This window comes from Humibacillus sp. DSM 29435 (genome assembly GCF_001758225.1).
In the GTDB taxonomy this organism is placed as follows: domain Bacteria; phylum Actinomycetota; class Actinomycetes; order Actinomycetales; family Dermatophilaceae; genus DSM-29435.
Map to the genome: position 1 here is coordinate 57,349 of NZ_MAST01000007.1, position 57,671 is coordinate 115,019.

Below are 57,671 nucleotides of genomic sequence, written 5' to 3' on the forward strand. Positions count from 1 at the left end.
CCCCTCCTCGGTGCCGAGGGCTGTGACGACCAGGTCGGGGTGTCGCCGGGTCAGCGTGTCGGCCAGGGCGAGCAGCGGCGAGACGTGACCGGCGCTGCCCCCTCCCGCGAGCAGGACGGAGGTGGGCGAGGACATCGCGATCACCGGCCCCCGCGCCGGGACGAGAGCGTGGCGCGCGTGGGCAGCACCGCGAACGACCGTTTGATCATGCTCGGTCGGGCCGCCAGCAGGGCCCGGCAGCCGGGTTCGCCCCGCGCGAAGGACAGCAGGATGCCCAGAGCCACCATCGTGGTCACCAGCGACGAGCCGCCCGCGGAGACGAGTGGAAGGGGCACCCCCACGACAGGGAAGAGCCCGATGACCGAACCGATGTTGATGATGGCCTGCCCGAGCAGCCACGCCATGATGCCCGCTGCCGCGATGCGCACGAACTTGTCCTGGGTGCGCTTGACCAGCCGGTAGGCCGCCCACGCCAGGATGGCGAAGAGGGCCAGGATCATCAAGGTTCCGGGAAGCCCGAGCTCCTCGCCGATGATGGCGAAGATGAAGTCGTTGTGCGCCTCGGAGAGCCACTCCCACTTCTCCTTCGACGCGCCGAGGCCGACGCCCCACCAGCCGCCGTCGGCCAGGGCGTACATGCCGTGCACCGACTGGCCGCAGAGGCCGTTCGGGTCGGTCTGGCACTCCGGCGAGAGAAAGCTGGTGATGCGGGTCATGCGGTTGTCACTGGTCAGCACCATGACGGCCACGCCTGCGAGGCCGAGCATGGCTCCAGCCCCGAAGAGCCACATCGGCGCCCCGGCCACCGCGAGCACGGCAGCGACGATGACCAGCAGCACGATCGCGGTGCCGAGGTCGTGGCCCGCAAGCACGAGGGCCAGCACGACCGCCGCGACCGGGATGACGTAGGGCAGCAGCACGTGCACCGGTCGGGCCACGAGGGCGCCCTTGTTGGCGAAGACCATCGCGCCGACGAGCACCAGCGCCAGCTTCGCGAACTCAGAGGGCTGGAACTGCAGCGGCCCGAGGGCCAACCAGTTGCGGTTGCCGTTCACCGTTCTGCCGAGAGGGGTGACGAGCACGAGGGTCTGCAGGGCCACGGCGAGCAGCAGGGTCGGCACGGCGAGCCGCTTCCACCAGGCCACCTGCAGGTGCACCGCCACGGCCGCGCCGACCGCACCGATACCGGCGAACATCAGCTGGCGCAGGAAGACCGAGTACGAGGCCTGGTCAGACAGGAGCGCCTCGACGCTGGAGGCCGAGAAGACCATGATCAGCCCGAACACCACGAGGGTCGTGGTGGCCCCGAGGATCAGGTAGTAGGTGGTGAGCGGCGACTCGAGGCGGCCGATGACCGGCAGCGCGCGCGCGGCGCCTGGGGGGTCTTCGGCGGTGCGGGCAGCAGTGACCTTGCGCGGGGTGGTGGTCGTGCTCACAGCTCACCCACGTCGTTCTCGGCGTGCCATCGAACCGCCTCCTCGAAGGCATCGCCCCGGGCTCCGTAGTTGGTGAACATGTCCATGGAGGCCGCGGCCGGCGCCAGCAGCACCACATCGCCCGGCTGGGCGAGCCGGGCAGCCTGGGCGACGACGTGACGCATGACCCCAGTGTCGGTCGCGGCCACGTCGACGACGGGGACCTCGGGCGCGTGTCGGGCCAGTGCTTGCGCGATCTGGTCGCGGTCGGCCCCCACGAGCACGACGCCCCGCAGTCGCGAGGCCATCTCCTCGACGAGGCTGTCGACGTCGGCGCCCTTCAGCAGGCCCCCGGCGATCCAGACGACGCTGTCGAACGAGCGGATCGCCGCGGCTGCCGCGTGTGGGTTCGTCGCCTTCGAGTCGTTGACGAAGCGAACGCCTCGCACGGTCGCGATCTCGGCAATGCGGTGTCGGTCGGGCCGGAAGGCGCGTAGGCCGTCACGCACCGCGAGCGGCCCGACCCCGTAAGCCCGCGCCAGGGCAGCCGCGGCCAGGGCGTTGGCGATGTAGTGGGGTGCCACCGACGGTGCGTCACCGCGCAGGTCGGCGATGGTGCACAGCTCGGCCGCCGAGCGCTGGCGCTGCTCGACGAACGCCCGGTCGGCCAGCACGTCCTCGACGACGCCCACCATCGACGGCCCGGGGATGCCGGTCGTGAACCCGACGGCCCGGCATCCTTCGACGACGTCGGCCTCCATCACCAGCGCTTCGGTCTGGAGGTCACCCACGTTGTAGATGCAGGCCAGGTGGGTGTGGTCGTAGATCTTGCCCTTGGCCTTGAGGTACTCGGCGTACGACCCGTGCCAGTCGAGGTGGTCGGGTGCCACGTTGAGCACGGCCGACGCCACCGCGGAGATCGACCGCTGCCAGTACAGCTGGAAGCTCGACAGCTCGACCGCGAGCACGTCGTAGGGCTCGGGGTGCAGCACCGCCTCGAGCAAGGGGGTGCCGACGTTCCCCGCGGCGGTCGCGCGCAGACCGGCCGCCTGCAGGATCGAGGACAGCATGGTGACGGTGGTGGTCTTGCCGTTGGTGCCGGTCACCGTGAGCCACGGGGCAGCGCCGTCGCGGGCGCGCATCCGCCAGGCGAGCTCGACCTCACCCCACACGGGGACGTCCGAGGTCGCCGCCGAGAGCATCAGGGGGTCGTGGGGAGGAACCCCTGGTGAGGTGACGACCAGGTCGGTGCCGGGAGGCACGTCGGCCAGGTGCTCGGGGCCGAGCCGCACGTCGACGTCGAGGATGGTCAGGATCGTCGCGCGCTGGGAGATCGCCTCGGTCACATCGCGCGAGACCACCGTGACGTGGGCGCCCCGCTCGGCGAGCGCGTCGGCGGCCGCGAACCCCGACACCCCGAGACCGACGACGAGCACCCGCAGACCGGCCCAGTCTGCGTCGCGGTGGGTGAGCCCCTCACGGGGCTCGTAGGACGGGTCGAAGCTCACTGCGAGCCCACCACCCACTCGGCGTAGAAGAGACCCAGCCCCAGGGCCACGAAGAGGCCGGCGATGATCCAGAACCGCACGACCACCGTCACCTCGTTCCAGCCGACCATCTCGAAATGGTGGTGCAGCGGAGCCATTCGCAGCACCCGTTTGCCCGTCGACTTGAAGGAGGCCACCTGGGCGACCACCGACAGGGTCTCGAGAACGAACATGCCGCCGAGGATGATGAGCAGGATCTCGGTGCGAGTGGTGATCGCCAGCCCGGCCAGCGCCCCCCCGAGGGCCAGCGAGCCGGTGTCGCCCATGAAGATCTTCGCCGGTGTCGCGTTCCACCAGAGGAAGCCGAAGCAGGCCCCCATCCCGGCCGCCGCGACCAGGGCCAGGTCGTGGGAGTCGCGCACCTCGTAGCACTTGATACCCGGGTTGGTCTGACAGTTCTGGTTGTAGGTCCAGATGCTGATGAGCACGTAGGCACCGAAGACCATCGTCGAGACCCCCGTGGCGAGCCCGTCGAGCCCGTCGGTGAGGTTCACCCCGTTGGTCGTGCCGGCGATCATGAGGTTGGCCCACACCACGAACAGCACGACCCCGAGGATCGTGCCTGCGAAAGCGAGGCTGATGTTGGTGTCGCGCACGAAGGAGATGAAGGGTGAGGCCGGGGTGCGGTACTGCGCGTTGGGGAACTGCAGCGCCAGCACCGCGAAGATGACACCGACCAACGCCTGGCCGAGCAGCTTCTCGCGCGAGCGCAGCCCCAGGCTGCGTTGCTTGCTGATCTTGATGAAGTCATCGAGAAAACCCACCACCCCCATGCCCACCATGAGGAAGAGCACCAGCAGACCACTGGCGGTCGGCGGGGTGAGCGTGAGCAGGTGGGCCACGGCGTAGGCCACGACAGTGGCCGCGATGATGACCGCGCCCCCCATCGTGGGGGTACCGCGCTTGGTGTGGTGCGAGGTGGGTCCGTCGTCACGGATGAACTGCCCGTATCCGCGCCGCTCGAGAAACTTGATGAAGAGCGGGGTGCCGAGCAACGAGATGATGAGCGAGAACGTCGCGGCGAGGAGCACACCCTTCACTGCGCGACCACCTCTCCTGTCGGCGACGTCGGCGGCGCCGTCTGGGCCAGCCGGTCCCCGAGCCACCGTAGCCCGCTGTCCCGGCTCGACTTGACCAACACGACGTCGCCGCGCCGAACGGTCGCCTCGATGTGGTCGTAGGCCGCCTCGATGTCGGGCACCCAGTGGGGGGCGCCCATCACCCGGGCGCCCGCACCGACGGCCACGATCTCGTCGATACCGAGACCAGCAGCCAGCTGTACGACCGCGCGGTGCTCGTCGTCGCTCTCGTCGCCGAGCTCGAGCATGCTGCCGAGCACCGCCCACCGCCGGCCGTCGGTGGCGATCGCGGCCAGGGCTTCGAGGGCGGCCCGCATCGACTCGGGGTTGGCGTTGTAGGCGTCGTTGACGATCACGACACCGTCGGGCCGTTCGGTGACCTCCATGCGCCACCGGCTCCCCGCGATCGCGGCCGAGAGCCGTTCGGCCACGTCACTGAGCGCCACTCCCAGCTCGAGGGCAGCGGCGGCCACGGCGAGCGAGTTGGCGACGTGGTGCAAACCGCTCTGACGCAGGGTGACCTGGCGTCGTCCTGACGCGGTGACGAGGGTGTAGGTAGCCCTCCCTCGGGCGTCGAGCTCCACGTCTTCGGCGCGCACGTCGGCGCTCGGGGCGCGACCGACGAACACCACCCGCGAGGCCAGGCCGGTCGCCATGGCCGACACGAGGGGGTCGTCGGCGTTGAGGATGCTGAGCCCGCCCGGCCCGACCGCGCGGGGCAGCTCGGCCTTGGCGATCGCGATGTTCTCGCGAGAGCCGAACTCGCCGAGGTGGGCGCTGCCGACGTTGAGCACGATGGCGACCTCGGGTGGTGCGATGGAGGTGAGGTAGGCGATGTGCCCGACTCCCCTGGCGCCCATCTCGGCGACGAGGAAGGCGGTCGTGGGGGTGACGCGGCACACGGTCAGCGGCACCCCGATCTCACCGTTGAGCGAGTTGACCGGGGCCACCGTCTCACCGCTCGGCGCGAGCACCGAGGCAAGCAGGTCCTTGGTGCTCGTCTTGCCCGACGAACCGGTGACGGCGACCACGCGCAGGTGCGGGGCCCGGTCGAGCACCGCCCGCGCCAGGAGCCCGAAGGCGAGCTGGACGTCGTCGACGACGACGCACGGCAGGTCGTCGAGCGGGCGGGAGGTCAGCGCGGCAACCGCCCCGGCGGCAGCGGCGGCAGCCGCGAACGTGTGGCCATCGGCCTGCTCGCCGACGCGGGCGACGTAGAGCCCGCCGGGGCCGCACTCACGTGAGTCGGTGGTGACGGGACCGTCGACGACGACACTCTCAGGGTCGAGCTCGCCGTGGACCCGGCCCCCCGTGACGTCGCGGATCTCACTGAGCAGCATCGGGATCATGGGCGCGTCCCCGAGGTCGCGGCCGACAGGGCGGCGAGCACGGCATCCCGGTCGTCGAAGGGGTGCATGACGCCGTCGATCTCCTGCCCCTTCTCGTGGCCCTTGCCGAGCACGATGACCGTGTCGACGGCGTCGGCCCCACCACGGGTTCTCGTCTCGTCGACCCCGATCGATACTGCTCGCGCGATCGCTGCTGCGCGCGCACCGCCGTCGATGAGCTCGGTGGCCATGGCCGACCCGGCCTCGATGAGCTCGCGTGCGCCGGCCAGCACCGCGGCGCGGATCGCGGCCGGCTGCTCTGACCTCGGGTTGTCATCGGTGACCACGACCACGTCGGCGTGCCGAGCGGCTGCGGCACCCATCCGTGGGCGTTTGCCCCGGTCGCGGTCACCTCCGGCGCCGAGCACCACGATGAGCCGCCCACTGGTGGAGGGCCGCAGTGCGGCGAGCGCCGCGTCGACGGCGTCGGGAGTGTGCGCGAAGTCGACGATGCAGCGCGGCGACCCCGGGCGGTCTGCGGAGCGCGCGGCGCCGGCGGCCACGAGCTGCATTCGCCCCGGCACGTCGGGAGGCACCGCCATCGCGGCCTCCACCGCCGCCGGCTCGAGGCCGATCGCGACCAGCGCCAGAGCCGCCAGCGCGGTGTTGGCCACGTTGAACGTGCCGGCGAGGTGCGAGACGAGCCGCAGCTGCGACCCGTCGCGCGCTTGCAGCGTGAACGTACCGTCGTCGCTCGAGCGAGCGACGACCCAGTCGGCCGACGTGTCACTCGTGCTGACGGTGGTGACCGGCACGCTGGCCTCGGCGGCCAGTCGGAGGCCCCACTCGTCGTCGACCCCCACCACGGCCCGCCGTGACCGGGCGGGGGTGAACAGCGAGGCCTTGGCCTGGTAGTAGTCCTGCATGTCGGCGTGGAAGTCGAGGTGGTCCTGGGAGAGGTTGGTGAACAGCGCCACGTCGTAGACGACCCCGTCGACCCGGTGCAGCGCGAGCGCGTGGCTCGACACCTCCATGACGCAGGTGTCGAGCCCGCGCTCTCGCATCAGGGCCAGGAGGGCATGCAGGTCAGTGGTCTCGGGTGTGGTGCGCACGGAGTCGATGACCTCGTCACCGAGCCGGGTCTCGACGGTGCCGATGAGGCCCGTGCGCCGGCCGTGGGCGCGCAGTGCCGACTCGATCAGGTAGGCCGTCGTGGTCTTGCCGTTCGTGCCCGTCACCCCGATCATTTTCAGATCGGTGGAGGGGTCGCCGTACACCTGGGCGGCGACCGCCCCGAGCACCTCTCGGGGCCGATCGACCACCACGACGGGCATGCCGGCCGGCACCCGGCCGGCGCCGGCGGCATCCGTGAGCACGGCCACCGCACCACGCTCGAACGCCTGGGCGGCGAAGTCGGCGCCGTGGGCGTTGAAGCCGGGCAGGGCGGCGTACAGGTCACCCCGCACCACGGTGCGGCTGTCGAGGCTCACCCCGGTCACGACCGGGTCGGCGTCGGGCTGACGGTCGAGCGGCACCCCGAGGCGAGCGACCAGCTCGCGCAGGGCCACCCCCGAGGTGGCGGGACGGATCAGGGCAGAGGACACGTCATCGAAACTTACAGGCCGTCACGCTTCGCGCGCGCATCGCTCAGCACCGTGGGGTCGCGATCGGACAGGGGCTTGGTCGACCAGACGTGGTAGCTGAGCGGCGACGGCGTGCTGAGCGGCACGTTGTCGCGCTCGAGGAGGTAGGTCATGATCTGGTTGAACACGGGCCCGGCCAGGGCGCCGCCGAACATGCCCGACGTGGGCTTCTGGATGATCACCGCGACGACGTACTTGGCGTTCTCGGCCGGTGCGTAGCCGATGAAGGAAGCCGTGAAGCCGTTGTAGCCCTTCGTCTTGTCGTCGTAGCGGTCGGCAGTTCCGGTCTTGCCGGCCACCCGGTAGCCCTTGATGCGTGCGTCGCGAGCGGTGCCGTCAGGGCCGGTGACCTCTTCCATCATGCGCGACAGCTTCGTGGCGGTGTCCTGCGAGACCACGCGCTCGGGCGTGGTCGCGGGGGTCGGGACGAGCGTGCCGCTGTCGTTGACCGTGCCCTCGACGAGCGACGGGGGCACCCGCACCCCCTTGTTCGCGATGGTCGCGAAGATGCTGGCGGCCTGCACCGCGGTGACGGCGTAGCCCTGGCCGAAGAGCATGGTGTAGCGCTGCTGGGGGTTGATCTTGTCGGCCTTCACCAGCACGCCCGCCGACTCGCCGGGGAAGCCGATCGGCGTTTTCTGCCCCACCCCGAACTTGCGGTAGAAGCTCGCCATCACGGCGGTCTTGACCCGCTCACCGATGAGGATCGTGCCCATGTTCGACGACTTGGCGATGACGCCGGTGGCCGTCATGTTCTCGACGCCGTGGGCCTCGTTGTCCTTGAACCGGATGCCGGCCCGGGGCAGCCGCGAGGGCACGATGACGCCGGTGTCGGGGGTGATCACCTTCTCCTCCAAGGCCGCTGCCAACGTCATCAGCTTGCCGGTCGAACCCGGCTCGAAGGCGTCGTTGAAGGCCACGTTGCCCAGGTTGGCCTTGTTGGCGCCACCCGGGTCGGTCGGGTCGAAGCTCGGGTAGCTGGCGGCAGCGCGCACCTTTCCGGTGGCCGCCTCGATGACAACCGCGGTGCCCGACTCGGCCCCGACCGCCGTGACCTGCTTCGCGAGGGCGTTCTGGGCGTACCACTGCAGGTCGGCGTCGATGGTCAGCTTGACGCTGCGACCGTTGACCACGGGCGTGTCGACCCGCTGCGAGCCCGGAATGACGTAGCCGTCACGGGCCTGTTCGGCCACGAGCTTGCCGGGGGTGCCGGCGAGCACCCCGTTCAGCATCTGCTCGACGCCGCCACCCGGCTGCTGGTCACTGGGCAGCACGAAACCGACGAGCTGGCCCAGGGCCATACCGGACGGGTAGAGCCGCTGGGCGGTGCGCTCGGAGTCGATGCCCGGCACCCCGAGGGCCCGGATCTGCGCCCATACGGTGGGGTTCACGAGCTTCTTGACGATGACGTAGCGCTTGCCGGGACGGGTGAAGAGTCCGTTGAGGTCGGCGACGCTCATGTCGAGCAGCGGCGCGAGCGCGGCCGCTGCACCGGCCGCGCCGACCTTGGTGACGGTGCCGTCGACCCTGGCCTTGTACTCCCGGACCGCGGTCGGGTCGACCGTCACCGTGAAGCGCTCGACCGACTCGGCGAGCACCTGGCCGTTTGTGTCGAGGATCTGGCCGCGTAGCGCCGGCGTCGGCGAGGTGAACTGCCGCTTGTTCAGCGCCGCAGCCTGGGTTGCCGACGCGTCGAACGCCTGGATGCGCAGCAGCTGGCCGGCGAAGACGGTGAAGATCACGAGAACGGTCGCGAGCATCACCGTGATGCGCCGTCTCGGGTTCGCACGGGAGATGCGCAGCCGCCGACCTCGCCGACCGCGGCCTCCGCCCCCTCCTGCGCCACCCCCTCCTGCGCCCCCGGAGCCCCGCCTGCCGGCGGGCGCCTGCGAGCGTTTCGGAGCCGGACCGCGGCCGCGGCCCGTGGGTGAGGCGGCGCGGCCCGTGGGTGAGGCGGCGCGGCCCGTGGGCGAGGCGCCGCGGGCCTTGGGCGAGGTCGACCCGGCCGGGGGACGGGGTGTGGAACGAGCGGCCGGCCGAGCCGGGCGCGCAGTGGCGCCGGCAGGCGGCCGAGCCGGGCGGGCGGTGGCGCCGGAGGCCTGGCCCTTGGCGTTGCCGGGGGCCTGGCCGTCGCGGGCCCGAGCTGCCGGTGTCGTGGCCGCTGCGCGACTGGTCTGTCGCGGTTGCCTGCCTCGCGTCGAAGTCACGCGGTCACCTCGTTCACCCGATGGCGGGAGTCTGTGAGCTCGCGCCGCGGGCGGCGCTCGGTTTCGTGGTCAGTCTCGGGGTTGCGGGCGCTTTGGTCGTGGCAGCCGGGGTCTTCGGCGTGGCGGACCCCTTCTTCGAGGCGGCCTTCTTGTCAGCCTTCGGGGCAGCCTTCTTGTCAGCCTTCTTGTCAGCCTTCGGGGCGACCTTCGGCCCCAGTGGCGCCACCACACCGAGCACCGACGCAGCCGCGGCCCCGACCAGCTTCTGGTCGGAGCCGGTCAGCGGTGGCGGTGGCGTCGCCCGCGTCACGATCGGCAGTGCCTGGTAGGAGGTGGCGGGGTAGGCCGTTCCGGAGACCGTGCCGGTCGCGAGGTTGAGGTAAGCCCGCTCGTTCGACCGGACCATGCCCAGCTTCACTGCAGCGGCGGCCAGAGCGCCGCCGGCCGACGCGGCCGCGATCTCCGCGTTGAGGTTGGCGGCGGAGTTGGTCAGGGCCGTCGACTCACGCTGGAGGGTGCCGACCACGAGCGAGCCCTGCGCCAGGGCGGTGTTGAGCAGGAGCAGCGCGATCAGCCCGACGGTGAGCAGCACGAGGCACAGCGTGGCGAAGGCACCGTTCCCGGTCGCGGTGAACCGGGTGGGCATCACCCGCAACGGTGTCGCCGTGGGGCCGCGTCGCGGGGCGCGCAGCGGGCGTGCCGTGGCCGTCATCTGGCTCATCGGGTGGTTCCCTTCGTTCCGGTACGGGCGGATGCCGTGGGGCGGGTCGAGCGACTCGGCGAACCGGGTGCTCTCGTGCGGCTGGAGTGGGCGGCCCGGTCGGGCTGGTGGTCGCGGGTCCGTTCGGCGACCCGGAGGTGCGCCGAGGCGGCTCGCGGGTTCTGCACGATCTCGGTCTCCGTGGGCTGCTCGCCTCCACGCGTGACGAGCGTGAGGTAGGCCGCGTGCTCGGGAAGCTCGACCGGCAGACCCTCGGGAGTGCTCGAGGTGGCTCCGGCGGCCAACGCCCGCTTGGTCACCCGGTCCTCGAGCGAGTGGTACGACAGCACGGCGATGCGGCCACCGACCGCCAGCACGTCCACCGACTCCTCGATGGCGCGGCGCCAGACGGCCAGCTCGTCGTTGACCTCGATACGCAGCGCCTGGAACGTTCGTTTGGCCGGGTGCCCGCTCTGACGCTGGGACGCGGCGGGGATGACCCGACGCAACAGCTCGACGAGGGGGCCGGAGGTCGTGAACGGCCGCTGTTCACGCTCGCGAACCACGGCGCGGGCGATCTTGCGCGCGAAGCGCTCCTCGCCGTAGTCCTTCAGAACCCGGGCGAGATCGGCGACCTCGTACGTGTTGAGCACGTCGGCGGCGGTGGGGCCGTCGGACTGGTCCATGCGCATGTCGAGCGGTGCGTCGACCCGGTAGGCGAAACCCCGGTCGGCCTCGTCGAGCTGCAGCGAGCTCACCCCGAGGTCGAAGAGGATGCCGTCGACCCGGGCCACCCCGACCCCCTCGACGACGTCTGCGATGTCGTCGTAGACGGCGTGCACCGGCCGGAACCGGTCACCGAAGCGGGCCAGCCGCTCGGCCGACAGGGCGAGCGCCTCGTGGTCGCGGTCGATCCCGATCACCGTGACGTCGGGGAAGGCCTCGAGCACCCCCTCGGCATGGCCCCCCATACCAACCGTGCCGTCCACGTGGACGGCACCCGGGCGAGAGAGGGACGGTTCGAGCAGCGCGAGAATCCGGTCGCGCATCACCGGGACGTGTCGCCCCTGCGCCGGTCCTCGGTCGTCCATGCTCGTCCTTGCTCGCCCTGGGCGTCGTGCGCTTGCGCGGCTGATGGTCTTGTCGTCAGTGCTGCTTGCTGGTCTGCTGCTGGAGCCGTCTGGCCCGACGCGCGATCCTGCGGGCTGGTCCCCATCCGCTGCCTCGCCCGAGACGGGGGAAGTCGTCTCGGGAGGGGAGCGGCTGGAGGCCGGCACTCAGGTCTCGTGGGGCGTCGTTCGCTGCCGGGTCGTTCGGTGGTGCGGACGAGTGGTGGGGCCTAGAAGATGCCGGGAACCACCTCCTCGGTGATGTCGGCGAAGCTCTGCTCGCTCGCGGCCAGGTAGGTGTTCCACCCGGCGCTGTCCCAGACCTCGAGTCGCGACCCGGTTCCGATGACGGTCACCTCACGGTCGAGGCCGGCGTACTGGCGCAGGTTTGCCGGGATGGTGAAGCGGCCCTGCCGGTCGGGCACCTCGTCGGAGGCGCCCGACAGGAACACCCGCAGGTAGTCGCGGGCGGACCGGTTGGTCGTGGGCGCGGCCTGCAGGCCCTGCGCCACCTTCACGAACTCGTCCATGGGGTAGATGAAGAGGCAACGCTCCTGGCCCCGCGTGACCACGAGGCCGTCAGACATCTGGTCGCGGTACTTCGCCGGCAGGATCAGGCGGCCCTTCTCATCGAGCCGGGGGGTGTGCGTACCGAGGAACACGATCGCCACCTCCCCTTCATCGACCCGAGAGGCGCCACCACCGTCGCCCTTCTTCCCCCACTCTACTCCACTTTCCTCCACGGTCAACGACGAACACGTCAGTTTTGGCCCCCTCATCGCACGTTTGCGCAGGTCAGCGACGTGGTCGGAAGTGGAGGGGAACGCCACCCCTCTCCCCTACCGCCCCTACGGCATCCGGCCGGATGCCGTTCATCCACCACCGAGACGGGCCCCGAGCGCTCGTCGCCGCCGCGCGACAGACCCAGATCCAGCCTGCTGACCCCGATATAGCCCGTCGGCGAGTGAACTCTGAGCGTTCCCCGCGCGTTGTGGTGGAGGAAAGTGGAGTCCGGAGTGTTTCGGAGACAGAGAAGCTTCACCGGGTCACGAATTCGGGGTCTTCTTCCTGTGGGCCGTCTCATGAGGGAGGATCACTGAACGGATCTCGCGTCGACCGTCTGGGCGAGGGCGGGCAACTGACCGATCAGCGGCACAGCGGAGGACAGAGTGACGATGGAATTCACCGGGAGCGTTCCCGGCCTGAACCGTGGCGAGCAGCGCGAACCGGGCCAACCTCGCGACCGCGGCCCGGCGGCCGACCTCGACCTCGTCAGAGACGTGGCAGACCGGCTCGTCGGGGCCATGACGACGGTCATCGAGGGCAAGGCCGAGGTCGTGCGAACCACCGTCACGGTGCTGTTCGCCGGCGGGCACCTGCTCATCGAGGACGTGCCCGGCGTCGGCAAGACCATGTTGGCCAAAGCCCTCGCCCGCTCCATCGACGCGTCGGTGCGCCGCATCCAGTTCACGCCCGACCTGCTGCCGAGCGACGTGACGGGCGTCAGCATCTTCAACCAGGACGCCCGGCGGTTCGAGTTCCGCCCAGGGGCCATCTTCGCCAACGTGGTGGTGGGCGACGAGATCAACCGCGCCTCGCCGAAGACCCAGTCGGCGTTGCTCGAGTCGATGGAGGAGCGCCAGGTCACCGTCGACGGCACCACGTACGAGCTGCAGGCGCCGTTCATCGTGATGGCCACCCAGAACCCCATCGAGATGGAGGGCACCTACCCGCTTCCCGAGGCCCAGCGTGACCGGTTCATGGCCCGCATCTCGATGGGCTACCCCTCCCCTGCTGCCGAGCTGGAGCTGCTCGAGGTGCACGGGTCGCGTTCCCCGCTCGACTCACTGCGGCCCGTCACCGACGCCGCGACGATCAACAGCGTCGTCGAGGCGGTGATGCGGGTGCACGCCAGCCCCGCGATCCGCCAGTACATCGTCGACCTGGTGAACCGTTCGCGCTCCACCTCGGCGCTGCGGCTCGGGGCCTCCCCCAGGGCCGGACTGCACCTGCTGAGGTCGGCTCGTGCGCACGCCGCCCTCGAGGGGCGCGACCATGTGATCCCCGACGACGTGCAGCTGCTCGCACCCGCCGTGCTGGCGCACCGGCTGATGCCCTCGAGCGAGACCCAGCTCGCCCGCCGCACGACGACCGAGGTCGTCGGCGACCTGCTGCGCCAGGTGCCCGTGCCTCCCCAGGCTCGCTGAGCTACCCATGCGATCGTTGCGCGGCGTCCTGACCGTTCGGGGACGGGCCTTCGTCGGTTCGGGAGTGCTGCTCGTGCTCGCCGGCGTCATCTTCGGCTTTCGCGACCTGACCCGCTTCGGCGTGCTGCTCCTGGCCCTGCCGATCATCTCGGGTGTACTGGTCAGAACCCGGCGCGCGCGCATGCGCATCGAACGACACGTCTCACCCGAACGGGTCAGCGTGGGGCAGCCGGCCCAGGTGGCGCTCTCCTTCGAGAACGTCTCGACGGCGACGACCCCGCTCTTCCTCGCCGAGGAGCGCCTCGACTACGTGCTCGGCGACCGCCCACGCTTCGTCGTCGGCCGCATCCCGACCGGGCGGGTACGCACCATCGACTACACGGTGCACTCGGCCCTGCGTGGTCGCCACCAGCTCGGTCCGCTGGGGGTGCAGGTGCAGGACCCCTTCGGCCTGGCCAACCGCAATGCGGTGCTGGAGGGCAGAGCCGAGCTGGTCATCCTGCCCGCCGTCCACCCGCTGTCGCAGGCCCGGCGCTCGAGCGCGGGCGTGGGTTCAGAAGGCGAGCAGGCGCACCTGATCGCCCTGCACGGCGAAGACGACGTGACGATCCGCGAGTACCGCGAGGGTGACGACCTGCGGCACATCCACTGGCCGGCCACGGCCCGCACCGGTGACCTGATGGTGCGTCAGGAGGACCGGCCCGCCCAGCGCCGTGCCATCCTCATGCTCGACCCGCGGCCCGCGGCTCACGGTGGCAGCGGGGCCACCGGGTCGTTCGAGTGGGCGGTCACGGCGGTGGCCTCGGTCGCCGTGCACCTCTGCGAGTCCGGGTATGCGGTGCACCTGGTGTGCGCCGAGACCGTGGCCAGCTCACGGGCCGCCGAGACCATGGCCGCGCCGGAGATCCTCGACGCCCTGGCCGTGACGTCCCAGCACGATGAGACCGGCAACGACGAGATCCTTCGCGCGGCCCAGACCCTGGCTGGCGGCGGTGGCCTCGTGGTGGCCGTCGTGGGGCCGACCGACCCCGAGGTGACGGCCCGGATCGCGAGCCTGCGCCAACCGGGCACGACCGCCCTCGCCTTCGTGCTGGATGCCGCCTCGTTCGGCGACGCGCCAGGGGCCGACGACGTCGCGGGACACCTCGAGACCCTGCGGTCCGGCGGCTGGCGCACCGTTGCCGTCAGCCGTGACGACTCCGTGACCCACGCGTGGTCAGCGCTGACGGCCTCGACGGTGGGGACGAGCCGATGAGCCGCCGGCGCTGGCGCATCGCACTGTTGGCCGCCCTGGCCACTCTGGCGGCCGTCTACCCCGTCACGAGCCTGTTCCAGAGCTCGGCGTGGCTGAGCCCGGCCATCGTCATGATCGCGGTCTCGACGGGCGTCGGCCTGCTCATGCGTGGCCTCACCCGTTCGCGGGTGCTCGTCGTGCTCGTCCAGCTCGTCGTGACCGCCTACGTGATCCTGGCGCAGTTCGCCGGCAACACCTTCTTCCTGCTCCTGCCGACCATCTCCACCCTCGAGGCCGCCAACGACTACGGGCTGGAGGCGCTCGACACCCTGGCCCGGTACGCCGCCCCGGCCCCGCTCGGCGACGGCGTCACCTTCTACCTCGTGATCATCGTGACCCTCGTCGCCATCAGCGTCGACGCCATGGCGGCGACCTGGCGCAGCCCCGCCGCCGCCGGCCTGCCGCTGCTGGCCGCCTACCTCGTCACCGCCGCCAACGGCGACTCCACTCTCGCCCTGCGGTTCTTCGTGGTTCCGGCCGCGCTCTGGCTCCTGATGCTGCACACCACGGCGCGCGCTCAGTTCGGTCGATGGAGCACGACCAGCGCCACCGACGAGCAGGCCCGCCCGGTGGTGGCCCAGGACGGCGCCGCGATGCGCTCGTTCAGCACGGGCGCCGCCAAGCTCGGGCTGGCCGGCCTCGTGCTCGCGCTCGTCGTGCCGGTGGTCGTGCCACACTTCCCGCCGCGCTATCTGACCGAGGGCCTGGGTCGCACCAGCGGCGACGGCGGCAGTGGCGGCAGCGTGGGCTTCAACAACACCATCGACCTGACCCGCAGCCTCAACAACGACGACGACTCACCGGTGCTCAAATACACCACTACGGGGTTCACGCGCAGCCCCTTGCGGGTGCTGGCCACCGGCTACTACTCACGCGGTGAGTGGTTGGCGGTCAAGGACTCCAACGAGGTGGGGCAGCCGCAGCCGTTGCCGCCCCCGAGCGATCGCAACGACTACGAGATCACTGTCTCCGACAACACCCTGGCCGCGCCGAACATCGCCGCCCCGTACCCCGTCGTCGCGGTCGCGATGGACGGCACGCCGTGGACCATCGACCCGGTCACCCGTGACGTGCGGGTCTCACAGCCGGTGTCGAGCTACCGCGTCACGTACGCCGACATTGCCCCACTGCCCTCGGTGCTGCGTGAGTCCGGCACGCCCGACTCCCCCGACATCGTCGACGACGACCTCGCCGTGCCCGACACGGCCCGTGACCTGCTCGACTCGTGGTCGAAGAAGGTCACGGCCGGCAAGACCAACCCGCTCGACAAGGCCATCGCGATCCAGGACCACCTTCGCTCGCCCGAGTACACCTACACCCTCGACCTCGGGGAGCCCCTTCGCGACGACGCCGGGCGGATCGTCGAACCCATCCGCACCTTCTACGAGACCAAGCGCGGCTACTGCGTGCAGTTCGCGACCGCCATGATCATGCTGGCGCGAGCCCAGGGCATCCCCGCCCGCATGGCCATCGGGTTCCTGCCCGGCACGAGCGTCGACGGCAAGTACGTCGTGCGAGCCTCCGATGCCCACGCCTGGCCGGAGCTGTTCTTCCAGGGGTACGGCTGGCTCCGTTTCGAACCCACCCCGGGTGCCCGTTCCGGCACCCCGCCGCCGTATGCCGTCGAGGGCGCGAGCGACGGATCGCGTGGAGGTGGTCGCGCCCCGAGCGAGTCCGCGTCAGGCAGGGCGACCTCGCAGGCACCGGTCCCGTCGGCGACGCCGTCCCAGGCGCCGGCGACCTCCGCGCCCTCGTTCACCGACTCGCTCGGGTCGGTGTTCAGCCTGCGCAACATCGTCACGGCCCTGACGCTGCTCGTGCTGCTGCTGGCGATCTTCGTCATGCCCATCACGGCCTCCCTCGACCGGGCCCGACGGCGGCGGCAGGCGGTGACGCGCCAGGATCTCGTAGAGGTCGAGTGGGACGACCTGACCTCTCACCTGCGTGACCTGGGGCTACCCGCGCCCCCCGGCGACACGCTGCGGCAGACGCGAGACCGGTTCATCCACGACGGACACCTTGGGGTCGAGAACGCCGACGCCGTGCGCCGGGTGACGATGACGCTCGAGAAGGCCCGCTACGACCGGCCGGAACGCACCTCGGTCGAGGAGGCCGAGGCGTTGCACCACGACATCCGGTCGATCCGCCGCGAGGTCGGTCGCACCCGGGCGAGCTCCACCCGCCTCCGCTCCTTCCTCTGGCCCGAGGCCGGCGTCTCGATCTGGCGTGACCTCCCGTCTCGCCTCGCTGACCTCGTCGGCCGCCGCGGCCGCTGAAGCCGCTGAAGCCGCTGACGCCGGTAGGAACCGCTTGGCCTCCCAGCCGGCGCAAGACTTGATAAGTTCCAGATCGTCGGTGAGACTTGGGAGATGGCACTGAGCGGCTCCGAGGTCGAAGTGCTGCTGAGGCACTCGTCTCTGCGTGTGACCCGCCCACGTATCTCGGTGCTCATCGTGCTGGCCGACCATCCGCACGCCGACACCGACTCGATCATCCGCGAGGTGCGCGCGATGGGCGTCGATGTGTCGCACCAGGCCGTCTACGACGTGTTGCGTGCTCTGACGACGGTGGGCCTCGTGCGTCGCATCCAGCCGGCCGGCTCCGTCGCTCTCTACGAGGCGCGCACCGGTGACAACCACCACCACCTCGTCTGCCGCGACTGCGGCGTCATCGCCGACGTCGACTGCGCCGTCGGCCCGGCCCCCTGCCTGATGGCATCGGGCGACCACGGCTTCGTGGTCGACCAGGCCGAGGTGACCTACTGGGGCATGTGCGCCCACTGCGCCGCTGCAGCGTCCTGAGCCGGCGACCAGGCTCTGAACCCTTCTGACCGCGTTCGCCCCCCGCACTCACCCCCCACCACGCCGCTTCGAGACCCCTGCCCCATCTGAGAGAAGGCCATCCCGTGTCCGAGACACTGCACAACCACGAGACTCACCAGCCCAACGCCGAGGTCGGCGAGATGAACGAGCCGGAGGCCGCCAAGTGCCCCTTCGACGGTGGCCGCAGCGTGCGCCCCGAGGGCACCGGGAGCCGTGAGTGGTGGCCCTCGCGCCTCAACCTCAAGATCCTCGCGAAGAACCCCGCGGTCGCCAACCCGCTGGGCGGTGACTTCGACTACGCGGCCGCCTTCAACACCCTCGACCTGGCCGCGGTCAAGGCTGACATCGGCGACCTGCTCACGCAGTCGCAGGACTGGTGGCCGGCCGACTTCGGTCACTACGGCCCCTTCATGATCCGAATGGCCTGGCACAGCGCCGGCACGTACCGCGTGCAGGACGGCCGCGGCGGTGCCGGTGCCGGACAGCAGCGGTTCGCGCCGCTCAACAGCTGGCCCGACAACGGCAACCTCGACAAGGCCCGTCGCCTGCTCTGGCCGGTCAAGAAGAAGTACGGCCAGAAGCTGTCATGGGCCGACCTGATCGTGCTCACCGGCAACGTCGCCCTCGAGTCGATGGGCCTCGAGACGTTCGGTTTCGCCGGGGGTCGGCCTGACGTGTGGGAGCCCGATGAGGACGTCTACTGGGGCCCTGAGTCCGAGTGGCTCGGCGACGAGCGCTACACCGGTGACCGCGACCTCGAGAACCCGCTCGCGGCAGTTCAGATGGGGCTGATCTACGTCAACCCCGAGGGACCGAACGGCAGCCCCGACCCGCTCGGGTCAGCCCGCGACATCCGCGAGACGTTCGGCCGAATGGCGATGAACGACGAGGAGACCGTCGCCCTCATCGCCGGCGGCCACACCTTCGGCAAGACCCACGGCGCGGCCGACCCCCTCGAGTACGTCGGGCCCGAGCCCGAGGCGGCTCCGCTCGAGGCCCAGGGCCTGGGTTGGAAGCAGGGCTTCGGTGCCGGCCACGGCAACGACACGATCACCTCCGGCATCGAGGTCACCTGGACCTACCACCCGACCCGCTGGGACAACGAGTACTTCCACATCCTCTTCGCCTACGAGTGGGAGCTGATGGCGAGCCCGGCCGGGGCCAACCAGTGGCGCCCGAAGAACGGCGCGGGCTCCGACATGGTGCCCGAAGCCCATGGCGACGGACGGCGTGAGCCGCGCATGCTCACCACCGACGTGGCGCTGCGCGTCGACCCGGCCTACGAGAAGGTGTCGCGGCGCTTCCACGACCACCCCGAGGAGTTCGCCGACGCCTTCGCTCGGGCCTGGTTCAAGCTGACCCACCGCGACATGGGCCCGATCGCGCGCTACCTCGGGCCCGAGGTGCCCCAGGAGGAGCTGCTCTGGCAGGACCCCCTGCCCCAGGCCGAGGGTGAGCCGGTCACGGCCGACGATGTGACCGCGCTCAAGGCGGCCATTGCCGACTCCGGCCTCAGCACCACGGCGCTGGTCAAGACGGCGTGGGCCTCGGCCTCGACCTTCCGCAGCAGCGACAAGCGTGGCGGGGCCAACGGCGCTCGGGTGCGCCTCGAGCCGCAGGCCGGCTGGGACGTCAACGACCCGGCCGACCTCGCCGCGACGCTGCGCGTGCTCGAAGGCGTACAGGCCGACTTCAACGGTCGCGCCGAGCGCCAGGTCTCGCTCGCCGACCTCATCGTGCTCGGTGGTGGCGTCGCCGTCGAGCAGGCTGCCGCCGCCGGTGGGGTCACCGTGCAGGTGCCGTTCCGCCCGGGCCGCGTCGATGCCTCGCAGGAGCAGACCGACGTCGAGTCGTTCGGCTACCTCGAGCCCACCTACGACGGCTTCCGCAACCACCTCGGCAAGCCGGGGCGCGTGCCGGCCGAGTACCTGATGCTCGACAAGGCCAACCTGCTCGGCCTCTCGGCCCCGCAGATGGCCGTGCTCGTCGGCGGTCTGAGGGTGCTCGGGGCGAACACGGGCGGCTCGAGCCTCGGCGTCCTCACCGACCGCCCTGGCACCCTCACGAACGACTTTTTCGTCAACCTCCTCGAGCTCGGCACCACGTGGACCTCGACGTCCGATGACGCCGACACCTTCCGGGCCACCGACGCCTCGGGTGCCGAGACGTGGACCGGCAGCCGGGTCGACCTGCTGTTCGGCAGCAACTCCGAGCTGCGCGCCGTGGCGGAGGTGTACGCGAGCGACGACGCCAAGGAGAAGTTCGTCAACGACTTCGTCGCCGCCTGGAGCCAGGTCATGGAGGCCGACCGCTTCGACGCGTGAACCACTGCGCCTGACCAAGAACGGTCAGCACATCACGACGAAGGGCCGGGCACCCCACGCGGGTGCCCGGCCCTTCGTCGTCACGGGGTTCGGGCCGCGTCGCACACACGGCTCTGAGTCAGACGAAGGCGCTCTCGCCGGTGATGGCTCGGCCCACGATCAGGGTGTTGATCTCGCGGGTCCCCTCGTAGGAGTAGATCGCCTCCGCGTCGGCGACGAAGCGGCCCACGTGGTGCTCGAGCAGGATGCCGTTGCCGCCGAGCACCTCGCGCGCCCAGCCGACGGCCTCGCGCATCCGCACGGTCGCGTGCGCCTTGCACAACGACGCGTGCTCGTCCGCCAGCAGGCCGGCATCCTGCAGCTGTGATCCCCGGACGTTCATGGCCGTGGCGGCAGTGACGTTCATGAGCATCTTGACAAGCAGGTCCTGCACCATCTGGAACGAGGCGATCGGCCGGCCGAACTGCTGGCGCTCCTTGGTATAGCGCAGTGCGTGCTCGTAGGCGCCGCGCGCACAGCCCACGGCCTGCCAGGCCACGCCCATCCGGGTCACGCGCAGCACGTCGGCAGTCGACCGGAAGCTCTCGGCCTTCTGCAGCCGGTTGGCCTCGGGAACGCGAACGTCGTGGAGGTGGATCTCGGCGTTCTGCACGACGCGCAGGGCGATCTTGTCCTCCTGCTTGTCGAAGGTCATCCCCACGGCGTCCTTCTCGACGACGAAACCCTTGACCTGCTTGTCCTCCTCGTCGCGCGCCCAGATCACGACGAGGTCGGCGAACGCGGCGTTGCCGATCCATTTCTTCTCGCCGTTGAGCACCCATTCGTCGCCGTCGCGCCGGGCACTAGTGGCGAGGCCGGCCGAGATCGCCGAGCCGACGTCGGGCTCGGTGAGACCGAACGCACCGATCAGCTCCATCCGGGCCATCGCCGGCAGCCAGCGCTCACGCTGCTCGTCGGAGCCGCAGAGGTGGATCGAGCCCATGGCCAAGCCGCCATGAACACCCATGAACGTCGACATCGACGGGTCGACCCGGGCGAGCTCCATCGCGACCATGCCATCGACCAGGGCCCCGCGGCCCGGGCAGCCGGGACCGTCGTACGCGAGGCCGGCGATACCCAGCTTCGCGATGCCCGGCACCAGCTCGTGCGGGAACTCCGCTCGGGTCCAGTAGTCGTTGATGACCGGCTCGACCTCACGCGTCATGAACGAGCGCACGCTGCCGAGCAGGTCGCGGTCCTGCTCGCTCAGCAGCAGCTCGAAGCCGAGGAAGTCAGACAGGGGGCTGTCTTCGAGGCCGAGGTCTTCACGTTCGCTCATCGGTGGCTCTCCTTCGTCGGGCCCGTGCCAACCAGGCTGTCACCATTGAGAAAGGTGTCGATGACAGGCGCGAGCTCGTCTGCCTCGGTCAGGATGCCGAGGTGCCCGCCGTGGTAGATGTGCAGCTGCGAGTGCGGGATCAGGGCAGCCTGCAGCTTCGGGTTGGCGACCGGGATGATGGGGTCGTCGTCGCCGCCCATCACCAGCGTCGGCTGGCGCAGCAGCCCCAGGAAGGGCAGGCTGGTCCAGCCGGTCATGGCGAGCAGCTGGTAGTAGTAGCCCCGCTTGGGGCCTGACCGGGTGGCAGCGTGCAGCAGGGCTGCGCCGCGCTCCGGGTGGGTGCGAATCGATCCGCCATAGATCTCGGGCGCCACCGTGGCCGCAAAGGCAGGGTCGCGGTGGCGTCGAGGTGTCGCCATGATCTTCAGCACCCGCGGGTGAGCAGGCACCATCAAGGTTCCGGTGCCGGTCGCGACCAGCACCACCCGGCGTACCCGCCGCGGCGCCTGCACCGCGAGCTGTTGCGCGAGGCCCCCGCCCCAGGAGAGACCGAGCACGTCGAAGCGGCGATGACCCAGCTTGGCCATCAGGGCGGTCACCCACGAAGCCAGCCCGGCGATGGCGTAGGGGAACGGGGGCAGGGCCGAGCCGCCAACACCAGGCACATCGAAGCGCACGAGTCCGCGGTCGGGGTGCAGGTGGTCGACCAGCGGCTGCAACGCCTCGAGACTGACGCCGATGCCGTTGCAGAGCAGCAGCGGGGGCGTGTCGGTGAAGGAGCCGACGCCGGGCCTTACCGACACCCGCGCGGTGACACCTCGGGCCGTGACGTTGCGGACGTGGTCGTCGCTGCGAGCTCGTGCGGGCTCAGCGGTCATGAACATAGGTCCCGGGTGCGGCATCCAGTGGCGCGTAGGCGGCGTTGCCGAGCTTGCGCGGCTTGGCGCGCTCATCGCCGCTGCGCTCCGCGAGCCACTTAGCCCAGTCCTCCCACCAGCTGCCCTTCACCTTGACGGCCTGGGTCAGCCACGTCTGGGTGTCCTCCGGGTTGTCGGTGCCCTGCTGCCCACGACCCGAGGGTGCGGTCTGGAAGCTGGCCTTGGGGTTGCCGGGCGGGTTGACCATGGCGGCGATGTGACCGCTCGTCGAGAGCACGAACTTGGTGTCGCCGCCCAAGAGCTGCGTGGTCTGGTAACACGACTCCCACTTGCACAGATGGTCGGCGATGCCGGCCACGACGTAGCTGTCGGTCGTGACCGTGCCCAGGTCGACCTTGGTGCCGAGCATCGTCGCCGCCCCGGGCTCCACCAACGCGTTACGAATCGCGAGGTCCATGAAGTCGCGGTGCATGGCGGCGGTCATCCGCACCGGGTCGGCATTCCAGTAGAGGATGTCGAAAGCCTTGGGGGCGTGACCCATCAGGTAGTTGTTCACCCAGTAGTTCCAGATCAGGTCGTTGGGCCGCAGCCACGCAAAGATCTCGGCCAACGTGCGCCCATCGAGATACCCCTTCTCCTTCGAGGCCGCGGTGGCTGCGGCTGCCGCCTTGGGCGAGAGCAGCGCACTGGTGACACCGGCTCGCTCCTGGTCGAGCACGGTCACAGCCAGGCTGTACGACGCGACGCGATGCGCCTCACCGAGCTCGACGAGGTGGGCCATCAGCATCGAGGTGATCAGGCCGCCAGAGCAGATGCCGAAGATCGCCGTCCTGGTCTGCCGGCTGATGTTCTCGCAGGCCTTCATCGCCTCGAGAATCGCCTGGCCGTAGGTGTCGAGGCCCCAGTCGGCGTGACGCACGTCGGGGTTGCGCCACGAGATGCAGAAGACCTGCTGGCCGCTCTGCACGAGGAACTCCACCAACGAGCGCTGCTTCGCCAGGTCGATCACGTAGTACTTGTTGATCGTGGGCGGAACGATCAGCATCGGCACCGAGCGCACCTTGGGGGTCTGCGGGGTGTACTGGATCAGCTCGAAGACATCGGTGCGCAGCACCACGGCGCCAGGCGTCACCGCGATGTCGCGACCGATCTCGAACGCGTCGGCCTCCACCATCGACGGCACCCGCGGGGCGGTCGCGAAGTCCATCACGAAACGTCGGCCACCTTCGAGGAGGTTGCCTCCCCCGGTGTCGATCGTTCGCTTGATCACCTTGGGGTTCAGGAAGGGGTTGTTGCTGGGTGCTGCGGCCTCGACCAGATTGTCGACGATGAAGCGCATTCTCTGGTCGTCACCCCAGTCCAGGCCGGCATCGTCGACCAGGCCACGGGCCGCCTCGCTCACGGCGAGGTAGCTCTGCAAGGTGCGCTTGAAGGCCGGGTTCTTGACCCAGGCCTCCTCGCCGAACCGGCGGTCCTTGGCTCCGGGCTCCAGTCGCGACCGACCCAGGCCGACGCGGGTCAGCTCGTAGGCCAGCGCGGCCGTGCGCCTGGCAACCGCCCCGGAGTGACGCACGAGCCCGGCGGTGAAGTTGACCCCCGCCATTCCCGGCACGAACCGACGCAGGGGCCCGGTGCTGGCCGTGGCCAACAGTAGGTCGAGCGGGCTGGCCAGCGCCGTGCTGGCCGAGAGCTCAGCAGAGTCGTGCGTCTCGTCCTCGTCGTGCATCCGGCGCTCGGCCCTCTGCGCTGGTTCGACGCCCGCCGAAGTCGTCACTTCGACCCTCCTTGCGGGGCGCTGACCTCACGCCGCAGGATCTTCCCGGTGGGGCCCTTGGGCAGCTCGTCGACGATCCACACGACACGGGGGTACTTGTAGGCCGCCAGCCGTTCCTTCGCGAACGCCTTGAGGTCGGCTTCGCTGACCTGCTGGCCGGGCTTCAGCGTGACGGCCGCCCCGACCTCCTCGCCGAGGCTGTCGTCAGGGATGCCGATGACCGCCACCTCCGCGACGGACTCGTGCTCGTAGAGGGCCTCCTCGACCTCGCGCGGATAGACGTTGTAGCCGCCCCGGATGATCAGGTCCTTCTTGCGGTCGACGATGAAGAAGTAGCCGTCTTCGTCGACCTTCGCCAGGTCGCCCGTATGGAACCAGCCGTCCGTGATCGCGGCGGCCGTGTCATCCTCGCGCCCCCAGTAGCCCTTCATGACGTTCTCGCCCTTGATCACGATCTCGCCGACCTCACCGTGGGCGACATCCTCGTCGTCATCGTCGACGAGCCTCATCTCCACGCCGCGCACCTGCGTCCCGATGGAGCCCGGTTTGCGCTGCTGGCCGGGCTGGTTGAAGGAAGCCACGGGTGAGGTCTCAGAGAGGCCGTAGCCCTCGAGCACGACGCAGTCGAACTTCTCCTCGAAGTTCTTCAGCACCTCGACCGGCATCGCCGAACCGCCGGAGACACAGGTGCGCAGGCTGGACAGGTCGGCTGTGTCAGCGCTCGCTGCGTGCAGCAGGGCGGAGTACATCGTGGGGACGCCTTCGAAGACGGTGACGCGGTCGCGACCCACGATCTCGAGCGCCTTCTCGGGGTGGAAGCGCGGGAGCAAGGTCAGGCACGACCCTTTGAGGACGGCAGCGTTGAGGCCGACGGTGAGGCCGAAGACATGGAAGAGGGGCAGGCACCCCATGACGACGTCCTCCTCGGTGAGCTCGACCAGGGTCTCGGCGCTGGTCGAGGCGTTGGTTCCCATGCTGTGGTGGGTCAGCTGCGCGCCCTTGGGCTCACCGGTGGTACCGGAGGTGTACAGCAGCACCACAGTGTCATCGTCCATGCGATCCACGACCTGCTCGTCGGGATCGTGCTGCCCGATCAGCTCGGCAAAGTCGAGACCGACCTCGACGCACTCGATCCCGACCGCTGAGGCGCCCTTGGCCGCCTCCTGCGCCATGTCCTTCCAGGCGAAGACGATCGAGGCGCCCGAGTCCTCGAGGTAGAACCTCACCTCGCGGCCCTTGAGCAGCGGGTTCATCGGCACGACCACAGCACCGATGGCCACGGCGCCGTAGAACAGCACCGGAAACGGTGGAACATTCGGCAGCACCAGACCGACCCGGTCACCAGGCCCCACCCCCTTGGACTTCAGCAGGGCGGCCACGCGCCGGGCACCGTCCTGCAGCTCGGAGTAGGTCATCACGAGATCGTCGAGCTTGATCGCGGGGCGGTCCCCGTGCTGTTGGGCGGTCCGGGTCAGGTTGTCGGCCAGGTTGGTCACGGGTTGCCTCCGGCGTGCGTCGTCATGCGGGTCGTGCCGCCCAGGAGGACCCGCTGGGCTCTACGGCGTCCTGATCGAGATCGCGGGTCCTGGTCCACTGTCTACTACCCGCCTGTCGAACGCCACACCCCAGTGCCCCACCGGGGAAAGATGCAGGTCAGGTGCCCCTTGGGCACCTGACCTGCATCCACGGTCCGCCAACGCTCAGACCGGTCAGTCCAGGTAGTCGCGCAGCACCTGGCTGCGGCTGGGGTGACGCAGCTTGCTCATCGTCTTGCTCTCGATCTGGCGGATCCGTTCGCGAGTCACGCCGTAGACCTTGCCGATCTCGTCGAGCGTCTTCGGCTGGCCGTCAGTGAGACCGAAGCGCATCGAGACCACGCCGGCCTCACGCTCGGAGAGGGTGTCGAGCACCGAGTGCAGCTGCTCCTGCAGCAGGGTGAAGCTGACGGCATCCGCGGGCACCACGGCCTCGGAGTCCTCGATGAGGTCACCGAACTCGCTGTCGCCGTCCTCGCCCAGGGGGGTGTGCAGGGAGATCGGCTCACGGCCGTACTTCTGCACCTCGACGACCTTCTCGGGCGTCATGTCGAGCTCTTTGGCGAGCTCTTCAGGAGTGGGCTCCCGCCCGAGGTCCTGCAGCATCTGGCGCTGCACCCGGGCCAGCTTGTTGATGACCTCGACCATGTGCACCGGGATCCGGATGGTGCGCGCCTGGTCGGCCATCGCTCGCGTGATCGCCTGGCGGATCCACCAGGTGGCGTAGGTGCTGAACTTGTAGCCCTTGGTGTAGTCGAACTTCTCGACGGCACGGATGAGGCCGAGGTTGCCCTCCTGGATCAGGTCGAGGAAGAGCATGCCGCGGCCGGTGTAGCGCTTGGCGAGGCTCACCACGAGGCGCAGGTTGGCCTCGAGCAGGTGGTTCTTGGCCTTCTTGCCGTCCTGGCCGATCCAGTAGAGCTCCTTGCCCGCCTTGGAGAAGGTCTCCTGCCGGGTGAACCCCGACATCCGCTCCTCGGCGAACAGGCCGGCCTCGATGCGCTTGGCCAGCTCGACCTCCTGCTCGGCGTTGAGCAGCGCCACCTTGCCGATCTGCTTGAGGTAGTCCTTGACCGGGTCGGCCGTGGCGCCGGCCGTGACCACCGTCTGAGCCGGAGCATCGTCCTCGTCGTCGTCACGGATGACGAAGCCCGACTCCTCGGTCTCCTCGGTCGCAGCCGCCTTCTTGCGGGTGCGCCGGGCGGTCGCCTCGGGCGAGTCGTCGTCTTCGTCGTCGTCGTCGGCGTCGTCAGCGCTTTCGGTCGTGTTGGCGGCCTCGCCGCCCTTGGCCCCGGCCACCAGCGCCCCCTTGGCCGGCCCGGCCGCGCCTGGTCCCTTCGCGTCGTCGGGCTCCTGCGCCTCGTCGTCGGTCCCGGCTGCGGCCGCCTTCTTGGTGGCCCGCTTGACCGGAGCGGCCTTGGTGGCCCGGGCGGCGGTCTTCGCCGCCGGCTTGGCCGCCGCATCGGCCACCTCGCTCGTCGTCGTGGCTTTCTTGGCCGCCGTCGTCTTGGCGGCCGTCGTCTTGGCGGCCGTCGTCTTGGCCGCTGTCGTCTTGGCCGCTGTCGTCTTGGTGGCCGGCGCCGTCTTGCGCGCCGCGGTCTTGGTGGCCGCGGTCTTGACGGGATCGGCCTTCTCGGCCGGTTCTGCCTTCGCTGCGTCGGTGGTGCTCGTGGTGGTCTTGGTGGTCGTACGTGCGGCAGACACGGTGGCTCCCTTGGTACCGGTGCGGGTGGTCTTGCTGGTGCGGCTCACGCTCGGCGGCGCTTCGACGACGATGTCGATGCCGTGGTCCTCGAACGTGACGAGCACCTTCTTCATGGCGCGCAGCCCGAGATCAGCCTCGAGCTGAGCGTTTCGGATCTCTGTGCCGGTGATGCTGCCCGTGGCCGACCCCTTGGCGAGAAGCTGTAGCAGAGCGGGGTGGGCGAACGCCTTCGGCAACGGCTTCGAGGCCGGCTTTGACGACGGCTGGGGCAGAGGTTGCGTCGGTGGCGCAGACAGGGGCGTTGTAACTGAAACGGGCGGGGCTTGCGTCGACACGAACTACGGTCGCCTTTCGTGGCGGGGACTGACGGCGATGCGTCCGGCGCGGGGCAGGACGAATCGCCAAGAAGGGCATGGGGTTTCGAATCGGACGATGCTCGGCCTGGTGGAGTCGATCTGCGATGCGCGAGGCCCCTGGCCCGCGGTGAGTCGATCTCTCGGTCTGCCTTGTGCAATCCGGTACTTGACCATTATAAAGCGCGCACGCCCGCGATGGAAAACGCCAGGTCAGACCAGGTGAGACCGGGTGCCTGCACGGGGTGGCGCAAGGTGCGCGGACGACGGTCAGTCGGCCTTCACGGCAAGCACGGGGCAGCTGGCGTCGAGCAGGATCCGCTGGGCGTTCGAGCCGAGGATCAGCTTGCCCACGGGGCTGCGTCGACGCAGACCGATGACGATGAAGTCGGCCGACTCGGCTTCGGCGACCGAGATGAGGTCTTCGGCCGGGTCGTTGCCCCGCACCAGCGACCGGACCTCGTGCTCGAGGCCCTTCTGCTGCAGCATCTCCTTCACGCGCTCGAGCTCGGCTTCGAAACGAACCGACTCATCGGCGTCGAAGTCTTTGCCCCCTCGATGCGAGCTGATCACGACGAGCTTGGTGCCTCGCAGGATGCACTCTTCCGCCGCGCGCTTGAGTGCGGCGCGACCTTCCCTGGTGGCAACGTAACCCACGACAATGGCCACTTGTCCGGTCCTCCTCGCGACGGAAACAACATCTTGACGGACCGTACCGGAAAATGGTCGGCACCGCGTGTGGTCTGATCGGCGCAGACGATCGGGCTGGGCCTATCGCGCCAGTGCCGCCTGCACGATTCGTGCGACCTGGTCCTCCTCGATGAGGAAGCCGTCGTGGCCGAACTGCGAGGTGATGGACGCCCGGGTCGAGCGGGGTAGGGCGGCATGCATCTCGTCGGACAGCCGCGGTGGGTACAGCCGGTCGGAGTCCACCGAGACGATGGTGCAGTCGGCCCGGACCGCGCCGAGCGCCGCCGCCACCCCACCGCGGTCGCGGCCGACGTCGTGGGAGTTCATCGACTCGGTCAGCACGAGGTAGGAGTTGGCGTCGAAGCGCCGGGCCAGCTTGCCGGCGTGGTGGTCGAGATAGCCCTCGACGGCGAACCGACCTCGAGTGGGCGTGCCGAGGGGCTCCTCCCCCTGTTGGGGCTGTCGGCCGAAACGCTCGCCCAGCTCGTGTTCGGTGCGGTAGGTGATGTGGGCGATTCGACGGGCCAGCCCCAGTCCGGTGACGGGCGACCGTCCCGTGTCGTAGTAGTCGCCGCCGGCGAAGTCGGGATCGGAGCGGATCGCGAGCAGCTGTGCCTGGCACCAGGCGATCTGGTCTGCGGTGGCATGAGCGGTGCTGGCGAACACGATGGCGCGCTCGACGCGCTCGGGGTGGGTGGCGGCCCATTCCAGGGCCCGCATGCCGCCCATCGACCCGCCGATCACGGCCGCGATCCGGCGCACACCGAGCCGGTCGAGGGCGGCCGACTCGGCCAGCACCTGGTCGCGAATCGTGAGGTACGGGAAGCGGCTGCCCCAGGCCCGACCGTCAGGCGCAGAGCTCGAGGGCCCGGTGCTGCCCTGGCAACCGCCCAGCACGTTGGTCGACACTACGAACCAGCGGTCGGGGTCGATGGGCCGGCCGGGCCCGATCAGGGAGTTCCACCAGCCTGGGGAGGCGTGGCCCTCGCCGGCCTCACCGGTGACGTGGCTGTCGCCGGTGAGGGCGTGCTCGACGAGGATGACGTTGTCTCCGAGCTCGTTGAGGCGCCCCCAGGTCTCGACCGCGATGCGTGCGTCGGGCAGCACCACTCCGCGCTCAAGCTCGACGGTGCCGATGTCGACAAAGGTTCGTCGACCCACCGGGTCGCCCTCGCGCCAGGCTCCGTCACCGTCGGTCGCCGCAGACGGAGCAGACGCCGCAGACGACGCGGCGGAGCTGTCTGCAGGGGTGGGCCCGGATGGCGGCCCTGCGATCGGACCAGCTGCCGACCCTGGCCTCGACGTGAACCGTCTGGTACGGGGGTGTCGCCCGGTGATGGTCATGGGGTTGGCTCCTCGTGCTCGCGCTTGCACACGTCCTGGGGGACGTGGCCAGGTCTTCACCCGGGGCACCCCACCGCAGAGGAGGGTTGCCGACCAGCGAGCCGGGGCTTGTCGCTGGTACTCATGACCTTGCTCAACTGTACGGGATCCAGAGCCGGCCGACGAGCGCCCCGTCCACAGGATGGAACCGGCCACGCACGTCGGGCGGGCGCACGCACCGACGCCGCCGAGAACAGGTCCAGCCAGGCACGCGCAGCAGCACCCGCCCTCAAGCGGCCCAGCCCGGCAGGGGAGACCGCACCCCGTGGTCGAGGGCGGTGCGGATGAGCCCGCAGAGCCGGTGCTCACCCTCGATCTCCAAGGCCCGGTCGACGGCCATTCCCGCCTTGGTGCCGTTACCGGCCCACCACGCGTACGCAGCGAAGACTGACAGGACCGGCGCCGCGTGGGCGGTGGGGGTGGCCCGGCACAACCGCTCGAGACGGGCGGCAATCGCCCGCGGCGCGAGCGCCTCATCATCGTCGTGGGCGCCGGCCACGGCCAGCCAACGACCCGAGGGCGGAGCGAGAGACTCGCCCGGAGGCGGACGCAGGGCCTGATGTGGGCCCCGATGTGGGCCCTGACCTGAGACCGGACCTGAGACCGGGCCTGGGACCGGACCCGGTGCGCGCACGTCATCGCCCAGGCACAGGCGCAGTGACTCCACGAGGTCGGGGTCGACGTGGTCGAGTGTCATGGTGCCGGGACAGATCCACGCGATGATCGCATCGCGCAGGTCACAGAACCGCAGCGGGCCGACGATCGCGGGCAGCATCGCCTGGAGAGCCGAGTCGCTGGTCTCGTCGCAGAGCAGCGCCCGCCAGCACAGCAGAGCGGCCTCGACCAGCATCGCTCGGGGCGGACCGTCGTCGTCGAGGGCGTCACCGTCGAACGAGTCTTCGCAGTCGAACGAGTCTTCGCGGTCGAACCCGCATTCGTCGTCGCGCCCGGCGTCGCCGTAGCCATCGCTCGCGTCCGCTTCGAGGCCGACTCCCGTCAGGGCCTCAAGCTGGTCTCCGACGTCGGTGACCACCGACCACGCGTACTGCTCCTGCCACTCGGAGATCGCGCGCGCCAGGGCGTCGTGGCGTGGTGCGGTGGCGGCCAGGGGTTCGATGAGGCGGGTCATCGCCGCGCGCGTGCCGAGCACCGCCTGGCCCAGGCCGACGTAGGTGGCCAGCGCCGGCACGTCGGCGTCCGCGGGCATCGGGCTGCCCTCGGCGGGGCAGCAGTCGCAGCCCAGACCGAACCACCGCCCGTCACGAACGAGCAGCCGCTCGCGCAGCGGTATCCGTTCGAGCACGACCGCGGTGGCCAGTGCGTCGCTGAGCGGCATGGTCTCACCCGCGGTCAGCTCGAACCCGACGATGGCCACCGACGTGGGCGCCTCGCGCACGAGGGTCGGGAGCAGCGAAGCGGCAGCGAGCGCAGTGTGTTCGCTGCCCACCGCGTCGAGGCGGGCCATCAGCCCGAGCCGCTTGTCGTGGAAGCAGACGACGACAACGCTGCGGTCGGGCCGGAACCCGAGGTGGTAGGGAATGACGGCCAGCAGCTGGGCAGGCCCGGACAGTGAGATCTTCGGCATGGGCCGAGAATTGCTGGCTCGCCGGGCTCCGGCATCCGCCGTCGGCTCGGCTGTGTACGAGCCCATGACCTGAGACGGGGGTGTGGACGGGCTCGGAAGGTGGAGTGGGTCAGCGCTCCAGTCGCCGCCGCACCGACTCGAGCAGGTGGGCCCGGGCCGCGGCCGGGTGCGGGGATGGCGGTGCAGGGCGGGCGCGCTCGCCGGGGCGCCAGGCGTACCGCCGGGCCTCCCACACGAGAAAGCGGTCGGTCTCCTCGACGAAGGCCCGAACCGCCCATCGCAGCACCAACGCATCGTCGGCGAGGCCGACGACCGGGAGCACGGTCTCGGGGATCAGGTCGACCGGGGAGGCGACGTAGACGGCTGCGGCGGCCACGAGCGCGAGCCGCGTCGGGGTGACGCCGGTGTACGAGCGGTCGAGCGTGGCGCGAACCAGCCTCGGCACGCACTGCGCCCGCTCGGCGACGCTCGGCGAACCGGGCCGGCCGGTGGCGCGCGCCACGGTGAAGACCGTGGCCGCCAGGCTTCAGTCGGGAGGTGCGCTTCATCGCGTCGGAGTCAGGGCCCGAACGGGGTCAACGGCGGGAACTCGTCCATCGCCTGCCCGGCGATGCGCCCGAGCATGTAGACGTCGATCGCCCCACCGGCCAAGCCGCCGAGCACCGGCACCCCCCGTCCGAGCCTGGCGAGGGTGCCCTGCCCGATGCGGCTGAGCAGCCGGAACCCGATCGCCTTGTTGAGCACCATCAGGGCCGGCGCGGGCAACCGGTCGAGTGCGACCGAGGCCAGCTTGCCGCCGGGGGCCAGCAGACCCGCCTTCTTGAGCAGGTCTTCACTGTCTGCTCCCGCGAGGGTGAGCAGCACCGCCGAGCGGATCTCGGGTTGGTCGATGTCGTAGCCGCGCACCTTGGCGATGGCCGCGGTCATGCGGGTGCCGAGCAGGTAGAACTCGAGCACGTTGGCGGGCAGCGAGACGGGCAGCAGGAAGAAGCCTCCGAGACCGGTCGCGAAACCCCCGGCGGCTCCCAGCTGTCGGTGGTCGCGGCGGATGGCCTTGATCGCCTTCTTGGGGTCGTCGTGGTTCTCCTGAAGGGCCTTGGCCGCCACGTCGTGAGCCGACCGGAAAGGGCCCTTCCCGTCGATGCCGATGTCGAGCAGTCGCTCGATGAGCCGGGTCGCCGTGCCCGTGAGGCCACCCTCGCGACCGGCGTAGGCGCGCGCGAGGGCCGAGTCCTTCGCGACCTTCTGCACATCACGGGCCGCCTCGTCGGAGGCTCGCTCAGCCTCGTCCGTGTCCCCACTGCCCCAACCAAGCTTGCCCACGTGCGACTCCCCTTCGACGACGTCTGCGGCCGGTCACCGGGATCGGGCCGCCCCGACACCGTAATCGGGATGCCGGGGTGCGCGCATCTTCGGGGTCGGCCTCACCGGGCAGACGGCGCAGCCAGTGCCGACGTACGGCGACGCAGCCGGAGGCTCACCGTCCGCGCCTCGTCCGTCTCGAACCGGCTGCCCGGCCGTCTCGACACTCTTCTAGGCTCGGGCCATGGGCCAGCGCATCTTCGACGTCTCCCTCGATGAGCTCCGTCGCTCGCGCACGAGCGTCAAGTGGCGCGCGCACGCCCCCGACGTGCTCCCCCTGTTCATCGCCGAGATGGATGCCGCTCCCTGTCCGGCCGTCGTCGATGCCGTCACGTCCGCCGTGGCACGCGGAGACACCGGCTACGCCTGGTCGCTTCCGTACGCGTCCGCCTGCGCCTCGTTCGCCGACGTCGAGTGGGGGTGGAGCTTCGACCCAGGCCGGACCACCAGCGTGGCCGACGTGCTCACCGGTGTGGTGCACCTCATCGGCCTCTTCACCGAGCCCGGGGGGCCGGTGGTGATCAGCTCGCCCGTCTACAACGCCTTCTTCGACGTCATCGCCTCCACCGGGCGCAGGGTCGTCGACGCACCCCTGGGCGCGAACGGCGAGCTCGACCTCGAGGCTCTCGAGCGAGTGTTCGGCGAGCTGCAGACCGAGAGGGCGCGTGCGGTCTACCTGCTCTCGAACCCGCACAACCCGACGGGCACCGTCCACTCCCTCGCCCTGCTCGGCGGGCTCGCCACGCTGGCCGACGAGTACGGGGTGCAGGTCATCTCCGACGAGATCCACGGTCCCCTGGTCTACGACGAGGTCGTGTTCACGCCGTACCTCACGGTGCCGGGCAGCGAGCGGGGCATCACCGTCACGTCGGCGTCCAAGGCCTGGAACCTCGCCGGGCTCAAGGCCGCGGTCATCGTGCCGGGCCCGGATGCCGTCGCCGACGTGGGCAGACTGCACCCCCTCGTCACGTACGGCGCGAGCCACCTCGGGGTCATCGCGCAGACGGCGGCCTACACCCGGGGCCGCGAGTGGGTGCACCGGCTGATGGGTGAGCTCGGTGACAACCGCGCGCTGCTGGGCGAGCTCGTGGCCACGCGGTTGCCCGGCGTCGGGTTCGTGGCTCCGCCCTCGACCTACCTGGCCTGGCTCGACTTCCGCCGCGTGGGCCTGGGCGACGACCCCGCCGCCGTGCTGCTCGAACGTGGCCGGGTCGCGCTCTCCCCCGGGCCCACGTTCGGTCGGTCGGGGGCCGGCTTCGCGAGACTCAACTTCGCCACCTCTCCCGAGATCCTCGGCGTCGCCGTCGACCGCATCGCGGCCTGCCTTGACTGACGGGCCGGGCACGGTGTCGGGCGCCGGGCGACTCGACCCTCCGCTCGTTGCGCTGGTGGTCGGAACGACGGCGGCCTGTGTCGTGCTGCCCGGCGGCTCTGGCGGCTCCGGAGACGCACGGCACTGGCCCCTCGCCGAGCTGGTCGACCGGTTCGCCGATCTCGACTCGGTGATGGCACCGCGCTGGGTGGTCTGGTCGGCCGCTGCGGCCCTGGGCGAGGTGGTCGCGGCCCGGGTCGCGGTGGCCCGCACCTGGGACCTCGCCGAGGCGCACCGCATCGTGCACGGTGGGTGGTGGGCGACCCCCGGTCACGTGTGGGCCGGCTGCAGGCGGCTCCCGGAGACCGACGTGCCCCGCCTGCGTCGGGCCCGGGCCGGTTTCGACGGGGGCCTCGGCGACCTGTTCGACCTTGCTGGCGACGAGCAGAACCTGCTCACCGAGACGGGCCACCTGCGCGCCGATGCCCTGACGACCTGGGCCGACCGACCCCCGCGACTGGAGCAGCTGGCGCGGGCGGCCCTGGAAAGCCAGCTGGCGCAGGCCGGCTCAGTCGCCACCATCGAGGGCAGCGGGGGCAGCGGGAGTAGCCGAGACGGGAGGATGCTGCGCACCGTGTGGTCTGAGTCGGCGGCCGCTGTGCTCTGTCTCGAGCTCGAACGAGACGGTCTCCCCCTCGACCGCCTGGCCGCCGAAGACCTGATCAGCGCTTCGGCCGGCCCGCGACCGGTCGACGACGCCGATGCTCAGGCCATCCGTTCCCGGCGCGACCACCGGGTGCTGGTTCACGCGCCCGGTCACGAGCGCACCGACCTGCGCAACCCCGGCCAGGTACGCGACCTGCTCCGCTCGGTCGGTGTCGACGTGCCGAACACCCGCGCCTGGGTGCTCGAGCCCTACCGCCAGAGCCATCCACTCGTCGACGCCCTGCTCTCCTGGCGCAAGGACGAGCGCATCGCGACCACCTACGGATACCGCTGGCTCGACGAGCACGTCGGCGCCGACGACCGGTTGCGCGGCCGCTGGACCGCGTGTGACGGCTCCGCGGGGCGCATGACCGCCCAGAACGGTCTGCACAACCTCCCGGCGCCCCTTCGACCCGCCGTGCGGGCCGCCCCGGGCCACGTGTTCGTGCGAGCCGACCTGGGCCAGATCGAACCGAGGGTGCTCGCGGTCGTGAGCATCGACCGCACCTTCGCCGAGGCGACCCGCAGCGACGACCTCTACGCGCCGGTGGCCGCCAAGCTCGGCGCCGACCGGCCGACGGCGAAGGTGGCCGTGCTGGCGGCCATGTACGGTCAACGCTCCGGTGCGGCCGGTGAGGCCCTCAAAGACCTCGAGAAGGCCTACCCGGTGGCCATGGGTCTGCTCGACCGTGCGTACGCCGACGGTGTCGCCCGCTTGCCGGTGCGAACCTGGGGTGGTCGGCTGATCCGGTTCGGAGCCGCGGCTCCCGTCGCCGCCGACATCGCCGACGGCGCTGACGGGGCTGACCCTGACGAGCCCAGCGGCATCCGGGAGAAGGCGGGTAATGCCGACGCCGCTCGCGGACGCTATGCCCGCAACGCCATCATCCAGGGATCGGCGGCCGAGCTGTTCAAGGCATGGGCGGCGACCGTACGCAGGGCCGTCGCCCCCCTGGGCGGCCAGATCGTGCTCTGCCTGCACGACGAGCTGCTGGTTCAGGTGCCCACGCAGCACGCCCAGGCAGCCGCCGCCGAGGTCGACCGCTCACTGCAGACCGCGGCCCGAACGTGGGCCGGCACCGAACAGGTTCGCTTCGTGGCCGACACCTCCGTCATCACCAGGTGGAGCGAGGCGAAGGGCTGACTCAGCCGATGCCGTGCGGCCCTGGTCGGCCGGGACCACCCTGCTCGCCGCCCTGTTCGTCGCCGTGTTGGTCACCGTGTTGGTCACCGTGTTCGTCGTCGGCGACGTCCTTGAGGAAGGCCTCGAACTCAGCCCCGATCTCGTCGGCCGTCGGCAGCTCGGACAGGTCGGTGGCGAGCAGGTTGCGCTGCTTGCGACCTTCGAGGAAGGTGTCGTACTGCTGCTCGAGCGCGCGAACGACGGCGGTGATCTCGTCGCTCTCGGCCATCTGGCGCGCGATCTCGGCCCGGTTGAGCCCGGCCGTGGCCGCCAGGGCGGTGAGGTCGATGTCGAGCCCGGTGGTCGTCTTGATTCGCTCGAGGCCGAGCAGGGCAGCGTCGGCGAACTCGGTCTGGCCGAGGTAGTGCGGCACGTGGACGGCGAAGCCGACGGCGTCGTGGCCCGACTCCCCGAGCCGCATCTCGAGCAGCGACGAGAAGCTGCCGGGCACCTGCACGGTGCCGAAGGCGGCGTCGTTCTCGGCGATGAGGCGAGGCGCGGTGCCGTGCGAGGTCACGCCGAGCGGGCGGGTGTGCGGCACCGCCATGGGGATGCCGTGCACGCTGAGCGTGAGGTCGACGCCGAGGCTCTTGACCAGCATCGTGGTGGCTTCGACCATGCGAGCCCACTGGTAGTCGGGCTCGGGGCCGACGAGCAGCAGGAACGGCACACCCTCCTTGTCGACCAGCCGGTGCAGCAGCAGGCTCGGGTCGTCGTAGCTGCTCCAGTGGTCACGGTCGAAGACCATCACCGGCCGACGCCCGCGGTAGTCGAGCAGCTGGTCGACGTCGAACGAGGCCAGCACGCGCGACTCGTGCGTCGCGAGCAGGTGGTCTGAGATGAGCGTCTGGGTGTTGCCGGCATCGATGAACCCGCCCAGAGCGACGATGAGCACGGACGCCTGCTGCTCACGCGGGATCGGCGGCGCCACGTCGGCCTGGGCAGCCGGCGTGTCGTTCTCGAACCGGAAGAGCTCGCTGGGGTCCTGCACGGGGGTGGCCTTTCATCTCGCATCGGTTCGGGGTTGTTGACTGCACGGTCCAACGACCGGCCCGACTCCATCATTCCCTCCTGCGTCCCTCCTGCATTCCCTCCTGCCCAGCAGCGGCGATGCGATGTCGCGCCCCGGGGTCAGGCCCGCTCGGCCCGCGCGACGCAGCAGGTGCGGTTCGATCTCAGCCGCTCTCGTAGAGGCGGGTGACGGAGTCGACCAGCTCGCGCAGCCCGGGGGGCTGGTGGTCGTGGTCCCAGGCGAGCCGGACCGGGATGCGAGGCCCGTCGGTGAGGGGCCGGAAAGCCACCCCGGGCCGGGGGTGGTGATGCGCCGTGGCCTCGGCGGTGGTCCCGACCCCCCTCCCGGCGGCGATGACGTCGAGCCAGGTGTCGACGTCGCCGGACTCGATGAAGCGAGATGGCTGAGGGCTTCCGCTCCACAGCGCGCTGCTGGTGGTCCCCACCCGAGGGTCGATCACGACGGTGCGGTCGGCGATCTCGCCCATGCGCAGTGATCGGCGCCGGGACCACTCGGGGTCGTCTGAGGCGAACGCGACGAGTCGCCGTTCGAGCCCGACGACGACGGAGTCGAACTTCTTCTCGTCGACAGGTCTGCGCACGATCGCGACGTCACTCAGGCCCTCGGCCAGCCCAGCGGTGGGCGAGTTGTGTCGCACGAGCTCCAGCTGGGTGCGCGGGTGCTGGCGGGCCCAGTCACGTTGCAGCTGAGCGGTGTGCCGTCCGAGTGCTGCCCAGGCGTAACCGACCCGGAGAATGGCGTGCCGAGAGGTGAGGAAATCGGTGAACTTGTCTGCCTCGGACAACACCCGGCGCGCCTCAGGCAGCAGCTGCCTTCCGGTGCTGGTGAGCTCGCACCCGCGTGGCACGCGGCGTAGGAGCCGCTCACCCACGGTCTTCTCCAACCCCGCGATGGTGCGGGAGACGGCCGCCTGTGAAACGAAGAGCCGCGTGGCGGCGTCGGTGAAGGACCCCTCGTCGGCTGCCGCGACGAAGAACCGCAGCTCACGCAGACTCCAATCCATAACCACATCGTATGGCATTCACAAACTGCGCACTAGGTTATGGCACGGGCTAGCCATAGTTTCGACGTATGAAAACCGTCGACGCCGTGACTCACCACAGCCCCGAGGGCGGCCCCCCGCTGTCTGCTGACACCGCCACCGCTCGGCAGCGCGGCACCGGCATGGCGATGATGCTGGCCAGCTCTGCCTCGAACCAGGCGGGCGCAGGCCTGGGTGCGTCGGCGTTCCCGACCATCGGCCCGGTCGGGGTGGTCGCCGTGCGTCAGCTCGTCACGGCCCTGGTGCTGACCCCGATCGTGCGCCCACGGCTGCGGGGTCTGACCCGGGCGCAGTGGCTGCCCATCCTGGGGCTGGTGCTCGTGTTCAGTGTGATGAACCTCAGCCTCTACGCCGCGATCGAACGAATCGGGCTGGGCCTGGCCGTGACCCTGGAGTTCCTCGGGCCGCTCACCGTGGCCGTTGCCAGCTCACGGCGCGTTCGCGACCTCCTCTGCGCGCTCATGGCCGGCGTCGGGGTCGTCGTGCTCGCCGATCCTGGGCCGACCACCGACATCATCGGCCTCTCTCTGGGACTGGTCGCCGCTGCCGCCTGGGCCTGCTACATCCTGCTCAACCGCACCGTTGGCCAGCGGCTGCCCGGTCTGCAAGGAACCGCGACCGCCAGCCTGGTCGCCGCTGCCATCTGGACGCCGATCGCGCTGGTCTGGTTCTCCCTGCACCCGCCCACGGCTGCGTCCATCGGCCTTGCGGTCGCCTGCGGTCTGCTCTCGTCGATGGTTCCCTATGTCGCCGACCTGATGGCGTTGCGCCGCGTCACCGCCACCGTGTTCGGCACCTTCACCGGCATCAACCCCGTCTGGGCCGCGCTGGCCGGCTGGCTCCTGCTCCAGCAGACCCTGCACCTCAACGAGTGGTGCGGCATGGCGCTCATCGTGGTCAGCAACATCCTGGTGACGGCCGGCCACCGCACGTCACGGCCCCACATCTCGGCGCTCGCCACGTCATCTGCGGTGCGCCTCTCAGGAGGCGAGGCGGGCGATCGCCTTGACGACACGCTGCGGTGAGACGGTGTAGGCCGTTCCGAGGGTCTGCGCGAACAACGACACCCGCAGCTCCTCGATCATCCACCCGATGGCGACCACCTCGGCGGCGGCGCGCTGGCCCGGGCGCAGGCCCTCGAGCAGGTCGGCGTAGCGACCCTCGACGGCGTCGACCTGCTCGAGAGAGGCGGCGTCCTTGGCCAGGTTGGCCGGGCCCTTGTCGAGTCGTTGGGCGATCCCCTTGAGGTAGCGGCCCAGATCGGGCAACCGGGCGATCCCTGCATCGGCGACGAACCCCGGTCGCACCAGCCCCTCCAGCTGAGCCCGCACGTCGGCCAGCATCGGGCGCAGTGCCGGGTTCCGCGACTCCTCGAGGGCGCTGAGGCGGGTCGTCAAGGTCAGGTGCCGGGCCAGGATCGGTTCGACGAGCCCGATCACCTGCACCACCCTGGCCGTCGTGTGGGTGCGCACAGCAGACAGGGCCCATTCGAAGTCGTCTCGGCTGCGCACGGCGTGACCCACCCCGCCGAGCCCACCGGCGGGCTCGGCGGTCACGACGGTCGCGGCTCGACCGGTGTCATCGGCCGAGATGTCGTCGACGGCAGCGGCCAGGCAGTCCTCGAGCAGAGCCGGAACGCTGCCGTGCGGGTTGTGGCCGAGCGCCAGCTTCTGGGTGTTCGTCAGGCGCGAGAGGATCTGTTTCCAGGGCGGGCTGATGCCGAGCAGCAGCAGCCGGCGCACCCCGAGCCGGTGCTCGGCGTCAGCCTCTGACCGGGTCGGGAGCACCCGGAGGTCGACCGCCCGGCCGGTGTCGACGAGGGCCGGGTAGCCGCGCACCCCGGTCGCACTCTCGAAGTCCTCCGGGATGGTGTCGACCGACCAGGTGGTCAGACCGGTGCGTTCGATGCCCGAGCTGGCCACTCGAACCTGCCGGCGCAGCTGCGGCGTCGCGACGTCGCGCACGGCCTCGAGATCCTTGCCGGTGGCGAGAGGCCGGCCGGAGGCGTCGTCGACGCTGAAGGTGATGCGCAGGTGGTCGGGCACTCGTGACCAGTCGAACAGCTCGGGCGACACGAGCACACCGGTCTGCCGTCGGAGGGAGACTGCGAGCGCCTGCACGAGGGTGCCATCAGCCGGGTCGAGAAGGGGCAGCACGCGCCGGGCGTGGTCGGGGGCGGGCACGATGTCACGACGGACCCCCTTGGGCAGTGAGCGGATGAGCGCCGTGACGAGCTCCTCGCGAAACCCCGGCACCTGCCAGTCGAAGCCGTCGGGCGAGACCTGGTTCAGCCGGTCGACGGGGATGTGCACGGTGGCACCGTCAGCCGGTGAACCCGGCTCGAAGCGGTAGCTCACCGCCAGGTCGTTCTCACCCTGGCGCCACGTGGTGGGGTGCTCGTCGACGAGACCACCGGCCGTGTCGCGCAGCAGCATCTCCTCCGAGAACGTCAGCAGGTCAGGGGTCTGGCGACGAGCCTTCTTCCACCACGAGTCGAAGTGCCGCGCCGATACGACATCGGGTGGTATCCGCTGGTCGTAGAAGGACACCAGGGTGAAGTCGTCGACGACGAGGTCGCGGCGTCGCGTTCGGGCCTCGAGCTCACCGAGCCGCTCGACCAGGGCCGCGTTCTCCCGAAAGAAGGCGTGCTCGGTGTGCCAGTCCCCTTCGACGAGCGCGTGCCGGATGAACAGGTCGCGGGCGAGCTCGGCATCGACCGACCCCAGGCCGACGACGCGGCCCACCACGAGAGGTACCCCGTAGAGGGTGACCCGTTCGGTGGCCACCGCCGAGCCGCGCCGGCCCGACCAACGCGGCTCGGAGTACTGCCGCTTGACCAGGTGAGCCCCGAGGGTCTCGGCCCAGGTCGGGTCGATGCGGGCGTTCATCCGGGCCCAGAGGCGCGTGGTCTCGACCAGCTCTTCCGCCATGACGAACTGAGGCTGCTTGCGAAAGAGCGCCGACCCGGGGTTGATGCCGAAGCGGGCTCCCCGAGCCCCGGCGTACTCGCGCTTCTGCTCGTCGCGCACCCCGACGTGCGACAGCAGCCCGGCGAGCAGAGACTGGTGCACGGCATCCGCGTCGACCGCGTCGTGATCGAGCCGCACACTCGCCCGACCGATGTCGAGGCCGGCCTGTTTGGCCGCCTGCTTGACCTGCGTGTGGAGGTCCTGCCACTCGCGCACCCGGAGGTAGTGCAAGAACTCCGCTTTGCACAACCGCCGGAAAGCGCTGGAGCTCAACGATTTCTGCTGCTCCTTGAGGTAGGCCCACAGGTTGAGCCAACCCAGGAAGTCGCTCGTCTCGTCGGCGAACCGCTTGTGCGCGGCGTTGGCGAGCTCCTGCTTCTCCTGGGGCCGTTCACGCGGATCCTGGATCGACAGCGCCGCCACGATGATGAGCACCTCGCGCAGTACGCCCCGCTGGTCGGCCTCGATGACCATGCGTGCGTGACGCGGGTCGATGGGCAGCGTTGCGATGGTGCGCCCGTAGGGGGTCAGCTTCCGGCCCGGTCTGCGATTGGCCCGGCTCCCCGAGGCCTCGTCGTCCTCCGGGGCGAACGCCTGCAGCTCCTCGAGCAGCCTGACGCCGTCGGCGATCTGGCGGCTGTCGGGCGGGTCGACGAACGGAAACGCAGCGATGTCACCCAGCCCGAGCGCGGTCATCTGCAGGATGACCGAGGCGAGGTTGGTGCGCAGGATCTCGGGGTCGGTAAAGGGCGGTCGAGCGTCGAAGTCGTCTTCGGAGTAGAGCCGGATCGCGATGCCGTCTGCGAGTCGGCCGCAGCGGCCGGAGCGTTGGTTGGCCGAGGCCTGGCTGATCGGCTCGATGGGCAGCCGCTGCACCTTCGTGCGCTGGCTGTACCGCGAGATGCGTGCCGTTCCGGTGTCGACGACGTAGCGGATGCCGGGCACGGTCAGCGAGGTCTCGGCGACGTTGGTGGCCAACACGATTCGTCGACCGGTGTGTGACGAGAACACGCGGTGCTGTTCGGCGGCCGACAGCCGTCCGTAGAGCGGCACCACTTCGGTGACGGGCAGGCTCATCCCGTTGAGGGCGTCTGCGGCGTCACGGATCTCGCGTTCACCGGAGAAGAACACCAAAATGTCACGGCTGTCGCTGCCGCCAGGGTTGCGCTCGGTCCAGAGCTCGAGCACGGCGTCGCAGACGCCCGTCACCATGTCGCGCTCCTCGGCCTCAGGTCGGTCGGGGTCGACAAGGGGTCGGTAGCGCAGCTCGACGGGATACGTACGACCCGAGACCTCGATGATCGGGGCGGGGGTGCCGTCGGGGGCGGCGAAGTGTTCGGCGAAGCGCTGCGGGTCGATGGTGGCCGAGGTGATGATCACCTTGAGGTCGGGCCGGCGCGGCAGCAGCGTCTTGAGGTAGCCGAGGATGAAGTCGATGTTGAGGCTGCGCTCATGGGCCTCGTCGATGATGATCGTGTCGTAGCGGCGCAGCTCGCGGTCGCGCTGCATCTCGGCGAGCAGGATGCCGTCGGTCATGACCTTGACGAGGGTGTCGCGGCTGCTCTCGTCGGTGAAGCGCACCTGGTAGCCCACGGTGGTGCCGAGGTCGACGCCGAGCTCGTCGCTGAGTCGCTCGGCCACCGCCCTGGCCGCGATGCGGCGCGGCTGCGTGTGGCCGATGACCCCGTCGAGACCCCGGCCCAGCTCGAGGCAGATCTTGGGGATCTGCGTCGTCTTGCCCGATCCGGTCTCACCCGCGATGACCACGACCTGATGGTCGCGGATGGCGGCCGCGATGTCATCACGGCGTTCGACGACCGGCAGGTCGGGCGGGTAGCTGATCGGTGGGAGGCTGGCCGCTCGTGTCGCTCGCCTGGCTTCACGCTGCTCCGGGCTGAGCGGCGCACGGCCCGGCCGACGCCCGCCCTGACGACGGCCGGGCTGCCCGCGCTCTGCGGGTCGACGACCGTCCGACGCCGGTGAGGCGGGGGCCTGGCCGTCCGGCGCCCGCTCGCCCGGCGCCCGCTCGCCCGGTGCCTGACTCGTGGGTGACTGGCTGGTGGGTGACGGCTCGGACGCCGGCTCCTCAGCATCCTGGCGTGGCCCGCGGCGTCGACGTCCACGCCGTCTGCTGCCCTGCCTCGCGACCTCGGCGCCGGCCCGGGCCCCGGTACCTCGCCTCGCCCCGATGTCGTCTCCGCCGCCTGGATGCTCGCCGGCCTCACGCCGGGTCGCAGGAGTCGGCTCGTCGGGCATGGTCGTCAGGATAGGTCGCCTGGCGGCTCGAACCGAACCGATATCGCTCGCCCGGAACCGGGAAGGGTCGAGCACGGTCGCATGGGTCGGAGACGTAACGTGGTCTTCACCAGAACGCAGAGGAGGCGCGGTGCCGTACCCAGCAGAGGGCGCCGACGAGCGGCCCGACCCGCTCCGCGACCAGCACGTCGCCTTCCCTGACGCCCCGGGGGCGCAGCCGAGCGGTCCGTCGTTGCCGAGATCGGCCTGGGCCCCCTCCGCCCGAACGTCACCGGTCGGCGCCCCACCCTCGGGCCCGCCGCCGACGGCTGAACCAGCATCGCCCACCCCTCCCTGGGCCCCAGGTCGCCCTGCGCCGACTCCGAATCGGCGCCGCCGCGTGCTGCGCACCCTCGTCGTGGTGTGGATCGGCTTCGCCGTGTTCGGCAACCACGACCAGCACTCGAGCGACTCGGTCGGCGACGGCGGCACCGGCATCGTGATGGGCGCCGGGGGGAACGTGCCGGGCGACGGTCACGACCCGACCGCTCTTCTACCCACCGGCACCGACGTCGGAGCGACGCCGACCGGAGTGCGCCAGTTTCGGGTCGAGGTGGCGAGTACGGATGACCTCGTGAACGTGACCCAGAAAAGCGCGAGCGGCGACTTCGAGCAGGGGACGCCGGGATCGTGGAGCGGCGATATCGACGCGAACGCCGGCTACGCCGCTGCCGTCGGACCCGCGGGGGCCCAGTTGAGCCAGGGCCCGCCGGTCAGCCCGAAGGTGAGCGCCATCGTCACCGCCGTGGCCAAGGACAGCACCAGCACCGTGCAGTGCCGCGTCTACGCCGACGACGTGCTCGTGCTCATGTCGACCGGGCCCGGCACCGTCACCTGTCGGGTCCCGGCGGTCGACGGCAACGGCAGATGAGGGCGCCGACGGGCGACTGGCGCGGCTGACCGGGGTCGAGGTGCGCGCGGCGGAACCGGAGCTCGGAACGATGCATCGGAGGGGCACTCCCGCTCGCTAGATTGGGGGCCGAGCAGCCACGAACAGGGGACGTAAGACGCCGTGTCAGAGATTCCGCCGTACCGACCAGATCCACTCGCGCCCGGTTTCACCCCGGCGGCCGAGAGCGCGCCCGACAGCGGGCACGACCACCACGTCAGCTTTCCCGACCAGCCGACCACGGCGCCGACGAACCCGCCGGTCGCGCCGGTCGCATCACAGAGCGCACCCCCCTCGGGGATGCCGGCGCGGTCTTACCCGTCGTACCAGGGGAACAGCCAGCAGCCGGGCTGGCACGGCAACGCAGGGTCAGGACCGTCGTTCCAGCCGCCGGGGGCCCCTCCCGGTCGACGACCGTCGCGGGTGCGCACCCTGGTGCTGGCCGCCGTGTTCTTCGTGGTGGTGCCGCTCGTGGTCGTCGGCCTCGTGGTGGGCAACCGCAGTGACCGCAGCACCGATCCCTCACCCCGGGCTGCTCGGCCGACGACCGTTCCGAACTCACCGCTGTCGGTCGACCCGACTCCGGTTCCGCGCCTGACTCCAGACGTGCGCTCGGTGCGCTTCGAGGTGCAGGGCACGGGTCGCGCCGACATCCGGATCTACCGCAACGGCGCCTCCCAGAGGATCAAGGACGTCACCCTCCCCTACGCCGTCTCGGTTCCGGTCGGTGACGACCGCTCGCCCTACATCTCCGTCGACGCCACCGACTACGAGCGCACCGACTCGATGAAGTGCATCGCGACGGCAGGCGCGGAAGTCGTCGCGGTCAACGTCGGCACGCGCCGGGTCGAGTGCACGGTCACGTCGTCGTCGCTGCCGACCTCCGGCGACAAGCTGTGACGGGCCCACCAGACGGCCCACCAGGCGGGGCTGACGAACCGCGCGACACCGCCGCTCCATCTCCCCCTTCTTCAGCCACTCCATCCGCCACCCCACCGAACCGCAGCGACCTTCCGCCGGTGACGGGCTCGGGCGGCTTCGACCCGATGGACCACCTGGCCGGTCAGCCCAGCGGCGGGGCCAGCTGGGTGCCGGAGCGGGCGTCGGCGACACCGCAGCCCCCCGGCCCGTCGGGCAACGCGCCCACCGTTGACGGCTCGTTCTTCGCGCCGCCCGGGTCGACGCCCGGACGACACCTCAAGCCCTGGCAGATAGCGGGCGCTCTGGCTCTGGTCTTCGTTCCGCTGGTCTGGTGGTTCACGGCCAGCCTCACCGACCGCGCCACCGACCCTGCGGTCGGCGAGCCGGGCGTCGCGGCCTCCGTCTCCCCGTCGTCTCCCACCGCCACCCGCACGGGCGCCGTCACCACCTCCGGACCATCGGGCAGCGCGAGCGCCAGCCTCGACCCGACGACCGACCCGCTGCCCCCGATACTGCCCCCCGACGCCTCCGGCGACTTCCCGACCCTGCCTTCGGTCACGGTCCCCGACCAGCCCACCGCGCCGACCGCACGCGGCGCCAGCCCGACGAACAAGCCGGTACTCACCGCTCCTCCGTCGTTGCTCCCTGCACCGACCGTGTCGATCACGGCGATCCCACCGGGAGCCAAGACGATCCGTTTCGAAGCCCAGGCCGCCGGTGACGCGAAGATCGAGGTGTCGCTCTCCGATGCGACCCACCAGCGGTTCGACTACCCGCTGCAGAAGGCACCTTTGGCGTTCGAGGTACCCGTGGGCTCGAACCTGAGCAACAGCGACTACTTCAGCCTGCGAGTGCGCAGTCCCTACGACTCGAGCGCCACGCGGCCCGACGTCGCCTGCCGCATCCTCGTCGACGGGGTGGTCGTCACGTCACAGCAGGGGCAGGGCTACGTCACCTGCTACATCAGCCCGTACTACGACGTGCGCCGCACCTGACCGCCGGTCAGACGTCGTCGTCGGGCGATGAGCCGAGACGGCGCTTGTTGACCGCCACCCGCAGGGCCATCGCCCGGTCGAAAACGGTGTGCCAGAACCGGTTGAGCACCAGCTCACGCTCACCCACCAGCTCGACGACGTCGGCGCCGGCGCCGAGCTTGAAGAGCAGCAGCCCGGTGAGAGGCGAGGTGGCCCCGAGTGAGGTGTTGAAACCGCGGAAGTCGTATGCGGTACAGCCGGCTTCGATGGCGTCCTGGATCGCTCGCCACTGCAGGGCGTTGCTGGCGCGGGCGTCGCGGTTGCGCTCGGTCGAGCCGCCGTAGAGGTAGGAGAAGGTGTCACCGACCCGGAGCATGATGGCTGAGGCCAGCACGTCGCCGTCGACGTGAGCCTCGTACACCCGACCGGTCAGGCGCCCGGGGTCGGTCTCGCCGAACGCCGCAAGCATCTGCGCGAAGTAGGCCTTGGGCCGCGGATGGAAGTGGTCACGCTGCGCCGACTCGCAGTAGAGCGCATGGAAGGTGTCGACCCCCTCGGCGCCCACGGCACGCACCGCCACCCCGGCCTTCTCGGCCTTCTTGATGTTGCGGCGCCACTGCTGGTTCATCGACCTGAGCACGGTGGGCGCGTCGCGGTCCGCGATGTCGAGCACGCACAGGTAGCGCGGCTGACCGACCGCGGCGCCCGAACCGGCGCCGATCGGCAGCCAGGACCGCGCCGCCAGCCACGACTCGAGCGGGGGCGCCACCGGGCCCACCACCGTCGCGGGGAGACTGGTGAACGAGAGCAGCCCACCGGCTGCGACCTGCTTCTTGACCGGCTCGGGGGCCCAGGTGCGGGCCGGCACCGGAAAGCCGAGACGCAGGGCGAACGCCCCCGACGACCGCGCCCAGGCGACGAGAGGGTCGAGCCACGCACCGGGGTCGGCGGCGACGGCATCCCAGGGCAGGGCGGGCCCCTCGGGAAGGTAGGCGAAGCTGCGCCTGGTGCGCGGGATGCTCCGCGACATCACGAGGGCGGCACCCACGCGCTCACCCGATGCGTCGAACCAGCCGAGGTGGCGGTGTCGCCAGTCGGGCTTCGTGCGAGACCACTCGGGCGTCTGCAGAAAGCTGCCGCCGACCGCCAGCACGGTCTCGCGAGCCTCGTCGGCGGTGACGGGTCGAACCGTGAAGGGTCCGGCGAGCGTGGGCGCGTCGGTCTCGGCGTTCATGCGCGCCACCCTATCGGCGCCGAGACGCCGGCCCGAAACACTCCTGTCGCGACCACGCCGCCGACGTCGACCTGAGACCGTGGGCCTCAGGTCACCGGTAGGAGCTTGTCGTGCAGGCGGGCGACGCTGCTCGGAGCCGGGGAGCGTGCGGGTGGCGGACCAGCCGCTGTCGATGCCCGGGGCGACCTCGAGCGCCTTGGCGCACCTCGGGCCTGAGATGGGCTGCGTCGAAGAGGGCACCGTTGAGGCGGCTCATGTCTGGCAGCAGGCGGCGTCTCTCCTCAAAGGTCGACCGGTCGGCCTGCGATACGCAAGAAGGTGCGGGTACGGCGGTCCAGCCGGCTTCGGCTCAACGTCATGCACCTAGCGTGCCCGACACCCGCAGGGCCTTTCACCCCGGACGGCCACGTGGGATGATCTCGCGGTCGACAACAGGCCAAGGAGGCTCGACTTCGATGCAGATGCGGCTGGAACTGATCCCGCTCCCGGTTTCGGACGTGGACCGAGCCATCGGCTTCTACGCCGACCAGCTCGGCTTCACGTTGAACCATGACGTGCAGCCCAGCGAGGGCGTGCGGGTCGTCCAGCTGACACCGCAGGGGTCGGGCTGCTCGGTCGGTTTCGGGACGGGGCTGGATGTGTACGCGGGTGAACCGGGCAGTGTCCGAGGCCTGCATCTGGTGGTGGAAGACCTCACCGAGGCGCGTACCGAGCTGCTGCGCCGCGGGGTGGAGGTCGGCGAGATCCACGACTTCGGGGGCGGCGTCAGAGGGGCCTCCTTCTCCGATCCTGACGGCAACTCCATCGAGCTGCAGGAGATGGCGTGGCGCAAGGGCGCGACCTTCTAGAGCGTGCCTAGCAGCCTGCCGACGCGTCGCCGTTCGCTCGGGAGCGGTTCAGCGGGCCGGCCCACGTCAGGCGGAGCGGGTGTGCCGGATCCACCAGAGCCCGAGCACCGGCAGCAGCAGGGGCACGTAGCCGTAGCCCGACCCGAAGTGCGACCACACGGTCTTGTCCGGAAAGGCGTCGGGCACCGCGTAGGAGATGGCGCCGACGACGAGCACGCCGACCAGCTCGATGCTCAGGGCGACTCTGGCGAGACGCACCGAGGCTCGGTCGCCCCGGGCGAGCCCGATGGTCGCGACGAGGTAGATCAGGGCGGCGAGCGCCGAGAGCAGGTACGAGACCGGGGCCCGGCTGTAGTACTCACTGATCTGCAGGATCGACCTCCCGGTGGCAGCAAGGGCCAGCAGGCCGTAGACCGCCACGAGCAGACGCCCGGGCCCGCGGCCCGTGTGCTGTCCGGTGCCGTCGGTGCGGTCGGTGCTGCTACTGGGGTTGGTGCTGTCACTGGGCTCGGTAGCGCCGTCAGGCATACGGGCTCCACACCTGTTGCAGTCGTCCGAGCAGGATCATCACGACGAGGGCGCCGGAGACCATGATGCCCATCGCCCACTGTCCCCGCTCCTTGATGGCGATGAGGATGGTCACGGGCAGCACGAGCAGCACCGTGAACAGGTAGGCGATGAAGGTGGCCCGCTCGCCGCCGTCGGTGATCGCCCCCGACCTGGCCAGGCCCACCACGAGCGTGGCGAGCAGACCGACCTCGATGACCGCCGAGACGACGATGAGCAGGTCGTCGACGACCTTGCGCCGCACCAGGTGGTGGCCGGCGATGAGGGCGAGCACGGCGCTCACCGCCAGCAGGCCGATGGTGAGGGGAACAAGCACGGCGGCAGCCTACTTGGTCGCGCTGGGCCGGTTCGGGGCGCCACCACGGCCGGCCCCCGGGTCGGCTTCACCCCGACGTGGTCGTCGACGTGGGCCCTTGGGCTGGATGGGCGTCGCCGTCGCCCGCACGAGGACGTAGATTTCACCCGTCAGGATGCCGTCCGGGCCCCTCTCGGCGAAGGAGAACACGTGCCGACCCGATCCGAGCTCGTCGACCGCGCAGCCGGGGTGCTGCTCGGGGAGGCCTGCGGCGACGCTCTCGGTGTGCCCTACGAGATGGCGGCGCCACCGGTGGGCGAGGCGGTCATGAAGGGGGGCGGTCTCGGGCCCTACGACGCGGGCGAGTGGAGCGACGACACGCAGATGACCCTGTGTGTGGCCCAGGTCGCCTCCCGCGGGGTCGACCTGACCAGTGCGCAGGGCCTCGACGCCGTCGCCGACGCCTTCGTCGCCTGGCTGTCTGGTGGCGCCAGCGACGTGGGCACGCAGACCAGAACCGTGCTCTCGGAAGCCGCAGCGCGCAGCGGTTCTGCCCACGAACGGCTGACCGGAGCCAGCGACGCCCTCCACGCCCGCACCGGGCTCACGGCCGGCAACGGCGCCCTGATGCGCACCTCGATCGTGGGTATCGCCGCGGTCGACGACCGCCGGAAGACGGCCGCAGCGGCGCGAGCCGTCGCTCGGCTCACGCACGCCGACCCGCTCGCGGCCGACTCCTCGGTGCTGTGGTCGGAGGCGATCCGGGTTGCCGTGACCCAGGGCCGTCTCGACCTCGCGGCCGGCCTCGACCTGGTGAGCAGCACGAACGCGGCTCGCTGGGGCGACTGGATCGAGGAGGCGACCGCCGCCGACCCCGGTGCCTTCCGCGACAACGGGTTCACGGTGACCGCCCTGCAGGCGGCGTGGGCGGCCATCACGTCGACCGACCGCGGCGACGGCTCGGCCATGCACCTGCAGCGCGGGCTCCAGGCGGCCGTCCGCGCCGGTCACGACACCGACACCGTGGCCGCCATCGCCGGCGCTCTGCTCGGAGCCCGCTACGGCTCGTCGGCCGTGCCGACCCAGTGGCGCCGGATGGTGCACGGCTGGCCGGGCTACCGCGCCCACGACCTGGTCGAGCTCGCCGTCACCACCCTGGCCGGCGGCCGGCGGGTCGGGTCGTGGCCCTCGGTCGAGACGATGGTCGACCATGACATCCCCACCCTGGGCATCTCCCACCCCATCGACCCCGGCATCGTGCTCGGCAGCATCAGTGACCTGTACCGGGTGGCGAGCCTCGACGTGCAGGCCGTCGTGTCACTGTGCCCTCTCGGTCTCGCCGACATCCCGGCCTCGGGCATGTCCCCCCGCGACCACATCGAGTTCTGGATCAACGACGACCACATCGACTCCACGAACGGCACCGCCACCGAGGCACCCAACCCGCACCTCGACTTCGTTCTCGACGACGCGTCGTCGGCGCTGCGCCAGTTCCGGGCCGAGGGCAAGCGGGTGCTGGTGCACGGTCGCCGCGGCGAGCACCGCACGCAGGCGGTCGCGCTGCGGTACGCGGTCGACCTCGGCGTGGCCCCCGAGCTGGCGCAGCGCTCGATCAGGGACGCGCTGCCCGGCATCCATGCTGCCGGACGCCTGTGGGACGTGGCTGTCCATGGTGCCTGAGACCCGGCCCCCTGCAGCTCAGACGGCCGTGGCGTTCTCGACGTAGCGGCAGAGCGCATTGACGGCGCGCAGGTCTTCGGGGTGATGCACGGCCGCGTCGAGCAGCAGCGGACTGGCCACGATGACCGCCAGCGCCTTGGCCCGCGAGATCGCCACGTTGAGGCGATGCACGTCGTAGAGGAAGGAGACCCCACGAGGCGCCAGGGCGGCGCTGGTCGTGCCCATCGAGTAGATGACGACGGCGGCCCCCTGGCCCTGGATCTTGTCGACGGTGCCCACCCGGGCGCCCTCGGGCAGATGGGCCACGAGCGTGGCCACGTGGGCGTTCCACGGCGCGACGACGAGGATGTCGTCGATGGTCAGGGGCGCTGTCGTGCCGGTGGCGTCGGTCCACTCCCCCGCGAGCAGGTCGTCGACGAGCCGTCGCACGACGGCCGCCTCCTCGGCGCTCGACTGGTCGACCATCACACTGTGAACGACGGGGGCCCAGCGCAGCCCGGTGCCGCTGAGGGCTCGGCGGGAGCGCGGTGCCGAGACCTCGACCCGGCGCAGGTCCTGGCGGGCATCAGGCTGCGCAGACGCGAGCCGGCCCTCGTAGGCCAGCTCGGACACGAACCCGGTGAGCGCAGCATGCATGCGGTAGGTGTGGTCGAGGAAGACACCACGATCGGGCGGGATGACGTCGTGCGGGCCGATGAGGTGCTCGAGCACCGAGACCCCCGCGCCGAAGGGGTGCACGGCCTTGGTCGGCTGCTGCAGCTGCTGGGGGTCGCCCAGCAGCACGAGCGAGGTGGCCGCCTGCGACACGGCGACGGCGTTGGCGAGGGAGAACTGCCCCGCCTCGTCGATGACGAGCACGTCGACCGCGTCGGCGAGGTCGTCGCGGGACCACAGCCACGCGGTGCCGCCGACGAGTTTCGCAGTGCCGGTGGTGAGGGCCTCGACGACCTCGTGGTTACTTTTGGCCGGGCGGACGAGCGATGCCACCTCGTCGGTGATATCGGCGCTCGAGCTCGGGGCGGCCTCGCCGGTCTTGTGCAGTGCCGGGCGGTCGACCTTGTGCAACAGGTTGCGGATGACGGCGTGGGACAGGCCAGTGACCCCGACCTTCAGGCCATCGTCGAGCAGCTGCCGGATGAGTTTCGCTCCGGCGTAGGTCTTGCCCGCTCCGGGCGGGCCCTGGACCGCCAGCACCTCGCCGCGCAGCTCGGACCCGACGCGCACGACGACGTCGGCCGGGCTCTCGCCAGCACGCGCAACCATCGCGGCGGCATCCGGAACGACACTGCGCACCAGGCGGACGGCCAGGTTGTCGCCGCCCGACAACCAGGTCTGCGCCGACTGAGCGATGCTGGCCCTCAGTCCGTGGTTGCCGATGGGGCCGGGCGCCTTCAGCGCTCGGGGCGACGGCGGCTCGAGCCGCTTGCTCATCTTCAGCTCGACCCACCCGGCCACCGGGTCGATCGCCACGATCTCGCCGACCCCTTTGTGGGTGTCGACGTCCTCGGCGCGGATGCCGGGCCGCAGCTGACACTCCTGGGCCGGGAAGGGGTAGCGCCAGACCAGCGACTGCTTCACGGCATCGACCTGCTGCGCCAAACCCAGCCCGGCGACCGCACCGGCGTTCTCGAGCAGCTCGTCGGACCCCTGCTCGCCGTAGCTGAAGTAGGCCCACCAGTCGGGGCGGTCCTCACGTCGGTGCCAGCCCACGCACCCGGCGAGCAGCTCGCCGACCACAGCCTCCGCCTCGGGGCCCGGTGAGGAGCAGTCGGTGCGGTGCTGCTCGGCCCGGGCCAGCAGCGCCTCGGCCAGCTCGATCTCGGCGCGCTCTGCCTCGTTGACCTCCTCGGCCGTCGCTCCCGAAGGACGGGTCAGCTGATGGCCGGCGCGAGCCAGCTCGTCGCGGCGCTCCTCCAGCCAGTCGTGCAGGGCCAGGGTCGACTCGACATCGACCTGGTTGTAGGCCCGGATGTCCTCGAGAATCTGCGGGTCGGGCCGTCCTTCGTCGCGGGAGACGAGCCAGCGTTCGTACTCGACCACGGAGGCGAGCCCGTCGGAGACGGCATCCGATCCCTCTGCCCGGGTTCGGTGCCAGTAGAACTCCTCGAGCTTCTTGATCGAGTAGGAGCCCTTGCTGATGCGCAGGCCCTGACGCACCACGGCGTAGAGGTCGACGAACCGCTCGCCCCGCAGCAGCTGGTCGAGCTCGTGCTCACGGGTCGCGTGCTGGCTGGTGAGCCGCTTGAGGGCGGTCGTCTCGTACGGGGCGTAGTGGTAGATGTGCATGTCGGGGTGGGCCCTCCAGCGCTCGGCCAACCAGTCGACCAGGTCGGTGGTGAGGGCGCCCTCCTGCTGGAAGTCGTGCGCCCAGAAGCTGGTGAACTCAGACTCACGGGTCCAGATGCCGGCCAGGTACTCCCGGCCCATGCCTCCCTCGGCCCAGGGGTCGCCTTCGAAGTCGAGGTAGACATCGCCGGGGTCGGGCTCGGGCAGCAGCAGCAGGCCGGTCGGCCGCCCACTGGGGTCGGGGTCGAGCAGCTCGTACCGGGCCTGGCCCGTCTCGCGCTCGGCGAGCTGAAGCCGAGCCTGCGGCACCAGCCGGTGTCGAGCAGCCGACGACAGCACGCCGGTCAGCCGGCCCTCGCTCGCGTCGGCGAGGGCCCGCAGGGTCGGGATACCGGCGTCGATGAGCCGGGCCCGGTGGTCGGTGCGCATGCCGGCCACCTGGATCAGGTCGTCACGCTCGACCCACTCCTGGGCGCACCGCTCCTTCCAACGACACTGGCCGCAGTGCTCCACCCGGTTCGACTCGGTGCCTCGTGGTCGCTCGATGGCGTCGAGCAGGTCGGCCCGGCGGCGGCGCGCGTAGGGGGCCACGTCGATCAGGCGCCACTGGTGCTGTGCCCGGTCGCCGGTCACGACGGTGAGCCACTGCGGAGCCGCACCCTGCAGCGTCTCGAGGCGAGCGGCGTAGGTCGCCATCTGCAGCAGCGCGGGCACCTTGAGCCGGCGGGCCAGCTTGGTGTCGGCGATGTCGTAGCTGAAGTCACCGAGGTCGCTGGGCCGGCCGGGCACCTTGAGCAGGAAGTCGGCCAGCCCCACCCAGGCTCCGTCGAAGAAGGTGGCCTGGTAGACGACGTCGACCCCTCGCCGCATGGCCTCGACCGTGGCCTGTTCGGCGGCCGTTCCCTTCAGGCCCAGGCGGGCGATGTCCTCGACGACGAGGCCGTCAGCGCGCAGGGTCTCGAGGTAGGCCTGCTCGTGCTGCAGACCCTTGGCGAACACGAGGTTGAGAGCGTCGTCAGTGGGCACGGCGCGCGGCGCACCGGATTCGAGGGCCTCGAGGTCGAGGGTCGTGATGTGCGGGCAGGCCACGTGCTTGGTGAGGTCGGTGGGGCTGAGCACGAGGCGGCCGTCGATGCGCTGCATGTCCGCGAGTATGCCGGGAGGCGCTGACGACGCCCGGCGCCCCACCTCGAACGTTCCGAGCTCGCCCCACGACAGGCGTAGCCGGGCGTCAGCCCGAAAGCCGCCCCCCGTGGGTGACGGCTTCGACGTTGTTGCCGTCGGGGTCGCGAACGAAGGCCCCGAAGTACCGCTCGTGGTACTCGGGCCACAGCCGGGGTTCGTGCAACGACTCGGCGCCGAGCTCGACGGCCCTGTCGTGAAAGGCCGTCACCACGCCCGAGTCGGCGGCCGTGAACGCCACGTGCACCTCTCGGTTGGGCCCCTCGTCGGGTGCCTGGCTGATCCAGAAGACCGGGTGGCCCTCGGCGCCGTAGCCGATGGCGACGGTGGTCGAGCTGTCGGGTGAAGCCGAGCAGGCCCAGAACCTCGTCGTAGAAATGCGCGCTGGCTGCCATGTCGGCGCAGCCGATACCGAAGTGGTCGATCATTCCCCGAACCTAGGTGCACCCACCGACGGCCACCAGTGCGCACGCCGGTCAGCGGCATCCGCAACCGGTCGGCTCAGCCCATTGTCATCGAGGGCGTCGTTTGGTCGACTGTGCGTGCAGGGTTCCGCCGACCGGGCCGAGCCCGAGACGACTGGAGGTGCCCATGAGCAGTGAGCCGCAGGCCGCGCCCGAAGCAACGACCGACGGGTTGACCGAGGTGTCCGCCCAGACGGTGCGCGTCACCCGTCGGGTCGAGGCGACCGTCGCGGAGGTGTGGCGCCACCTGGTGAGCCCCGCGGGCACGGCTGCCCTGCTCGGCGCCGGTGCCGAGCTCGGCACCAAGGGCGAGTCGTGGCGCAGCAGCGAGGGACCGCACGGCGTGCTGCGCAGCTACCACCCCCTCGAGCAGGTACGGGTGTCGTGGCACGCCGACGACGACGGGCCGGCGAGCCTCGTGGACCTGCACCTGGTGCCGGAGGGCGAGGCGACCCGAGTCGACATCGTGCACGAGCGCCTCACCGCGGCCGATCCGCATCCCGACCTACCGCGGCACTGGCAGAGGGCGCTCGACCGCTTCGCCTACGAGATGGGCTGATCGGCTCTCTCGACCGCGGCCGCCCCTCGCCGACCATCCACGCCCGCAGGCTGGGAATTTTCTGACCAAACTCTTGACGTGAGCGGCGTCACGCCCATAAAGTTCCGTCGTTCGGTAAGTCAATTCCACATAATGGAAATTAATCCAAAGCGGTCATTAACGGCCCACCGCGACCTGAGCCCCACCATCCTGAGGGCATCGCAGCGTTGCGAGCGATTCGAGCCACACCCGCAGCCTCGACATCGGAGTTCACTCATGAGTGCAACCGTCACGCCCCCGGCCCCATCGAAGCGCAAGTCCCGTCACCCCGTCGACGAGATCCTGCCCGCCCCGAAACTGTTCGTCTACGGCTTCCAGCACGTGCTCGCGTTCTACGCCGGCGCGGTCATCGTGCCGATCCTGCTGGCCGGAGCCATCGGTCTGAGCCAGGAAGAGCTCATCCACCTGATCAACGCCGACCTCTTCACCTGCGGGATCGCCTCGATCATCCAGTCGGTCGGCTTCTGGAAGATCGGTGTCAGGCTCCCCCTGCTCCAAGGCGTCACCTTCACCGCCGTCTCGCCCATGATCGCCATCGGCCTCGCGGCCGGAGGTGGCACCGACGGCCTGCTGGTCATCTATGGCGCGGTCATCGTCGCCGGGCTGTTCACCTTCTTCCTGGCGCCCTACTTCAGCAAGCTGATCCGCTTCTTCCCGCCGGTGGTCACGGGCACCGTAATCCTCATCATCGGCATCGCGCTGCTGCCCGTGGCGGCCAACGACGCCGCCGGAGGTCTCGGCCCGAACTTCAACCCGGCCAGCGGCAAGAACATGGCGTACGCCCTCGGCACGTTGTTGCTCATCGTCGCGATCCAGCGCATCTTCAAGGGGTTCATGGCCACGGTCGCCGTGCTCGTCGGCCTCGTCATCGGCACGCTCATCGCCTTCATCCTGGGTGATGCCACCTTCAGCAACGTGTCGACCTCGGGTTGGTTCGGCGTGACCACCCCGTTCTTCTTCGGCATACCCAAGTTCTCGGCGGCCGCCATCATCTCGATGATCGTCGTCATGCTCATCACCGCGGTCGAGACCACCGGCGACGTGTTCGCTACGGGCGAGATCGTCGACAAGCGCATCGAGAGTGAGGACATCGCTCGGGCGCTGCGCGCCGACGGCGTCTCGACCGCTCTCGGCGGGGTGCTCAACTCCTTCCCCTACACCTGCTTCGCCGAGAACGTCGGCCTGGTGCGCCTCACCCGGGTCAAGAGCCGCTACGTGGTGGCCATGGCGGGCGCGATCATGATCGTCATCGGGCTCATCCCGAAGGCCGGTGCCCTGGTGGCCGGCATCCCGTCCCCCGTTCTCGGTGGTGCGGCGCTGGCCATGTTCGCCACCGTGGCCGTCGTCGGCATCCAGACGCTCTCGCGGGTCGACTTCCACGACCACCGCAACGTCGTCATCGTCGGCACCGCCCTGGCCCTGGCGGTGTACGTGACGTTCCTGTCGTCCGGGTCGACCGGGTTCGCAGCCCAGGGGACCAAGGACATCTCCAACGCCGTGCCGGAGTGGTCGAAGGTCATCTTCGGCTCCGGCATCACCCTCGGTAGCCTCACGGCCATCGTGCTCAACCTCGTCTTCCACCACATCGGCACAGACCGCGGCCCCGCCGTGGCCGGCTCGCCCGGGCAGCTCATCCGTCTCAGTGATGTCAACGCCATGTCGCGCGACGAGTTCGTCGAGACGTTCGGCAGCCTCTTCCAGGGCCCGACCTGGATGGTGGAGCGCGCGTACGAGCAGCGGCCCTTCGCCGACACCAAGGGCCTGCGTCAGTCGTTCCAGAAGGCTCTCTTCGCGGCCAGCGAGAGCGAGCAGCGTGATCTCATCGGCGCCTACCCCGACCTGGGCGCCGAGAGCGTCGCCGGCGGCGAGGAGGGTGAGAACTCGCGCCGAGACCAGGCCACGCTCGGGCTGACCCGACTCGACGCCAAGGACCACGACGAGCTGAGCGACCTCGACGCGCAGTACCGCGAGCGGTTCGGCTTCCCGCTGGTGACCTGCGTGCGCGACCGTGACTCGTACGCCCAGGTGCTGCGCCACGGGTGGGAGCGGCTCAACAACACCGAGAGCCATGAGCACGCGGCCGCACTCATCGAGATCACGAAGATCGCGGGCTACCGCTTCGATGACCTCGTCGCCGACGCCAACCCCATCCAGAGCGCCCGGGTGCGGTCGGTCGACGTCGACCGCCTGTCATGAGCGCGGCCGGCAGCACGCACGCCGGCCGGCTGGTTCTCGACGGATGCATCGTCGTCACGATGGATCCCGCCCGCACGGAGCACGCGGTCGGTCACGTCGTGATCGAGGGAACTCGCATCGTGTCGGTCGGTGCCGGGCCGTACGCGAGTAGCCCGGATGCCGCAGGGTTCGCCGCCGCCCGGCACCCGGGCTCCGGTGAGGTTCGCATCGTCGATGCCCGTGGCTGTGTTGCGACACCAGGGCTCGTCAACACCCATCATCACCTCTATCAGTGGGCTACTCGCGGAATCGCATGTGACGCAACTCTTTTCGAGTGGCTCACCACGTTGTACCCGGTGTGGTCAGGCCTCGACGAAGACATCACCAGAGCGGCCGCCACAGCGGGTCTCGGCTGGCTCGCCCGGACCGGGTGCACGACCTCGATGGACCATCACTACGTCTTCCCCCATCGGGGCGGCGACCTGCTCGGCGCCGAGATCGCGGCGGCAGCCGAGGTCGGTACCCGCTTCCTGGTCACGCGCGGCTCGATGGACCTCGGTCGTTCCCGAGGTGGCCTGCCGCCCGACGACGTCGTCGAGAGCCTCGATGACATCCTGGCGGCGACCGTCGACGCGATAGACCGGCATCACGACCCCTCGCCGGAGTCGATGCTCCGGGTCGGAGTGGCGCCCTGCTCTCCGTTCTCGGTGACCGGAGACCTGCTCCGTGAGTCGGCCCTGCTCGCCCGCGGCAGCGGGGTC

44 protein-coding genes and 1 riboswitch (2 of these 45 only partly in view) are annotated in these 57,671 nt (G+C 70.4%); of the genes, 16 read left to right on the forward strand and 28 right to left on the reverse strand.

The genetic code is table 11. From position 1 onward, the window contains the following. From murG to mraZ, 10 genes are all read right to left on the reverse strand, one after another. On the reverse strand, positions 1–135 hold the 5' portion of the coding sequence (murG, locus tag BA895_RS06240; RefSeq protein WP_070191087.1) for an undecaprenyldiphospho-muramoylpentapeptide beta-N-acetylglucosaminyltransferase. It extends 963 nt beyond the left edge of the window; the window shows 135 of its 1,098 coding nt (coding positions 1–135); the start codon lies at positions 133–135; its stop codon lies off the left edge, out of view. A 5-nt stretch (positions 136–140) separates the two neighbouring features. Continuing rightward, on the reverse strand, positions 141–1,436 hold the full coding sequence (gene ftsW, locus BA895_RS06245) for a putative lipid II flippase FtsW (protein WP_070191036.1): 1,296 nt from the start codon (positions 1,434–1,436) through the stop codon (positions 141–143). Continuing rightward, complete coding sequence (murD, locus tag BA895_RS06250) at positions 1,433–2,923, reverse strand: UDP-N-acetylmuramoyl-L-alanine--D-glutamate ligase (RefSeq protein ID WP_070191086.1); 1,491 nt, start codon at positions 2,921–2,923, stop codon at positions 1,433–1,435. Before murD ends, ftsW begins: the two co-directional genes overlap by 4 nt. Beyond that, positions 2,920–4,002 carry a phospho-N-acetylmuramoyl-pentapeptide-transferase gene (gene mraY, locus BA895_RS06255; protein WP_070191037.1) on the reverse strand — a complete coding sequence of 361 codons (1,083 nt, stop codon included), beginning with the start codon at positions 4,000–4,002 and terminating at the stop codon, positions 2,920–2,922. The genes murD and mraY overlap by 4 nt, the downstream gene beginning before the upstream one ends. Continuing rightward, positions 3,999–5,390: a UDP-N-acetylmuramoyl-tripeptide--D-alanyl-D-alanine ligase gene (gene murF, locus BA895_RS06260; RefSeq protein ID WP_070191038.1), complete on the reverse strand. Its 1,392-nt coding sequence runs from the start codon at positions 5,388–5,390 to the stop codon at positions 3,999–4,001. The genes mraY and murF overlap by 4 nt, the downstream gene beginning before the upstream one ends. Next, complete coding sequence (locus BA895_RS06265) at positions 5,387–6,973, reverse strand: UDP-N-acetylmuramoyl-L-alanyl-D-glutamate--2,6-diaminopimelate ligase (protein WP_139142528.1); 1,587 nt, start codon at positions 6,971–6,973, stop codon at positions 5,387–5,389. The genes murF and BA895_RS06265 overlap by 4 nt, the downstream gene beginning before the upstream one ends. Positions 6,974–6,984: 11 nt before the next feature. After that, positions 6,985–8,772 carry a penicillin-binding protein 2 gene (locus BA895_RS06270; protein ID WP_070191039.1) on the reverse strand — a complete coding sequence of 596 codons (1,788 nt, stop codon included), beginning with the start codon at positions 8,770–8,772 and terminating at the stop codon, positions 6,985–6,987. 460 nt (positions 8,773–9,232) lie between these two features. Further along, positions 9,233–9,940, reverse strand: coding sequence for a hypothetical protein (locus BA895_RS06275; RefSeq protein WP_070191040.1), 708 nt, complete (start codon positions 9,938–9,940; stop codon positions 9,233–9,235). Beyond that, complete coding sequence (rsmH, locus tag BA895_RS06280; RefSeq protein WP_083283038.1) at positions 9,937–11,010, reverse strand: 16S rRNA (cytosine(1402)-N(4))-methyltransferase RsmH; 1,074 nt, start codon at positions 11,008–11,010, stop codon at positions 9,937–9,939. The genes BA895_RS06275 and rsmH overlap by 4 nt, the downstream gene beginning before the upstream one ends. A 248-nt stretch (positions 11,011–11,258) precedes the next feature. Continuing rightward, complete coding sequence (gene mraZ, locus BA895_RS06285) at positions 11,259–11,690, reverse strand: division/cell wall cluster transcriptional repressor MraZ (RefSeq protein WP_070191090.1); 432 nt, start codon at positions 11,688–11,690, stop codon at positions 11,259–11,261. Positions 11,691–12,203: 513 nt separating this feature from the next. On the opposite strand from mraZ, the gene BA895_RS06290 reads away from it, so the two are divergent. The 5 genes from BA895_RS06290 (at position 12,204) to katG (ending at position 19,675) form a co-directional block, all read left to right on the forward strand. Next, positions 12,204–13,235: a MoxR family ATPase gene (locus BA895_RS06290; RefSeq protein ID WP_083283039.1), complete on the forward strand. Its 1,032-nt coding sequence runs from the start codon at positions 12,204–12,206 to the stop codon at positions 13,233–13,235. Positions 13,236–13,242: 7 nt separating this feature from the next. Beyond that, positions 13,243–14,490 (forward strand): DUF58 domain-containing protein, encoded by a 1,248-nt coding sequence (locus tag BA895_RS06295; protein ID WP_070191041.1) that lies wholly within the window; start codon positions 13,243–13,245, stop codon positions 14,488–14,490. Next, complete coding sequence (locus BA895_RS06300; RefSeq protein ID WP_070191092.1) at positions 14,487–16,805, forward strand: transglutaminase domain-containing protein; 2,319 nt, start codon at positions 14,487–14,489, stop codon at positions 16,803–16,805. The genes BA895_RS06295 and BA895_RS06300 overlap by 4 nt, the downstream gene beginning before the upstream one ends. A gap of 93 nt (positions 16,806–16,898) precedes the next feature. After that, positions 16,899–17,330 carry a Fur family transcriptional regulator gene (locus BA895_RS06305; protein WP_070191042.1) on the forward strand — a complete coding sequence of 144 codons (432 nt, stop codon included), beginning with the start codon at positions 16,899–16,901 and terminating at the stop codon, positions 17,328–17,330. 161 nt (positions 17,331–17,491) lie between these two features. Further along, positions 17,492–19,675, forward strand: coding sequence for a catalase/peroxidase HPI (gene katG, locus BA895_RS06310; RefSeq protein WP_070191093.1), 2,184 nt, complete (start codon positions 17,492–17,494; stop codon positions 19,673–19,675). Between the two features lie 118 nt (positions 19,676–19,793). Here katG and BA895_RS06315 read toward each other — a convergent pair whose 3' ends face one another. The 10 genes from BA895_RS06315 to BA895_RS06360 all read right to left on the reverse strand — a co-directional run bounded on the left by BA895_RS06315 (position 19,794) and on the right by BA895_RS06360 (position 32,219). Further along, positions 19,794–20,993 carry an acyl-CoA dehydrogenase family protein gene (locus tag BA895_RS06315; protein ID WP_070191043.1) on the reverse strand — a complete coding sequence of 400 codons (1,200 nt, stop codon included), beginning with the start codon at positions 20,991–20,993 and terminating at the stop codon, positions 19,794–19,796. Further along, the gene (phaZ, locus tag BA895_RS06320) at positions 20,990–21,871 is read right to left on the reverse strand and encodes a poly(3-hydroxyalkanoate) depolymerase (protein WP_070191094.1); all 882 of its coding nucleotides are present in this window, start codon (positions 21,869–21,871) and stop codon (positions 20,990–20,992) included. The genes BA895_RS06315 and phaZ overlap by 4 nt, the downstream gene beginning before the upstream one ends. Continuing rightward, entirely contained in the window at positions 21,861–23,645 is a 1,785-nt protein-coding gene (locus BA895_RS06325; RefSeq protein WP_254666354.1) for an alpha/beta hydrolase, read from the reverse strand. Before BA895_RS06325 ends, phaZ begins: the two co-directional genes overlap by 11 nt. Beyond that, complete coding sequence (locus tag BA895_RS06330; RefSeq protein ID WP_070191045.1) at positions 23,642–25,141, reverse strand: long-chain fatty acid--CoA ligase; 1,500 nt, start codon at positions 25,139–25,141, stop codon at positions 23,642–23,644. The genes BA895_RS06325 and BA895_RS06330 overlap by 4 nt, the downstream gene beginning before the upstream one ends. Before the next feature lie 213 nt (positions 25,142–25,354). Beyond that, positions 25,355–27,121 carry an RNA polymerase sigma factor gene (locus tag BA895_RS06335; protein WP_254666355.1) on the reverse strand — a complete coding sequence of 589 codons (1,767 nt, stop codon included), beginning with the start codon at positions 27,119–27,121 and terminating at the stop codon, positions 25,355–25,357. A gap of 387 nt (positions 27,122–27,508) precedes the next feature. Then, complete coding sequence (locus tag BA895_RS06340; protein ID WP_070191046.1) at positions 27,509–27,907, reverse strand: universal stress protein; 399 nt, start codon at positions 27,905–27,907, stop codon at positions 27,509–27,511. 102 nt (positions 27,908–28,009) lie between these two features. After that, complete coding sequence (locus BA895_RS06345) at positions 28,010–29,272, reverse strand: homoserine O-acetyltransferase (RefSeq protein WP_083283040.1); 1,263 nt, start codon at positions 29,270–29,272, stop codon at positions 28,010–28,012. Positions 29,273–29,287: 15 nt separating this feature from the next. Beyond that, positions 29,288–29,401: riboswitch (SAM riboswitch) on the reverse strand. Between the two features lie 139 nt (positions 29,402–29,540). Continuing rightward, on the reverse strand, positions 29,541–30,896 hold the full coding sequence (locus BA895_RS06350) for a DUF4192 domain-containing protein (protein WP_070191048.1): 1,356 nt from the start codon (positions 30,894–30,896) through the stop codon (positions 29,541–29,543). Between the two features lie 109 nt (positions 30,897–31,005). Continuing rightward, positions 31,006–31,398, reverse strand: coding sequence for a YkvA family protein (locus BA895_RS06355; RefSeq protein WP_070191049.1), 393 nt, complete (start codon positions 31,396–31,398; stop codon positions 31,006–31,008). A 56-nt stretch (positions 31,399–31,454) separates the two neighbouring features. Beyond that, on the reverse strand, positions 31,455–32,219 hold the full coding sequence (locus BA895_RS06360) for an EcsC family protein (protein ID WP_070191050.1): 765 nt from the start codon (positions 32,217–32,219) through the stop codon (positions 31,455–31,457). Positions 32,220–32,442: 223 nt separating this feature from the next. On the opposite strand from BA895_RS06360, the gene BA895_RS06365 reads away from it, so the two are divergent. Together BA895_RS06365 and BA895_RS06370 are read left to right on the forward strand one after the other, a co-directional pair. Further along, on the forward strand, positions 32,443–33,591 hold the full coding sequence (locus BA895_RS06365) for a MalY/PatB family protein (protein ID WP_070191051.1): 1,149 nt from the start codon (positions 32,443–32,445) through the stop codon (positions 33,589–33,591). Beyond that, a complete protein-coding gene (locus BA895_RS06370) occupies positions 33,584–35,419 on the forward strand; it encodes a DNA polymerase (RefSeq protein ID WP_254666356.1) in 1,836 nt (611 codons plus the stop codon). The genes BA895_RS06365 and BA895_RS06370 overlap by 8 nt, the downstream gene beginning before the upstream one ends. A 1-nt stretch (position 35,420) precedes the next feature. Here the strand turns inward: BA895_RS06370 and BA895_RS06375 are convergent, their stop codons facing one another. Continuing rightward, positions 35,421–36,449 carry a PAC2 family protein gene (locus BA895_RS06375; protein ID WP_083283043.1) on the reverse strand — a complete coding sequence of 343 codons (1,029 nt, stop codon included), beginning with the start codon at positions 36,447–36,449 and terminating at the stop codon, positions 35,421–35,423. Positions 36,450–36,633: 184 nt separating this feature from the next. Beyond that, positions 36,634–37,494 carry a LysR family transcriptional regulator gene (locus BA895_RS06380; RefSeq protein WP_070191052.1) on the reverse strand — a complete coding sequence of 287 codons (861 nt, stop codon included), beginning with the start codon at positions 37,492–37,494 and terminating at the stop codon, positions 36,634–36,636. A 68-nt stretch (positions 37,495–37,562) separates the two neighbouring features. Between BA895_RS06380 and BA895_RS06385 the strand changes: the two genes are divergently transcribed. Further along, on the forward strand, positions 37,563–38,558 hold the full coding sequence (locus BA895_RS06385) for a DMT family transporter (RefSeq protein WP_083283044.1): 996 nt from the start codon (positions 37,563–37,565) through the stop codon (positions 38,556–38,558). Here the strand turns inward: BA895_RS06385 and hrpA are convergent. Next, on the reverse strand, positions 38,514–42,758 hold the full coding sequence (gene hrpA, locus BA895_RS06390; RefSeq protein WP_083283045.1) for an ATP-dependent RNA helicase HrpA: 4,245 nt from the start codon (positions 42,756–42,758) through the stop codon (positions 38,514–38,516). The two genes, BA895_RS06385 and hrpA, sit on opposite strands and share 45 nt — an antisense overlap. Before the next feature lie 130 nt (positions 42,759–42,888). Between hrpA and BA895_RS06395 the strand changes: the two genes are divergently transcribed. From BA895_RS06395 to BA895_RS06405, 3 genes are all read left to right on the forward strand, one after another. Further along, the gene (locus BA895_RS06395) at positions 42,889–43,668 is read left to right on the forward strand and encodes a hypothetical protein (RefSeq protein ID WP_139142529.1); all 780 of its coding nucleotides are present in this window, start codon (positions 42,889–42,891) and stop codon (positions 43,666–43,668) included. Positions 43,669–43,809: 141 nt separating this feature from the next. Next, complete coding sequence (locus BA895_RS23430) at positions 43,810–44,586, forward strand: hypothetical protein (RefSeq protein WP_139142530.1); 777 nt, start codon at positions 43,810–43,812, stop codon at positions 44,584–44,586. Positions 44,587–44,705: 119 nt separating this feature from the next. Then, complete coding sequence (locus tag BA895_RS06405; RefSeq protein ID WP_139142531.1) at positions 44,706–45,602, forward strand: hypothetical protein; 897 nt, start codon at positions 44,706–44,708, stop codon at positions 45,600–45,602. A 7-nt stretch (positions 45,603–45,609) separates the two neighbouring features. Here the strand turns inward: BA895_RS06405 and BA895_RS06410 are convergent, their stop codons facing one another. Further along, on the reverse strand, positions 45,610–46,815 hold the full coding sequence (locus BA895_RS06410) for a peptidoglycan bridge formation glycyltransferase FemA/FemB family protein (protein WP_070191056.1): 1,206 nt from the start codon (positions 46,813–46,815) through the stop codon (positions 45,610–45,612). 461 nt (positions 46,816–47,276) lie between these two features. On the opposite strand from BA895_RS06410, the gene BA895_RS06415 reads away from it, so the two are divergent. Further along, on the forward strand, positions 47,277–47,663 hold the full coding sequence (locus tag BA895_RS06415) for a VOC family protein (protein WP_371327697.1): 387 nt from the start codon (positions 47,277–47,279) through the stop codon (positions 47,661–47,663). Between the two features lie 66 nt (positions 47,664–47,729). Here the strand turns inward: BA895_RS06415 and BA895_RS06420 are convergent, their stop codons facing one another. Together BA895_RS06420 and BA895_RS06425 are read right to left on the reverse strand one after the other, a co-directional pair. Then, positions 47,730–48,191: a hypothetical protein gene (locus tag BA895_RS06420; RefSeq protein WP_254666357.1), complete on the reverse strand. Its 462-nt coding sequence runs from the start codon at positions 48,189–48,191 to the stop codon at positions 47,730–47,732. Beyond that, positions 48,184–48,546 carry a hypothetical protein gene (locus BA895_RS06425; protein WP_070191058.1) on the reverse strand — a complete coding sequence of 121 codons (363 nt, stop codon included), beginning with the start codon at positions 48,544–48,546 and terminating at the stop codon, positions 48,184–48,186. Before BA895_RS06425 ends, BA895_RS06420 begins: the two co-directional genes overlap by 8 nt. 189 nt (positions 48,547–48,735) lie before the next feature. Between BA895_RS06425 and BA895_RS06435 the strand changes: the two genes are divergently transcribed. Further along, positions 48,736–50,205, forward strand: coding sequence for an ADP-ribosylglycohydrolase family protein (locus BA895_RS06435; RefSeq protein WP_070191060.1), 1,470 nt, complete (start codon positions 48,736–48,738; stop codon positions 50,203–50,205). A gap of 18 nt (positions 50,206–50,223) precedes the next feature. Here BA895_RS06435 and BA895_RS06440 read toward each other — a convergent pair whose 3' ends face one another. Together BA895_RS06440 and BA895_RS24335 are read right to left on the reverse strand one after the other, a co-directional pair. Beyond that, entirely contained in the window at positions 50,224–53,634 is a 3,411-nt protein-coding gene (locus BA895_RS06440) for a TM0106 family RecB-like putative nuclease (protein WP_070191061.1), read from the reverse strand. 88 nt (positions 53,635–53,722) lie between these two features. After that, positions 53,723–54,052, reverse strand: coding sequence for a VOC family protein (locus BA895_RS24335; RefSeq protein WP_371327698.1), 330 nt, complete (start codon positions 54,050–54,052; stop codon positions 53,723–53,725). A gap of 212 nt (positions 54,053–54,264) precedes the next feature. Here BA895_RS24335 and BA895_RS06450 point away from each other — a divergent pair, with 212 nt between their 5' ends. The 3 genes from BA895_RS06450 to BA895_RS06460 all read left to right on the forward strand — a co-directional run. After that, positions 54,265–54,696 carry an SRPBCC domain-containing protein gene (locus BA895_RS06450; RefSeq protein WP_070191062.1) on the forward strand — a complete coding sequence of 144 codons (432 nt, stop codon included), beginning with the start codon at positions 54,265–54,267 and terminating at the stop codon, positions 54,694–54,696. Positions 54,697–54,951: 255 nt separating this feature from the next. Then, entirely contained in the window at positions 54,952–56,931 is a 1,980-nt protein-coding gene (gene uraD / locus BA895_RS06455; protein ID WP_070191063.1) for a 2-oxo-4-hydroxy-4-carboxy-5-ureidoimidazoline decarboxylase, read from the forward strand. Further along, positions 56,928–57,671, forward strand: the 5' portion of a protein-coding gene (locus BA895_RS06460) for an 8-oxoguanine deaminase (protein ID WP_070191064.1). 672 nt of this gene lie beyond the right edge of the window; only the first 744 of its 1,416 coding nucleotides appear in the window; the start codon lies at positions 56,928–56,930; its stop codon lies off the right edge, out of view. The genes uraD and BA895_RS06460 overlap by 4 nt, the downstream gene beginning before the upstream one ends.

Excerpts from the sequence above, each read along its gene's own strand:
- BA895_RS06380 (WP_070191052.1), bottom strand. The coding sequence starts at position 37,494 with ATGGATTGGAGTCTGCGTGAGCTGCGGTTCTTCGTCGCGGCAGCCGAC.
- BA895_RS06350 (WP_070191048.1), bottom strand. The coding sequence starts at position 30,896 with ATGCCGAAGATCTCACTGTCCGGGCCTGCCCAGCTGCTGGCCGTCATT.
- BA895_RS06385 (WP_083283044.1), top strand. The coding sequence starts at position 37,563 with ATGAAAACCGTCGACGCCGTGACTCACCACAGCCCCGAGGGCGGCCCC.
- BA895_RS06270 (WP_070191039.1), bottom strand. The coding sequence starts at position 8,772 with ATGCTCGCGACCGTTCTCGTGATCTTCACCGTCTTCGCCGGCCAGCTG.
- BA895_RS06440 (WP_070191061.1), bottom strand. The coding sequence starts at position 53,634 with ATGCAGCGCATCGACGGCCGCCTCGTGCTCAGCCCCACCGACCTCACC.
- BA895_RS06420 (WP_254666357.1), bottom strand. The coding sequence starts at position 48,191 with ATGCCTGACGGCGCTACCGAGCCCAGTGACAGCACCAACCCCAGTAGC.
- uraD (WP_070191063.1), top strand. The coding sequence starts at position 54,952 with ATGAGTGCAACCGTCACGCCCCCGGCCCCATCGAAGCGCAAGTCCCGT.
- BA895_RS06290 (WP_083283039.1), top strand. The coding sequence starts at position 12,204 with ATGGAATTCACCGGGAGCGTTCCCGGCCTGAACCGTGGCGAGCAGCGC.
- murF (WP_070191038.1), bottom strand. The coding sequence starts at position 5,390 with ATGATCCCGATGCTGCTCAGTGAGATCCGCGACGTCACGGGGGGCCGG.
- BA895_RS06305 (WP_070191042.1), top strand. The coding sequence starts at position 16,899 with ATGGCACTGAGCGGCTCCGAGGTCGAAGTGCTGCTGAGGCACTCGTCT.
- BA895_RS06315 (WP_070191043.1), bottom strand. The coding sequence starts at position 20,993 with ATGAGCGAACGTGAAGACCTCGGCCTCGAAGACAGCCCCCTGTCTGAC.
- BA895_RS06415 (WP_371327697.1), top strand. The coding sequence starts at position 47,277 with ATGCGGCTGGAACTGATCCCGCTCCCGGTTTCGGACGTGGACCGAGCC.
- katG (WP_070191093.1), top strand. The coding sequence starts at position 17,492 with ATGAACGAGCCGGAGGCCGCCAAGTGCCCCTTCGACGGTGGCCGCAGC.
- rsmH (WP_083283038.1), bottom strand. The coding sequence starts at position 11,010 with ATGGACGACCGAGGACCGGCGCAGGGGCGACACGTCCCGGTGATGCGC.
- BA895_RS06410 (WP_070191056.1), bottom strand. The coding sequence starts at position 46,815 with ATGAACGCCGAGACCGACGCGCCCACGCTCGCCGGACCCTTCACGGTT.
- BA895_RS06450 (WP_070191062.1), top strand. The coding sequence starts at position 54,265 with ATGAGCAGTGAGCCGCAGGCCGCGCCCGAAGCAACGACCGACGGGTTG.
- BA895_RS06345 (WP_083283040.1), bottom strand. The coding sequence starts at position 29,272 with ATGACCATCACCGGGCGACACCCCCGTACCAGACGGTTCACGTCGAGG.
- hrpA (WP_083283045.1), bottom strand. The coding sequence starts at position 42,758 with ATGCCCGACGAGCCGACTCCTGCGACCCGGCGTGAGGCCGGCGAGCAT.
- BA895_RS06295 (WP_070191041.1), top strand. The coding sequence starts at position 13,243 with ATGCGATCGTTGCGCGGCGTCCTGACCGTTCGGGGACGGGCCTTCGTC.
- BA895_RS06275 (WP_070191040.1), bottom strand. The coding sequence starts at position 9,940 with ATGAGCCAGATGACGGCCACGGCACGCCCGCTGCGCGCCCCGCGACGC.
- BA895_RS06365 (WP_070191051.1), top strand. The coding sequence starts at position 32,443 with ATGGGCCAGCGCATCTTCGACGTCTCCCTCGATGAGCTCCGTCGCTCG.
- phaZ (WP_070191094.1), bottom strand. The coding sequence starts at position 21,871 with ATGACCGCTGAGCCCGCACGAGCTCGCAGCGACGACCACGTCCGCAAC.
- BA895_RS06300 (WP_070191092.1), top strand. The coding sequence starts at position 14,487 with ATGAGCCGCCGGCGCTGGCGCATCGCACTGTTGGCCGCCCTGGCCACT.